Genomic DNA, 57,671 nt, shown 5'->3' with positions numbered 1-57,671 from the left:
AATTTACAATAGCATCTTTAACTCAATGTGTCCAAGATTGCTGCCGATCACTACGAAAATTATCAGAATAAGAAACAACACGCCGAATCGACATATGTGTCTTTTCTACGCGATATGGGATAGCATTCTTGCGTGCAAAAGCAATCGCTTCTTCCTTTTTATTAAATCGGATTCTTACCTGATTATTCATATCAGATGTTGCCGTGTACCCCATAAGAGGCTCTAACATTTTTGCTTTCATTGGCTCATACTGTAGAATCCAAAAACCTGTATTCTTCTTACCTGACTGCATAACTGTTTTAGCAGGACTATAAATACGTGCGATCATGCCATTTTCCTTCAGATTACAGAATGCTTAAATGATATTTTCTCACCACACGTACCCAATTGGATCATTCTCACACACCTCATCAAATATGGTCGGAGCGATAGGATTCGAACCTACGACCCCCTGATCCCAAATCAGGTGCGCTACCAAGCTGCGCTACGCTCCGCCATTTACATTTATTTGATGCACATTTCCTAAAATTTTCACAACAGAAGTGCAAGAGAAAAAAACACTTTTTTTTAATTTTGTCGCATTTCTTTACAAAAAAGAACTTTTTTTAATTTTCTCCTTCTCAATAATATATTGTATTGACAGAAATAGAAAAGAACATCCGTACAAAAATCCAATCTATATAAAAAATAATGAATATCTCTAATAAGGATTCCATAAATTTTTATACTGCTTTAAGTAAGCTCTCATTGTATTAGGACGTATTCTACAGATATAATTTTAGAAAAAAATGATTTAAATATCATAAAAAAATTTCTAGAAAGGAATATAAGCCAAATATCTACACTGTGCTCATATAAAATTTAGCTGTAACATGAAAAACTAAGATTCTTCTACAATCCGAATCCATAAACAACAAACATTTTCTCTATAAATCTTTGTACAAGCTATGACAGAATACAACATTATACAATGAAATCTCAAAGCTATTTAAAAATAAACACATGACAAAAGTAAAAAATACTATCTTCACTCTTAACAGATATCAAAAAAGGAGCAAATTTAACTAACTTGTCTTTCCATAGATTGAAACAACAACAGAAAGGAAAAACAAGTAAACCATGATAAGAAGTGTTTACGGGATTCTTCTATTCAAAACTTCAGCAATAACAGCACGTGTTATTTTTCTTTTTCTTTGTAATGCCAACTGATCAACAGAATCAATAACACACTTCAATGAAAATAAAGAACGTTCACAACGACTTACAAGATAATAAACCGTATCTGGATGTACAATAAGTTGCTTATCGGAAAAAAGCTTAAATGCAACAGCTATTAACAATGCATCATCAGGCTGATTAATTTCAACGAACATCACCGAATTAAGACGACTTTTTAGATCATTTAACATTAAATTCCAAGCGGAAGGAAGTGTTCGTGCCGTCATCAATAAAGTAGCTTGTCGTGCATCAAGATTTGCTTGCTTAATGCTGTTAATTAAATGAAAAAGTTCTGTCTCATTGATTTCACCTGCATCAATATCCTCTATTAAAAATGATCTGCCTAAAGAAGCCATAGTTATAGCCTGATCAATTTCATTGTACTGAATCCTGAAAGCATCTGCTTTTTGGAGCCATATATTAGAAAAGTGCGTTTTTCCAGATCCTTCTTTACCAACCAAAACTGCAATAGGTAAGCTCCAATTAGGCCAGTGATCAATAAGCTGAAAAGCCATACGATTGCTTTCCGTTACTACTAAATCATCAAATTGCAAAATTGGATTATGAGGAAAATTTAAAGATAATTGCGTTTCACACTCATTCATTTTAGCGGCTCCGAATTTCCACTTCGCGAATACATCTGAGAACTAAGATAAGTATGAAGAGCAAAACGAACTAAAACACCAACAGCTGCTGCCGCAGGAACAGCAACAAGCATACCAGTAAAACCAAAGAGTGAAGAAAAAGCAAAAAGTGAAAACATCAACCACACGGGATGTAACCCCACGGATGAACCTACAAGTTTTGGTTGAAGAATATAACCTTCAATAAATTGACCAATTAAAAAAAGTGTCATCACAACAATGATTCCTCCCCAATTATTGGGATAAAACTGGACCCATGCAATACCAACAGAAAGGATCAAACCACTCATTGTGCCGATATAAGGAACAAAGCTAATAAGACCAATAAACATACCAATCAAAAGACTAAAATTGAGTCCTGCAATCGTTAAACCAATAGCATAATAGCCTCCCAATATGAGACAAACTGTTCCTTGTCCACGAACAAAGCCTGCTATAGCTCTATCCATTTCATGAAAAATACTCCGAACAGTTTCAAGATGATCACGCGGTATTAACGAATCAATTGCTTTCACCATCCGTGGCCAATCTAACAACATATAAAATGCCACAACAGGCGCCACAACCAATAGGCTAACGATATTAACGATAGATTTTCCTGACTTTAAAAGTGAATTCAAAAGAGACGTAATAAAATCCGAACCTTCTCCCAAAAATCCTTTAATATTATTCCGTAATTCATTTGGATCACTTCCAAAATAGCGCCTTATCCAATCAAAATCATGCTCAACAAAAAAGGTTTGAATACGATTAATATAAACAGGTAAACCATCATTCATAAATTGCTGTATTTGCCAACTAATAACAGGAATCAAAATAACTAAAGCAGCAACAAAGGTAATAACAATAAATAAAGTAATAAGGACAGTCCCAAACACACGACGAATACCAAATTTTTCAAGTAATTGAACAATGGGATTGAGAAAATAAGCCAACACAATCCCAGCCACAAAAGGAAGCAAAATTGATCCAAAAACAAACATAAAAAGAATGAAAAAAATCAGCGTACCAAGCCAAAAAAAGATTTGTCTTTTCATATTATTCGGCAACGGTAATTGAGTATATGCTGGCATATAAGTTTTATAACGGTCCCGGGATATATTCTCATTCACTTTTTTTCTCATAAGTTGCCAAGAAGACTTTCCGTGATTATCTGATATCTTGTTCATAAAATATCCTAAAAAAAATTTCTTCACAAAAAATTATAAGCATTTTCAAAATAAGGTACAAGAAAAGTTGCTTATTTTCTTATCAATATCTCTTGCAGAGGAAACTCTATCATGGCATTGCATAACATCAAAAACTGATTTCCCATTAAAGGAAGGCTCCAATGAGCAATCAAGATCTTACAAATAATAAATCCAAGGCTGGGGATAAATCCAAAGCTGGTCTTACCTACGCAAAAGCCGGTGTAAACATCGATATGGGTAATGCTATGGTAGAAAAAATTAAACCCTTTATACGCGCGACAAAACGAGCCGGAGCAGATGCAGAAATTGGCGGGTTTGGTGGCCTTTTTGATTTAAAAGCAGCTGGCTTTACAGATCCTATCCTAGTCGCAGCCAATGATGGTGTGGGAACAAAATTAAAAATTGCCATTGAAGTAGATCACCATAACACTGTAGGTATTGATCTTGTAGCTATGTGTGTCAATGATTTACTCGTACAGGGGGCTGAACCTCTTTTTTTTCTGGATTATTTTGCAACTGGAAAGCTTGACCCAGAACAAGGTGCTGCGATTGTTTCTGGTATTGCAGAAGGATGTAAACAAGCCGGTGCTGCTCTTATTGGAGGAGAAACTGCAGAAATGCCAGGAATGTATGCAGAGGGAGATTATGATCTAGCCGGTTTTGCTGTAGGAGCATGCGAACGCAGCAAGCTACTCCCTTCAAAAGATTTGACAGAAGGTGATATTATATTAGGTCTAAGCGCTTCTGGAATTCATTCCAATGGTTTTTCGCTTGTTCGACGAATCATCCAACAAAATTATCTCAAATGGAATGATCCTGCCCCTTTTGCCCCCGAAAACAGCCTTGGTATAGCACTTCTTACACCAACACGCATTTATGTAAAATCGCTTCTTCCCATCATGCGAAAATATGAAGGAATCAAAGCTCTTGCTCATATTACGGGTGGAGGCTTTCCTGAAAATATTCCACGGGTTATTCCATCTTCTCTCTGCGCTGAAATTAATCTTTCTACCATTAATGTTCCCTCCGTCTTTTCATGGATTGCCAAACAAGGTAAAATAGAAAAAACAGAAATGTTAAGAACATTCAATTGTGGTATTGGAATGATCATTATCGTAGCACAGCATGCGGCTGAAACAATTACGCAAGCTCTTGAAAAAAAAGGAGAGAAGGTGACTCCACTTGGCATTTTAACAAAACGCCAAGATCAAAATAAAGGAATACTTTATAAAGGGGTACTGCATTTATGAAAAAAAAAATCGTCGTTTTTATTTCTGGTAATGGATCCAATATGGTCGCCCTTGCTCAAGCAAGTCAACAAAAAGGATATCCTGCTGAAATTGTTGCTGTTATTTGCGATAATCCGCGTGCAAACGGTATTGAAAAAGCGCAAAACCACAACTTACCCATTCATATTGTTGAGCGCAAAATTTACAAAACAAAAGAAGAGCATGAAGAAGATATTTTTACGATTTTAGATCAATATAAACCAGATTTTCTCTGCTTTGCGGGGTATATGCGCCTTATATCACCACGTTTTGTAAAACTTTATGAAGGACGAATTTTAAACATTCATCCTTCTCTTTTACCTTCATTTAAAGGCTTAAACACACATGAAAAAGCTTTACAAGCAGGTGTAAAAATCACGGGTTGCACTGTTCATCTTGTTACAGAAGACATGGATGCAGGAAAAATTCTTGCCCAAGCAGCCGTTCCAGTCTATCCCCATGATACTGCTGAGTGCTTAGCACAAAGAGTTCTTAAAGTAGAGCATAAACTCTATCCCGAAGCCTTAAAAGCATTTATTGAAGGAAAGAGCAAAATAGTCGATACGCAACAACAGCTTTTATCTTTTTGAGTATCAACAATCTATTAATCAGCATATTTCAATGCTTTACACATAGTTTTTGCTCAGTATCTACAATTAAAAATCTCTATGAAATGTTGACATAATAGAGTCCATCTCTTCATAAATTTTTTGCACAGAATATGTGATTTTTTTGAATTTTAATTGAATTTCTAAATGGTTCTTCTTTATTTAATTTTCTAACATTATCATGAGCTCTATTTATCAAAATACTCTTGTATTTCACCTAAAAAATCTTAAAACACGCAATTTTTCTATGGCATTAAATTTTTGTATCATGACGAAAGTGTTTCTTTAACTGTTACAGCTAACTGTTTGAGTGTAAAAGGTTTAGACAAAAAACCAAAAACAGCATCTTGTGGAAGATTTTTAGAAAAAGCATCTTTTGCATATCCAGAAACGAAAAGAAATTTGATATCAGGATAGTTTTTACGGACTTCCTTCAATAAAGTGGGCCCATCCATTTCTGGCATCACCACATCGGAAACAATAATATCAACATCTCCTTTTTGTTCCTCAAGAATAGAGAGTGCTTCCACCCCACTTGCAGCCTCTAAAACCGTATATCCTCTCATTTTAAGAGCTCTTACCCCCCCCATTCTAACCGCATCTTCATCTTCAACCAATAAAACGGTCGCAGATCCTGTTAAGTCTATATTTTTATCTTTCTCTTCATCTTTTTCAATCTTTTGAGAAATTTCTCCTTTTATATTAGGGATATAACGGGGAAGAAAAATATGAAATGTTGCTCCTTCACCTTCTTTACTTTCACAATAAATGTACCCACCGCTCTGCTTGATAATTCCATAAACCATTGATAAACCAAGTCCGGTTCCTTTTCCAACTTCTTTTGTTGTAAAAAATGGCTCAAACATTTTTTCTTGTATAGCAGCAGATATACCAGCTCCTGTATCTGAAATAGTCAATTGCACATACTCGCCAATTGCTAATCCAAGATGATTAAATTCAGCACTTTTTTGCTTTGTAATATTGTTTGTCGCAATCGTAACAACACCTCCATCGAACATAGCATCACGCGCATTAATAACCAAATTCATAATAACACGCTGAAAAGATGCTTGATCAACTTCAACGCTCCACAAATCTCTTCCATGGATAATTTTTAACTGAATATTATTCCCCAAAAGTGGTAAAATAAGATTGCGGATATCTGATAAAAATTCAGTAAAATCAACTTCTTCAGGTCGAAGTGTTTGCTTTCTAGAAAAAGCTAATAATTGTTGTACAAGAGCCGCTGCACGATTAGCATTATTTTTAATATTGATCAGATCAGCATGAGCAGGATCAGAACTACGATGCGTATTTAAAAGAAGATCACACGACATTAAAATTGCTGTTAAAACATTATTAAAATCATGAGCAATGCCGCCAGCCAATTGTCCTACAGCTTGCATCTTCTGATTTTGCATCATTTTATCTTCAAGTGTTTTTTGTTCGGTTGTTTCAATGACAGAGATAATAAGCAAATCTTGCAATGCATCACCATGATAGGGCGGTACAGACATAATATGGAGCCGTAAATGGCATTCTTCATTTTTTTCTAAAACAGTTTCTAGAGAAACAAAATAATTTTTATTTGTCGCAATTCTCTGAAAAGAACGCTCTAACTGCACACAATCACGACGAGAAATAACATCATAAAAATTGACAGCTTTGTCCATACATCCCGTGAGTGATGAAAAAGCTTTATTCATATGAACCAATTGCCCTGCATGATCCACCACGGCTATTGCAAAAGGACTCGCATCAAAATATTCTTCTAATATACTGGGTAATTTTAATTGATCATCCTCTTCTTTTTGTATTTGTTGTGGAATGATCACAACACGATAAATGGCTTCCTCTTCTAAGAGAGAAGAAACAGATATAAGACAATGGAATATTTTCTCACAAGTCGTGTGTGAATTTAAACATAACGAAAACCTATAGGGTAAAGAGTAACCTGAACTTTGATATCTGTTGGTTTGTAAACAGATATCACTCCATGAGCTCTTAGCGCCAACGCTATCAAATAACGAATCAAAATTATATTGACCAATTGAGAAATTCGCTAAATCAATTGAAAACCATTCTGCAAAAGTCGCATTGGCATAAAGAATAGTTCCTTGTCTATTAACGGATACAAAACCAATAGAAGCTTGATCCAAGTGATTGATAGCCTCTTGAAGGTTCGAGAAAAAAACTTCTCGCGTTTGTTGTAAGTGCGAAATATCAGCAATACGCCAAAATAAAAGCTTTTTTTTCTGTTTTTTGATAGGTTGAACGGAAATATTATACCAAACAGATTTTTTTGGTGTAGAATCAGTAAAAATTGGCTGTTCTACTCTTAATTCCTCTTGCGCTGCAAGATTATTACAGGCTGCAACCTTTAAGCGGTACGAGAGTGCACCAGCTCCTGGCAGATCCGCTATAACCCTATAACAAGACACTTCAGGCTTATAGGTCAGAATTTTTCGATAGTTTTGATTAGAATAATAAACAAAACCAGAAAGATCAGAGATTACAATTGCATCATCGCTCCTATTAAAAATGCTAAAATCAAAATCTTCATGCGACCACACATGATATCTTAAAATGCCCATTCCACACAAAACGAGTGTTGCAACACCGATAATTGCTAGAATCAAAAAAGATATTGATATCGCCTTTTGCAAATAGCTTTGTGGATAAAAAAAACCTAAAATACCCACAATGAAAAGAAAAACTAATATAAAAACAACACCAAAAATCACAACTCTTCGATGAACAGAAGACACTGATCTTTTATTATTATCAAAACCTTTATCCATCTCTCATTGCCTTAGATTTAGCTGTTTCTTATATCACAAAACTTCCTTTATATTCATTGTTATAAAGTATATACTATGATATTATCTTTCTAAGAAAGTTCACTTAATATTAAAAATTTTATTTCTTGTATTTAAGTGAGCCTTTTAAGGGTGTATTTATAACTTTATCTCGATAAAAAACGATATTTTCACACAAAAATGGGAGAAAATCTATGTATATCTGGTTATCAGAGCAAATAGGTGTATCTGCTGCAAACATAACGATAAGCTTTTTGATTTTTGTAATAACAATCGCAGCTATTACCATAATTATCGTATTTTTACGCCGTTTAAATACAAGAAGATTCAACATTAATAGAAAAAAAAGCCTATCGCGATTAGCATTATGTGAAGTAATTTCTATAGATCGAACACGCCGCCTTGTTTTAATCCGTTGCGATAATAAAGAACATTTGCTCCTTATTGGCGGATTAACAGATATGGTTGTAGAATCCGATATTACCGGTACATCCAAAATACAAAAGAGAGAAACACACACCCACCTAAATCCCACCCCTACAGAAAGAAACGATATATCGGATAAAAGTCCCTCTCCTTTTACGAATCAAGCGGTAAAAGATTCAGCAATCACCGCCGAAATTGAGGGACGGCAAGAACCATCTTTATTCATTCCTACTCCTCAAAAATAAAAATACACAATTTTATCACCACGAATTTCGTTTGTTTATCATTTCAATGACCTTAATCATCGCGATAAACTCTTTCACGTCGTTCGTGACGTTCTTGCGCTTCCAATGACAAAACAGCTATCGGCCGAGCCTCAAGACGCTTTATACTAATGGGCTCGCCGGTTTCTTCACAAAAACCGTATGTCCCATTATCAATGCGCTCTAAAGCAGCATCTATTTTTGAAATAAGTTTCCTCTGACGATCACGAGCACGTAATTCGATTGTACGATCAGTTTCACAAGAAGCCCGATCAGTCAAATCGGGTTGACCAACATTCTCTTCCTGCAAATTTTCCAAAGTCTCACGAGCTTCTTTTAATATATCATTCTTCCAAGAAACCAATTTAGCACGAAAATACGCCTTTTGCCGCTCATTCATAAAAGGCTCATCTTCACTAGGGCGATATTGACCATCAATCTCTTCGCTCATGCAATAAAAAACCTCCACATATGCTATGTGCGGTCTATATATTGTGCAATACCCATCAACACAAGAGTAAAATGTTTTTTCATAACAATCGACGAATAGATCTAAATACACTGTTTAGGTTCAATCGCTTTTTTATGTAGATTGGATTCTTGATCAAATCTCATCCAGAATCATTTTTCTCGCTTATTGAAAAACTTTAAAAAGAAGGAAATCTAATATCAGATATCAGAGCCATCCCTCCCCTACTCTCTCATTGTTTAAAGTCTAAATGAAGCAACAATAAATCATTTCATCAATGCAAAAAAATAAAATCTTTATAAAGGCAAAGTGTGATATTCACGTTTCAAATACATCAAAGCATCTTTTTCTTGATTACAGTTGATTGCAACAACCTCACCAATCAAAACACAATGGGTTGCATGCTCGTGCCAACAAATCAAACGACAATCAAACGATGCTAAAGCATCTGAAAGACTAGGCGCCCCTGTTTGCAAAGTTCCCCATTGTGCAACATCAAAATGCTCATTTTGAGTAGACTCATTTTGTGAAGAATTACAACGCCTCGAAAAAACATCCGCTAATGAACGATGTTTTCCTGCCAAGCTATTAACACAAAAATTCCCATTCTCCATAAACACCTGATTCTTCAGATTATGGCGCATAAGACAAACAAGAAGGGTCGGAGGATCATCAGATAAAGAACAACACGCCGAAACAGTTACCCCGCGCTTTCCCTTAATGCCATTTGTTGTCACAATATGCACAGCTCCTGCAAAAAGACTCATAGCATCTCGATATTCTTGCGAAGAAACCGTAATATTATGTTGAAGTTTAGGCATTAAATATGTTTTATGATTCGACATATCTTTCACTTATAAAGCTTTTAAATTTCAAGCGATCTTTTCATAAAAAGATCTATAATACATATTTTTTCTTTTCCGTCATAACATAAAAGTTATTTGTGTATACACAGGCGACATGATAAAAACTGCCAATCTAAGGAGATTTTAATGCCCCATTCTCATCTCATTTCGCCTTCTCTCTTGGCTTCTGATTTTTCTAAACTTGGACAAGAAATGTTAGATGTTGTTGATGCTGGTGCAGATTGGCTTCATCTTGATATTATGGATGGGCACTTTGTTCCTAACATCACCTTTGGTCCTGAAATTGTCAAAGCTTTACGCCCATTAACAAAAGCAATATTTGATGTCCACCTGATGATCGCACCAGTAGATCCTTATTTAGAAGCTTTTGCAAAAGCTGGTTCAGATATTATAACCATTCATGCTGAAGCAGGTCCACATCTTCATCGTTCATTACAAACAATCAAAAAAATGGGGAAAAAAGCAGGAATAGCACTCAATCCAAGCACCCCTGAACATGTACTTGAATATTTGCTTGATCAATTAGATCTCATTCTCATCATGACGGTCAATCCCGGTTTTGGTGGACAAAGTTTTATTCCAGAAATAAAAGACAAAATTAAGCGCGTTAAAAGCATGATTGCAAACCGCCCTATTGATCTTGAAGTTGATGGTGGTATCACCGTTGATACAATTGGGATAGCTGCAAAAGCTGGTGCAAATGTATTTGTCGCAGGCTCTGCAATTTATAAAGATGGAAATAAAGAGCTTTACAAAACACGTATTAGTGCATTGCGCCAAGCCGCAATCCTCTCACAACAAGGAAAAAAATGATGATCGCACGTTATTCCCGCCCTGCAATGGTAACAATTTGGTCTCCCGAAACAAAATATCGTATTTGGTTTGAAATTGAAGCCCATGCCTGTGATGCCCTTGCTCACTTAGGGATTATTCCGAAAGAAGCTGCCAAAGTCATTTGGGAAAAAGGGGCAGCAGCTAAATTTGATGTCAATCGCATTGATAAAATTGAAGCAATTACCAAACATGATGTTATCGCATTTCTAACCCACCTAGCTGAATTCATTGGACCAGAAGCACGTTTTATCCACCAAGGCATGACATCATCTGATGTTCTCGATACAACGCTGAACATTCAATTGATGCGTGCGAGTGATATTTTGCTAGAGGATATAGATCAACTTCTTGAAGCATTAAAAAGACGTGCTTTTGAGCATAAAGAGACAATCACCATTGGACGGAGTCATGGCATTCATGCTGAACCGACAACATTTGGAATCAAGTTTGCTCTTGCATACGCTGAATTTTCCCGTTGTCGCAAACGTCTTCTTGCTGCACGAGAAGAAATTTCTACTTGCGCGATTTCAGGAGCTGTAGGAACTTTTGCAAATATCGATCCACGCGTTGAAGAACATGTAGCAAAAGCCTTGAAGATGCGTGCGGAACCGGTTTCCACCCAAGTAATACCAAGAGATCGTCATGCTATGTTTTTTGCAACACTTGGTGTTATTGCTTCCTCTATTGAAAGGCTAGCAATAGAAATACGCCATTTACAACGAACAGAAGTTCTTGAAGCAGAGGAACATTTCTCACCTGGGCAAAAAGGTTCATCGGCAATGCCTCATAAGCGTAATCCAGTTTTAACAGAAAATTTAACTGGATTAGCCCGTATGGTACGTGCATTTGCACTCCCTGCCATGGAAAATGTAGCGCTTTGGCATGAACGTGACATTTCCCATTCATCTGTTGAGCGTTATATTGCTCCAGATGCGACAATTACACTTGATTTTGCTCTTTCTCGCCTCACATCTGTCATTGAAAATCTCATTGTCTATCCAGAAAATATGCAAAAAAATCTCAATAAATTCCGCGGTCTTGTTCACTCACAACGGGTTCTTTTAGCCCTCACACAAGCAGGGATTAGTCGTGAAGATTCTTATCGGATTGTACAACGAAATGCGATGAAAGTTTGGGAACAAGGAAAAGACTTTTTAGAAGAACTCCTCAACGACAAAGATGTTACCAAAGCTTTAAGTGAAGAAGAACTTCGCGACAAATTTGATCTTTCTTACCACACCAAGCATATCAATACGATTTTTAAACGTGTTTTTGAAGGACAATAAAGCGACATAGAAAGAACCAAACTCCATTCCACCTATGATCAAAAATCTGTTGTAACAAAGAAAACAATTCATGAAAGCAAATCAACTCGATATTCTTATTGTTCCTGGCTACAAAGGATCTGGTCCAGATCATTGGCAAACACGCTGGGAAAAAAAGTTGTCAACAGCCCGCCGCATTGAACAACTCCATTGGTCAAAGCCTGTTTGTGAAGAGTGGGTTAACAAAGTTAAAACCGCCATCGCAAAAGCTCAAAGGCCTGTTATGCTTATTGCGCATTCATTAGGCGTTCCTACTGCTCTTCAGGCAACTATACAAAATGCAGAAAAAATTTGTGGCGCTTTCTTTGTTGCCCCTCCTGATGTAGCCAATGAGAAAATACGCCCCAAACATTTAATGACATTTGGCCCTTATTATCGCCAAAAGTTGCCTTTTCCTTCTCTTGTCATAGCCAGCCGTAACGATGAGTTTTGTCAATTTTCAGTAGCAGAAGAAATTGCCAATGATTGGGGATCACTCTTTGTTGATGCTGGGTATTCTGGCCATATTAATGCAGAATCTGGACACGGACCTTGGCCTGAAGGGCTGATGGTCCTCTCTCACTTTCTTGCAAAAATTTGATCCAAAAGAGGTAGTCCTCTTTCTAATTGCCTATTTTCCACCATTGGGTAAACGTGTCATGACAAAAATTATATAAAGTATTATAGCAATATCATTGAGAATTTCTATCAATTAGGATAGTATCAATTGTCAATGTTATTAAAAACCTCTCAAAATAAATAGAGAATCATCAAGATAAATAGAGAAACATAATGAATCGTCGCCACCGTATTTATGAAGGCAAGGCTAAAATTTTATATGAAGGACCTGAACCGGGAACTTATATTCAATTTTTTAAAGATGATGCAACAGCCTTTAATGCAAAAAAACATGAAATTATCGACGGAAAGGGCGTTTTAAACAACCGAATTTCGGAACATATCTTTAGCCACCTTGGACGTTTAGGCATCCCAACACATTTTATCAAACGCATAAACATGCGCGAACAGCTTATTAAAGCAGTGGAAATCATTCCGTTGGAAGTTGTTGTTCGCAATGTTGCGGCCGGCTCTCTTGCTAAGCGTTTAGGTCTAGAAGAAGGAACCCCGCTTCCACAATCCATCATTGAGTTCTACTATAAAAATGATTCTCTCGATGATCCCATGGTGACAGAAGAACATATCACGGCTTTTGGGTGGGCTGTCCCACAAGAGATAGAAGATATCATGCAACTTTCAATTCGTATTAATGATTTTCTTTCTGGGCTTTTTGCCGGTGTTAACATACAATTAATTGATTTTAAAATGGAATTTGGTCGTCTATGGGAAGATGAAACAATGCGCATTGTTCTTGCTGATGAAATCTCTCCTGATTCTGCACGACTATGGGATATGCAAACACACGAAAAAATGGATAAAGACCGTTTTCGTCGTGATATGGGTGGGCTTATTAATGCCTATCAAGAAGTCGCCAAACGTCTTGGTATTATGAATGAAAATGAACCAATACGACCAAGTGGTCCCGTTCTCGTAAAGTAAACACAAGATAAAATAACATCATCTTCTACAAATACTCCTCTTCAAATGAGAGGTTCTTTTAAAAAGCAGGAAGTAAAATAATGAAAGCACGCATTACAGTTACTTTAAGAGAAAGCGTTCTTGATCCACAAGGAGAAGCAATTGTCGGTGCTTTAAAAAGTTTGGCTTTCGAAGGCATTCAATCCATTCGTCAAGGAAAGGTTTTTGATATTGTTCTTGATGATCTACCTTCTGAAACCGCAAAGAGAAAACTTGAACAAGTGTGTGAAGAGTTACTCGCAAATACTGTCATTGAAAATTATACAATCGAACTTCTGTAAGTGAAACACTCATGAAAACTGCCATCATTCAACTTCCTGGATTAAATCGTGATCGAGATATGGTTGCAGCATTACATCATATAACGGGAGTTGAGCCACTAAAAATTTGGCAAACAGAAACAACAATTCCAGATGTAGATGTTATTATTATTCCTGGTGGTTTTTCCTATGGCGACTACTTAAGATGTGGTGCAATTGGAGCGCGAACTCCCATCTTAAAAGCCATTCGTGAAAAAGCACAAGAAGGGACTACAATAATAGGGATCTGTAATGGATTTCAAATTTTGTTGGAAGCGGGATTATTACCCGGTACTTTAATGCGTAACGCTTCTTTAAAATTTGTTTGTCGTGAAATCAAACTTGAAGTCGTCAATGCCAAGACAAAATTTTCTCGATATTATTCTAAAGGACAAATTATTCGTTGTCCTGTTGCCCATCACGATGGGAATTATTTTGTTGATAGTGAAACATTAAAACAAATGGAAGATAATGAACAAATTGTTTTTCGTTATGCAGAAAATACAAATCCTAATGGCTCAATGAAAGATATTGCTGGTATTGTTAATAAAGCTGGTAATATTCTTGGTATGATGCCTCATCCTGAAAACTTTATTGAACCCGCCCATGGCGGTATTGACGGTCGTTTACTTTTTCAAAGTGCTTTAGAGTTAGTAAAGGGATGATGCCGCAAAAATCCTCGAGCTCCATAATTATAAAACAAAGGTTGATATCTCATATCGTAAATCTATGAACGAAATTCTTCACAAACAACAATGGGTATTATTGCTCTAAATACATAATTATTTAAGATCGTTTTTGGTCTTAAATCCCACCAAACAAACGAACAAAATCTTCAGCTTACGGTCTATGAATATTTTTATTATTAAACAACATTATTGCTTATAATAGCTGCTAGATAGAAACTAAAATGCTGAATTTCAGTTAATTTAACGGATAAATACTCATGAAGCCTTGCGATAACATCACTATTACACCAGAGCTCATTGCACAACACGGCCTAAAAGAGGATGAATATCAACGTATCTTGACGTTAATTGGTAGAGAACCAACATTTACTGAACTAGGAATTTTTTCTGCAATGTGGAATGAACATTGTTCCTATAAATCCTCTAAAAAATGGCTAAGAACTCTTCCAACAGAAGGAAAATGTGTCATTCAAGGGCCTGGTGAAAATGCTGGTGTTGTTGATATTGGTGAAGGAGAATGTGTTGTTTTTAAAATGGAAAGCCATAACCATCCTTCTTATATTGAACCTTATCAAGGTGCAGCGACAGGCGTTGGTGGTATTTTGCGTGATGTCTTCACAATGGGAGCCCGTCCTGTCGCCGCTATGAATGCATTGCGATTTGGCGCTCCTGATCATCCGCGAACACGCCATCTTGTTTCTGGTGTTGTTTCTGGAATAGGTGGTTACAGCAATTCTTTTGGTGTTCCAACGGTTGGTGGAGAAGTCAATTTTGATGAACGTTATAATGGCAATATTCTCGTTAACGCTTTTGTCGCCGGTATTGCAAAGACAAACGCCCTTTTTTATTCTAAAGCACAAGGCATCGGATTCCCTGTTGTTTATCTTGGTGCGAAAACAGGACGTGATGGTGTCGGTGGAGCAACAATGGCTTCTGCTGAATTTGATGATTCAATCAGTGAAAAACGCCCAACTGTTCAAGTCGGTGATCCTTTTACAGAAAAATGTCTTCTTGAAGCATGTTTAGAGCTCATGGAACTTGGAGCTGTGGTTGCTATTCAAGATATGGGGGCAGCAGGTCTCACCTCTTCTGCCGTTGAAATGGGGGCAAAAGGAAATTTAGGGATACAGCTTAATCTCGATACAGTTCCTGTTCGAGAAGAAAACATGACAGCCTATGAAATGATGCTTTCTGAAAGCCAAGAGCGTATGCTCATGGTTCTTAAACCAGAGTTAGAAAAGCAAGCAGCAGCAATTTTTCATAAGTGGGGGCTCCATTTTTCCATTATTGGAAAAACAACCGATGATCTACGTTTCCGCGTATTTCATCAAGGGGAAGAAGTTGTCAATCTTCCCATCAAAGAACTTGGTGATGAAGCACCTGTTTATGACCGTCCTTGGAGTGAGCCGGCAAAAAAAACACCCTTAAAAGCAGAAGACGTCAAAAAAGTTGAAAATCTTGGTGATGCACTTGTGACCTTATTGAATTCTGCTGATCAAAGTTCACGGCGATGGATTTATGAACAATATGATACCCTTATCCAAGGAAATAGCCTTATTCGCCCAGGAGGTGATGCAGGCGTTATTCGTGTAGGCAACAATAGCAAACGTGCTCTTGCTTTTTCTTCTGATGTAACACCTCGCTATTGTGAAGCAGACCCTTATGAGGGAGGGAAACAAGCTGTCGCAGAATGCTGGCGAAACATTAGTACGACAGGTGCAACACCGTTAGCTGCTACAGATAATCTCAATTTTGGGAACCCTGAAAAACCTGAAATTATGGGACAGCTGGTTTTTGCTATTAAAGGGATCGGGGAAGCTTGTAGAATCCTCGATTTCCCTATCGTTTCAGGCAATGTTTCTCTTTACAACGAAACAAATGGGGAAGCCATTCTTCCAACCCCCACAATTGCTGGTGTAGGACTTCTTAATGATTGGTCTAAAATGGTCACAATAAGTGGTATGCAAAATGGAGATATTCTTGTTTTAGTAGGAAATTGCGGCTCCCATTTAGGACAATCAATCTATGCACGTAACATTTTAAATATTGATGCAGGCGCCCCCCCCCCTGTAGATTTACAACTTGAAAAAAAGCATGGTCAATTTGTTCGAGATGTCATACATCGTGGTTTTATTCACGCCGCCCATGACCTTTCTGACGGAGGATTAGCGATAGCACTTGCTGAAATGGTGATTAAAGCAGGTAAAGGAATCAAAGTAAAATTAAGCAATAAATCACCCCATCATGCAGAACTTTTTGGAGAAGACCAAGGACGTTATCTTTTAGCCGTCAAACCTCACTCTCTTAATAGTCTTAAAGAGCGTGCACAAATCAATACAGTTTCTTTAACAGAGCTAGGTCAAGTCGAGGGTACTTCTCTTAATATAGATGGGATATTAACACTTTCAGTAGACAAACTCACAAAAGCCTATGAAAACTGGTTTCCACAATTTATGGGTGAAGAATAAAAATTGTTTTTTCTCTTAAACAGCCTTTATAAAAAAATGAACAACATAGGAGAATAATGATGGCAATGAGTGCCCATGCAATTGAAACGCTTATTTGTGAAGGCATTCCTGATGCTACTGTAACAATTCGTGATCTTGCTGGAGATGGGGAACATTATGCTGCAGAAGTTATTTCTGAAAGTTTTCGTGGTAAAACCCGTGTTCAACAACATAAAATGGTCTATGATGCCCTTAAAGGCAATATGGGAAATGACCTTCACGCCTTAATGTTGCAAACAAATGTCCCCAAATAATCTAAAATTTCTTCTTGCATTCACACATTTAATACGATTAAAAGCAGTATGAATATAAATTAAACACTGATAAAAATCAGAAATATCGAGGGATAAAAATGACCACTGTTCATGATTTTATTGACAACGAAATTAAAACAAACGACGTCATTTTATTCATGAAAGGAACACCTGACGCTCCGCAATGCGGGTTTTCAGGACAAGTTGTTCAAATCCTTGATTATTTAGGATTGAATTATAAAGGGATTAATATCTTAACTTCTAACGAATTGCGTCAAGGGATTAAAGATTACTCAAATTGGCCAACAATTCCACAGCTTTATATCAAAGGTGAATTTATCGGAGGCTGTGATATTGTTAAAGAGATGTTTCAAAACAATGAGTTACAGGAACTTTTGAAAGAAAAAAATATTCCCTGTAATCAATCATAGGTATCTTTCATTTTATTCAGACTCTTAAAAAGAGCTGTTTTCAGACGAAATTTTTATTTCAAGGATACCATATGTCATATTCAGTCGATGAACAAACGCATAGAGATGCGATTAGAAACAAAATTGGCTATAAAGAATTTGTTATTCTTATTGCTTCGCTTATGGCTATTAACGCTATAGCTGTTGATATTATGCTGCCAGCTATGCCCAATATTTTAGAGGGCTTAAATGTTCTCAATGAAAATGATCAACATTATATCATTTCGAGTTATCTTATTAGTTATGGCATTGCTCAAATATTTTTCGGTCCAATAAGCGATAGGTATGGACGACGTAAACTTATTCTTCTCGGGCTTGCTTTTTATTCATTTACGGCGATTGGCTGTGCCTTTGTAACTGATTTTTCTCTCTTGCTTATTTTACGTATCTTGCAAGGTATTGGAGGGGCTGCTATGCGCGTGCTCACAGTTTCCGTCGTACGTGATCTCTACAGTGGTCGAAAAATGGCAGAAGTTATGTCTATTGTTATGATGGTTTTTCTTGTTGCACCAATGGTTGGTCCCGCAACAGGACAGATCATTTTACTGCTCGGACATTGGCAATATATTTTTATTTTCATGGCAATGATTGGTTTAGGACTGATGATTTGGATTCAACTGCGCTTGCCTGAAACTCTTTATGCGCAACGCTCTCTTTCCTTTTCTTCAGTTAAACACAACTTATGGATTGTAATAACCAATCGCACAACACTTTGCTATACACTTGCAACGTCCATTATTTTAGGCTGTATCTTTACCGCCGTTAATACATCACAACAAACATATGAAGGGATCTATAATCTAGGACTTTGGTTCCCTATTGCTTTCGCAGTTGGTGCTGCATTTCAAGCTCTATCATCATTCTTTAACTCTCAACTCGTTGGACGCCTTGGAATGCGGCGTATTGCTCATACTATGCTTTTGCTCTTTTGTGCCACTTCATGCATTTGGTTTATTGGCTCCATCTTAGCAGGTGGTGTTATCCCTTTTCCTTTTTATATGACTTTATATTGTATATTAATGTTTACCTGCGGTGGTATTATGGCCAATTTCAATACACTCGCTCTTGAACCTGTAGGAGAAATAGCTGGAACAGCTTCTTCTGTATCTGGCTTTCTTCAAACATCTATCGGTGCAGGACTTAGCTTTTTTATTGCCCAACAATTTGATGAAACAACCATCCCAAACTCAGCAGGATTTTTCTTTCTGAGTCTCACTGCCATACTTCTCGTCTTATGGGCTGAACGTGGTCATCTTTTTAGGCAATATCATAGTAATCCTAACGAATAAATATTACTACGAAAGATTAATAACATCTCTCTTGAACAATAAGAAGATAAACCTATCAGACAAAATAAAACATCTCCCAATAGAACACTCTTATGTTAAACATTCATATTGTTTGTTTAAAAGTACAGCTCTCGAAATATCAAATCATTTCACGACAGCACCCATAAATGGTATAATGTGAAAATGTATAAAAGCCATTGAATAGCAGCATCTTTACTTAATAAAGAACACAAACCGGCATTATGATACTATTTCCCAGTTTTCAAAAACATAATCACTGACCAAAGAACAAATATACCTATTATTGTAAAACTCTTGTATTTGAAACGGTTTACAAGAAATAGTTTTTATGCACACAATCTCCCCTCATCTTATGACATGCAAGCAAACATTTTTGATTGATTTAACCTGAACAGAAGAAAAATAAGAGAAAAACTCACACTTTAGATCTTTCTTTTTAATATAAAAAAATCATAAATAATCCTTATAAATCAATATATTGCATATCATAAAACCATACGGAACTTTTCCGTGTATAAAATACATTTAATTGATAAATTTTCCTGATTTTGGAAATCCTCTTGGAACCAAACGCCCGACACCCGCACGCATTCCCATCCATTCAATGAGATCGTCAGCTTGACGATTAAAGATTCGATCAGCTGTATCTTGCCAACTTAAGCCTTCTGATAAATTAAAAGTCTTGGCATCAACAATACCACCCTCTTTGTAACGCTGTAAACGAACACCCTTACCGCGATTCATTTCTGGTATTTGTTCAATAGAAAAAATAAGCATTTTGCGGTTCTCACCAACTACAGCAACATGATCACCATTTACTTGAACACAAAGCTTTACCTTATCAGGAGCTTTCACATTCATCACTTGCTTTCCTTTTCGTGTATTGGCGATCACTTCTGCAGAAGAAACAATAAAGCCATTTCCGTGAGATGAAACCAAGAGCAATTTTTCCTCAGCGTGATGCACAAAAGCTGTGAGAATATCGTGCTCATCATCCATATCGACTAAGAGACGAATAGGTTCACCATGTCCCCGCCCTCCAGGTAAATTATTTGCACCAATAGCAAAAAACTTTCCACCCGTACTGATCAGCACAATCTTGTCGGTCGTAAATGCTGGAAATGCTAACTTTAAACTGTCTCCTTCTTTAAAAGAAAGTGCTTTATAATCGTTCAAGTGTCCCTTCAAAGCACGCATCCACCCCTTTTCAGAAATAACAATAGTAATCGGTTCTTTTTCGATCATTGCTTGTTGAATATCATCAAGATCATGTCTTGGTGCCTCTTCAAATGTCGTACGTCTTTTCCCTAAGAGTGTTTCAGGACCAAAAGTGTTTCGAACCTTTTTGATTTCTTCTGAAATTATTTTCCACTGTTTTATAGGAGAAGCTAACAAATTCTGTAGCTTTTCTTTTTCAGCTTTCAAACTTTCAAATTCTTTACGAATTTCAAATTCCTCAAGCTTACGTAAAGAGCGCAAGCGCATATTAAGAATAGCTTCAGCTTGATTTTCTGTTAATTCAAAACGACTGATCAGCTTCTTTTTAGGTTCATCCTCTTCACGAATAATCTGAATGACCTCATCGAGATTTAAATAGGCAATAAGATATCCATGAAGAATTTCCAATCGGCTATCAATTTGATCAAGCCGATAATGAGAGCGACGAATAAGCACTTCTTTCCGATGTTCAAGCCATTGCTGTAAACTCTCGCGCAAAGAAAGAACATTAGGTATCCTTCCAGAAGATAAAACATTAAGATTGAGGGGAAATCTCACTTCAAAGTCAGTCAATTTAAAAAGGGATTCCATAAGAAGTTCCGGATCAACCGACCGATTTTTAGGAACAAGCACGATGCGGATATCTTCTGCTGACTCATCTTGAATATCTTCAAGCATTGGCAACCGACGTGCAAGCAACAATTCCGCAGTTTTTTCAATAAGGCGTGACTTTTGAACTTGGTAGGGAATTTCAGTTACAACGATCACGTAAGAACCACGGCTGCCAGTTTCTTGATACCAACGCGAACGCAATCGAAAAAAACCCCGACCTATACGGTAAGATTCTTCAATACTCTTTTTAGATTCAACCAAAATACCACCGGTTGGGAAGTCTGGTCCCAGCACAAATTGATTTAAATCCTCATCATTTACATCGGGATGCGCAATCAAATGGAGTGCTGCATCACAGAGCTCCGCAACATTATGGGGTGGAATAGATGTTGCCATACCAACAGCAATACCAGAAGAACCATTTGCTAAAAGATTAGGGAAAGCTCCTGGTAAAACAACAGGCTCTTCATCTTCCTCATTATAAGTCAAACGAAAATCAATAGCATTTTCATTAATTCCTTCAAGCAACAATGCAGCCACTTCAGTCATGCGTGCTTCTGTATAACGCATAGCAGCAGCATTATCACCATCAATATTACCAAAATTGCCTTGCCCATCAACCAACGGATAACGAACAGCAAAACTTTGAGCCAAGCGCACCAAAGCATCATAAATAGATGCATCTCCATGAGGATGAAATTTTCCCATGACATCACCAACAATCCGCGCACATTTCGCATAAGACTGTCCAGGATTTAGTTTGAGAAGACGCATCGCATGAACAATCCGCCGGTGGACCGGTTTCAATCCATCACGTACATCAGGCAATGCACGGTGCATAATCGTAGAAAGCGCATAAGCCAAATAACGTTCCTGTAAAGCAGAACGTAATTCTATTGGCTCAATATGTTCTTTATCAAAAGGTAAATTCATTTTATCAGACATAGTATTAAAACAACAATTCCCACAATAATAAGAAATTATTTTATAGGATTTATTTAATGAAATCTTCTATGAGTCGGCTTTTTTATTAAAAGTCAATTACATAAAAACAAACGCTACAATTAGAACATGAACAGAAAATTATATCAATTTGAAAAATTTATACATGTCCTTCCCCCTTGTCCTAAGTAATTTATTGAAAGTTTTGTCAAATCCGACGATAAAACTGCCCACAAAGAGTGATTTCATCCTTTCTGGAATGATAAAAGCACTTTTTAAACATCATCTTTTATTATAAAGATAAATTGTATAACAATCCCATTCAGTTTTTCTATGAAAAACTAAAAAAATGTTCAAGGCTTATGAAATTTAAACTTTTCAGAGTAAGCTCATAGAATGGAAAATCACATTATTCTCATAAAAACGAAGAAACACAATTCTCTGCTACAACGTTGTAAAAACTTCAATAAAAAATAAATAATATATTGATATATAAATATAATTCATTTTTTTTCAACTAAAATGAGACTCCCGAATATTATAGAATTCTTTCATTTCTAATTTATTCATGATCAAGCAATCATAATTATTTCCTCACCTATCACAAGGGGAAGAGCCACTATAGAAACAAAGAATAAAAATGCCTCGTAAAAAATCAACACAATAGCGTTTTTACCTATCTAAATTTACAAACAGTACACACACCGATGCTCTTGAGAGGCACAAAAACTTCACTCTACGTATAAAAATGAAAACAATCCATTACCAACTTTATGAACTATTTTTATGTGTAGGAGCCATGCGGATTCCTAAATCACGTAATTGTGTAGAAGAAACCTCAGACGGAGCACTCATCAAAAGATCAAGCGCCTGTTGATTCATAGGGAATAAAGCAACTTCACGCAAATTTTTAACACCTTGCAACAGCATAATGATGCGGTCAATTCCCGCAGCCATGCCACCATGTGGCGGAGCCCCATAATGGAATGCACGATAAAGACCACCAAAACGATCTTTCACAACTTCCTTAGAAAGTCCTACAAGTTCAAAAACTTTAAGCATCATTTCTGGTAAGTGATTACGAATTCCACCTGATGCAATTTCATAACCATTGCAAACAAGATCATATTGAAAAGCTTTAATAGTAAGAGGATCTTGACAGGCAAGGGCATTTTCTCCCCCTTGAGGCATGGAAAAAGGATTATGTCCAAAATCAATCTTTTTTTCATCTTCATTCCATTCAAAAAATGGAAAATCAACAATCCACGCCAAAGAGAAACTATCTCTATCGAGAAGATCTAATTCTTCCCCTACCCTTATGCGTGCTGCTCCGGCAAAAGATGAAAACTTTTTGGGATCGCCAGCTACAAAAAAACAGGCATCTCCACTTTCAAGCCCAAGCTGTATACGGATTGCTTCAGTCCTCTGTTCACCAATATTTTTGGCGATAGGCCCTGCTCCTTCAAATTTTCCTTCTTCTTCACGCCAAAAAATATAACCGAGCCCTGGTTGCCCCTCACCTTGCGCCCATACATTCATACGATCACAAAAAGCACGACTTCCACCCGTTTTAGCTGGAATAGCCCACACTTGTGCATTCTCATCATTCGCTAAAATTTGAGCAAAGACTTTGAAACCAGAATTATAAAAATGCTGAGAAACATCTTCCATAATGATCGGATTCCGCAGATCAGGCTTATCTGAACCATATTTCTGTATTGCTTCATCATAAGAAATGCGAGGAAAGCTTTGTGTCACAGTCTTTCCATCTGCAAATTCTTCAAAAATAGAACGCATAATAGGTTCCATAGTTGCTAAAACATCTTCTTGCTCAACAAAACTCATTTCAACATCTAATTGATAAAATTCACCAGGAAGACGATCGGCCCTCGGATCTTCATCTCTAAAACATGGAGCAATCTGAAAATAACGATCAAAACCTGACATCATCAACAATTGTTTATATTGCTGTGGCGCTTGCGGTAACGCATAAAATTTTCCCTGATGAACACGACTCGGAACCAAAAAATCACGTGCGCCTTCCGGCGATGAAGCTGTCAAAAGTGGCGTCGTAAATTCCGTAAAACCATTATTTTGCATAGCCCGTCTCATAGCCGCAATAATTTCAGTCCGACGCATGATATTTTTGTGCATAGTCTCCCGACGCAAATCAAGAAAACGATATTTTAATCGAATATCTTCTGGATAATCAGGCTCACCAAAAACCGGTAAAGGAAGCTCATCAGATTTTGAAAGAATTTCTACCTCTTGTGCAAAAATTTCAATCTCACCTGTTGGAAGCGTTGCATTAATAACCTCATCAGAACGAGCACACACCTCCCCATCCACACGAATAACCCATTCAGAACGCACTTTTTCAATAACTTTAAAAGCTGGTGAAGCAGGATCAGCAACAATTTGTGTGATTCCAAAATGATCACGTAAATCCACAAAAAGAATCCCTCCATGATCACGAACACGATGAACCCACCCCGAAAGACGAACTTGTGTTCCTACATCACATCTACGAAGAGCCGCACAATGATGACTGCGATAACGATGCATGTTTTTTGCCTTTGATTATAATATTCACATGCGCTACAAACGCTTTTTAATAACCATTTGTCAAGATATGAGAATAAAAACTCAAAAATAAAGTCAACAAAGGACAAATTTAATTTATCGAATTATAATAAAATGATGAATCTTATTACACAAACAACAGATCTTGAAATTGCACTTAACGCTCTACGTACCTCTGATTTTGTAACAGTCGATACTGAGTTTATCCGCGAAACAACTTTTTGGCCTCAACTGTGTTTAATACAGCTCGCCTCACCAGATGTTACAGTTTTGATTGATCCCATAGCACCAGATATTAATTTACAACCATTTTTTGACCTTATGGTCGATAAAAAAGTTGTAAAAGTTTTTCATGCTGCGCGCCAAGATATTGAAACAATTTATCACCTTGGAGGTGTTATTCCTTCCCCTCTCTTTGATACGCAAATAGCAGGATCCATTTGTGGATTTGGTGATTCTATCTCCTATGATCAAATTGTACAACGCTGTACAGGGCATCATCTTGATAAATCCTCCCGCTTTACAGACTGGAGTTACCGCCCTTTGTCTGAAAAACAACTGCTCTATGCACTTTCCGATGTAACTTACTTAAGAGATGTTTACTTGTTATTGAAAAAAAGGTTAGAGAAAAATCAACGAACTCACTGGATGGATGATGAAATAACAATCCTTTTAAATCCTAAAACCTATGATATGCCAGAAAATGAAGCATGGAAAAAAGTAAAAGGAAAAATTAAAAAACCACGTGAACTCGCTGTATTACAAAAGATAGCAGCTTGGCGTGAACGTGAAGCACGAAGATACAATATGCCACGTCGTCATATCATGAAAGATGAATGCCTTATAGAAATAGCCACCCAACAACCAAAAGATGAATCTGCATTAAAACGGTTGCGCGGTCTTAATAAGAAGAATTGGGATAAACTCTCAATTGCGCAATCATTAATCAAAGCTGTCCACGAAGGCTTAGAGGTAGATCTTTCTACTTTGCCCCCCATTCCTAAATATAATCCACTCAATGATACGACAACCGCTGTTATCGACCTGCTCAAAGTGTTATTAAAACTTGTTGCAAACGAAAACAGCATTGCTCCTAAAATTATTGCAACATCCAATGATTTAGAAAAAATCGCCAATGGAGGAATAAAGAAAAATATCCCCGCTATGAATGGCTGGCGCTATGAAATATTTGGTCAAAAAGCCGAACAACTACTAAAGGGACAAATAGGTTTTTACTTTAATGATGGGAAAATAAGCACAAAACAATTTTAATCAAAAGAGAAAAATTTTGCAATCGCACCTTATTAAATTAAACCAATTTTATTTGAAAAATGTAGAAGAGACTCTGAATAAATTTAAAAACATTCTCATTTTAAAAAATCCATTATGCTAGTCATTAGCTACATCAATTAATATATAGGACAACGAAAATATGTTAAATAGAGCCTACTACTGACAAATTTAAAAACTTAATAGTAAATTCTTATTAAAAATGACAGTTAAATCTTTATCTAGTCAACCAAATAGCAATCTTATTTTAAGGAAAATCTAGAAAAATAGATAGTTTCTCATTTAAAAGTTTTAAAAAGAAAAAATTCTTATAATAAAAACATGTCCCATTAAAAAATAGCAGCCTAGCGTAATAAGAAAGCGCGAAGATATAATATCTCACATTACCATACCTATAAAAAACTTATAGAAATTGCAATTTAACAATCAAAAATGAGCCGCATAGCAACTAAAATACTTAATAATAGCACTTTTTATAAGATATGAAACGCGAATAAATGAGGATAAAAAATCAAAAAATTTCAAAAGCGAGAGGTTGTTTTATTATTTTTGATAACTTCTTTAATCGTCCAAGAGGACGTTCTCCTAATAACCCAGCGTAATTCTTTGGGATCTGCAGGATAATATGATTTGTTTTTTTATGCCACAATAAATGAGGTAAAATCCCTGCAACAGAAGCACTAAAAAGATGAGCAAGACGCATAGTTTCACCAAGAATACGTGCTTTTTCAATTATATTTTGAGTTGCTAACTGAAAAATGGGAAGAGATTCTTTATCAACCAGTAAACTCGTATTGCGAAAAAAAACAGCAAGCGCCGCATAAAGGCGCCCTTCATGAGAAATTCCTGGATAAGATCCTAATGCTATCTGATTTGCCGCTTCATTGCCTCGATAATCTGGATGTATACGCCACCCAATATCAGCAAGAAGGCAAGCGGCTTGACGATAACGGTATTCATTTTCAGTTTCTGAAATTCCAAAAACTTCAAAGGCATTCGTCGTAAAATCAATGAGTTCTTCTGCTTGTTTTGGTGAACGTGCCCGTAAAGTAGCCATTTCAGTGCACGCCGCAATGAGAGGATCTGAAAGTCGAATCGCCTGCGGCAATCGTGAATAAAGAAAACCTTCACGAACGCCAGCACCAGAAAAGATTATCTTTTCAAACTCCATACACTGAATGAGTTCAATAAGAACTATTGCTCCATAAGATAAAAGTTTCCGGCGATTCTGAGAAACCGCTGCAATTCCTCTCATATTATCAATATTACCACTTGCTACAAGACGTAAAAAACTTTCCATTTCAACGGCATCAACTTCATAGCCATGCATAACAGGGAGTCGATAGTGTTTCATTGCCATATGGAGCTTTGCCAAATTACGCCATGTCCCCCCTACAGCATAAAAATAACGTGCTATACCTTTACGCGTACGAGCAACAGAAGATTTATAAAATTGCTCATGTACAATTTTTGTGGCTACAGTAGTATCATTATTTGACATATACTGTAACCGTAATCCCCCTAATGGAAGCGTTATCCCTTCACCCACATCAGAATGATCAATATCAATCAGCTCGAGACTTCCGCCACCAAGATCTCCAGAAATACCCTTTGGTTGATAAAAAGTAGAAACAACTCCATAGGCTGAATACATAGATTCTTCACTTCCTGAAAGAAGATATATTTTATTTTGCAAAATATCCTCAGCATGCTGAATAAACGCTACACCATTTGTTGCATCTCGTGCTGCTGCCGTTGCTAAAGTATAAACCTCATCTGCCCCAATCTGTCGACAAAGCGTACGAAACCGTTTCAGTGTTTGTAACGCCATTTTCATCGACTTTTCTTCTAAAAATCCCGTTTTTGCCACACCCTGACCGAGACCACAAAGAACCTTTTCATTAAACAAAACCGTTGGTGAGCGAACAAGCCCCTCATAAATAACCAGCCGAACAGAATTTGAACCAATGTCAATAACAGCAACAGGTTTACGCCCTTTTAGCCGACCTTGAGCATCTCCATATGTCATTGGATTTTAGTCTTTATGTGTTTCGGCTTGTTGCCGATGCAACGCAACCAAGCGCGAGACAGAAGATTCAAAAGACTCATTTTTCCCCGCAATACTCGTATTCGCCATAAAATACTCCTGCGCATTAAACAGACTTTCACCTCTCTGTGGTGTGACACGTCTTGATGTTCCGTCCTTAAGTATATCAAAGCTTTGTTGATTATCAATGATATTAGCCAACATAATTTGTAAAAGAATCTGCCGACGCACCATTTTATTAAAAACTGGAACCAATATTTCAATACGGTAATCTAGATTACGAGGCATCATATCGGCAGAGCCTAAGTAAACAAGTGCATTTTCATTGGGTAAATCTTGACCATTCCCAAAACAAAAGATGCGACTATGTTCAAGAAAACGCCCTACAATTGATTTTACACGAATATTATCTGAAATTCCTGGAATACCAGGACGTAAACAACATATTCCCCGCACAACCAAATCAATTTGCACCCCTGCTTGACTGGCACGATATAAAGCATCGATAATTTCAGGATCAACCAATGCATTAACTTTCATCCAAATAGCAGCAGATCTTCCCTGGTGTGCATGAGCAATTTCTCTTTCAATATGCTCTAAGATACGACCACGCAATGTTAAGGGTGAAAAAGCAATCTTCATGGTTTCATTTGGACGCTCATATTGCGCAATATAATTGAACAATAACGCAACATCATGAGCGATAACATCATCTGTAGAAAAAAAAGAAAGATCAGTATAAGTTCTAGCGTTAACGGGATGGTAATTTCCTGTTCCAAGATGAACATAAGAGCGAAGACGTTTTCCCTCACGTCTCACAACCAATGACATCTTAGCATGCGTTTTTAATGCAATAAAACCAAAAATAACTTGAACCCCAGCACCTTCAAGATCCCGTGCCCAACGAATATTTGCTTCCTCATCAAAACGCGCTTTAAGTTCTACCAAAGCAGTCACAGATTTTCCCTGTTCAGCGGCTTCAATCAAAGCGCCAACAATTGGGCTATCATTTGATGTACGATAAAGAGTTTGTTTAATTTCCACAACATCAGGATCACAAGCAGCTTGACGTAAAAATTGGACAACAACATCAAATGTCTCATAGGGGTGATGAATCACGATATCATTTTCACGAATAGCCGCAAAACAATCCCCATTATGTTCACGAATACATTCCGGAACACGAGGAATATAAGGAATAAATTTGAGATCATCACGGGGAATAGAAACAATTTCTGATACCGTATTAAGCGCTAAAAATCCATCAAGGACATTAATACAATTATCAGGAACAGCGAGACTCTTCGCTATAAATTGGCGTAAACTCTCTGGCATTTTTGCGTCAAACTCAACACGAATAACCTGCCCACGGCGCCGCCTTTTGAGAGCAGTTTCAAAAAAATGGACAAGATCCTCAGCTTCTTCTTCTACTTCAATATCACTATCTCGGATTACTCTAAATGTACCAATTCCATTAACCTCATAGTTAGGAAATACCTGTTTAATAAAAAAAGAAATAATATCTTCAGAGGCAATAAAACGAAAATGATTGCCCTTCTGAGGCAGAAGAACAAAACGTCTCAAAAGCATTGAAATAGGTAACAACACTGTGTGTGAGTTCTGATCAGTTCCTCCAGACAATTGAATCGCAAGAGAAAGCCCTAAATTAGGAATAAATGGAAAAGGATGAGTAGAATCAACAGGCAAAGGTTTTAAAACAGGAAAAATTGTCTCAAGAAAATATTTTTCAAGCCATGATTTTTCAATTTCTGAAAGATCATCAGAACAAATAATTTCAATATCATTCTTTTTTAATTCATCACGTAAAACATTCAATTCTCGTAGTTGATGAGCCTGCAGCTTTGAAATCTCAGCTAATACAATATCAAGCTGTTCCTGTGGAGTGTGCCCATCTGCACTGCATACTGTAACATAAGAACGAATTTGAGCCGCCAGTCCAGCAACACGAACCATAAAGAACTCATCAAGATTTGCAGCTGAAATAGAAAGAAATTGTAGACGTTCTAATAAAGGATGTTTCGAATTAGCCGCTTCCATCAAAACACGATTATTAAATTGTAGCCATGAAAACTCTCGATTAATAAACCGTACCGGATTTTTCATTGTTATATTCGATATAGAAATTTTATTTACCACCCTCTGTGCCATATATCCTAAATAATTTTCTTTTATACTTTCTAAAATCTTTGATAAAATATCTCACATAATATTTTATAATATGTTATCATCATAATAATGCGTCAATGCCTAACTTTTTTATTATATTTCCATTTAATATTTAAAAATACTTGAAACGAAGCGCAAAGCACTAAAAGTAAGACAGCTATTTTAATATAGCATAAAAGAGGAGAAATTTGTCTTAAAAAGCAGCTTGCATTATGATACGCTTTATTACAAACTCACGCCTATAAAATAGAAGAGCTCAATCATAGCTGATGAGAAAATTTATTCTGGAGTTTGTACGCCATGGCTGATCACAATATTCCCCATTTCCAAAATGATCTTGGATATAAAACAATCGAAATTGGTGTGAAAGAATTTATGTGTGTAGGCGCTACACAACCATTCGATCATCCTCATATCTTTATCGACATGGGAGCAGCTGATGAGAAAATTTGCCCTTATTGCTCAACCCTTTATCGTTATGTTCCCTCGCTATCGTACAATCAAACAAACCCAACAGGATGTTTATATCATCCAGACAAGCTATTATAATGTGTTCTAGGGTTTTCTTAAATAGCCACTTTTTACACTCTACTTGTTTAATATGAAATCATTTGTGGACCAAACACCCATCATCGTTGGAGGAGGAATTGCTGGTTTAAGCACTGCTTTAGCACTCTCTCATAAAGGAATTGCAAGCACCATTATCGAAAAGTGTAAACAACTTGAAACGATAGGCGCTGGTATTCAATTGACACCAAATGCAACATCTATTCTTGCTCGCTGGGAACTTCTTAACAAACTCTCTGAAGTCGCGACAATCCCAGATTTTCTTGAGTTAAAAGATGGATTATCTTTAAAAATACATCTACGGGCTCATCTTATTAATCTAACAGAAAAATATTGGAAAGCCCCCTATATGACGATTCACCGCGCGGCTTTACAAAAAATTTTATATAATGCAGTGATTGAAAATCCTTTGATCAAATACAAAGCAGGCGAAACAATTGTATCTTCTACCCAATCGGCAACCAACATTAAAATCACGACAATAAAAACAGATACGGCAACAGAACAGCTTTATTCAACGCCCCTCCTGATCGGATGTGATGGCGTTTGGTCAACATTACGGCAACAATCTCCTTTTCATGAGAGAGCAAATTTTAGTGGCTTTATTGCTTGGCGTGCAACAACAACATTTGATAATCTTCCTCAAAACTTTCGTTCTTCATTGCAAAATATGAAGACAATTACGGCTTGGATGGGACCCCAAAATCATCTTGTTGTCTACCCCATTCAATCGTCAGAAAAAATTTTTAATTTTGTCGCCATTACGCATGGAGAAAATTCAAAAGAAGGATGGGCCCATAAAGGAGATAAAGAAAAACTCAAATCTCTTTTTAAAGATTGGAATTCAAAAATCTTACAAATCTTCGATCATATTGATGAATGGAGCTATTGGCCACTTTTTCAAATGAAACAAAATCGTTTTATCGGTTTAGAGAGACAAGTATTTGTTGGCGATTGCGCACATGCTGCCTTACCTTTTGCAGCACAAGGTGCCGCTATGGCAATCGAAGATGCCGCCACATTAGCAAAAGCACTTTCATTGAAAGATTTTTCATTAACGAAAGCACTTTCGCTTTACGAAACAACACGCACACCCCGTATTGCAGCAGTAAAAAAACGCGGAGATTTCAATAGATTGGCCTATCACGCAACCGGTCCCATAGCAATTGCACGCAATCTCATGATGAAAATTCGTACACCAGAGAGCATTATGTCAGATCTCAATTGGCTTTACATGTATGATGCGATGAGTTCTATAAAAAAATAATGATAAAAACTTATAAAATCCTTCCGGCACTTTGAATATTACGAAAGAACGAGATTTTTTTTAATTTTATGACACTAAAAAAATATCATAATTTACTCAAATAAAAGCTATATTTTTCGAAACCTACAATCCGATTTTAAAAGCTCCATTTTTAGCTCTCCTAAAAGCAAAAACACCACTCAAAATCAGCTCCCATCTTTAATCTTTCTTTAACTCAATTCTACATCAACAACACCCTGAATTAATTTCATAGCATTTGCGACATGTGAATTTACCTTATATCGCTTAGGAAGCGCAATTTCGACTTCTCGCAATCCATCCTCTTGAATTAAAATAAGCCCAACCTCTCCATTCCCCCCAAGATTTAAATTTTGTTCAATTTGTGGAAGCATATCAACTGTTTTTATAAAGAGACGCATCATTTTATGCTGTTGTAATGATTCATTTTCCAAAGACTGAATTGTTTCAATTCGCAAACTAACTCCTTCAGAACGATTTTCTGCGCTCACCGTAATAATAAAAGATTTTCCGGGTTCTAGCATCTCTTCATAATCCGAGAGTGCCTCAGAAAAGAGAACTGCTTCATATTGTCCACTTGTATCAGAAAAATGAATAATTCCCATTTTTTTACCAGATTTTGTTTTGCGCACGTTTTTTGCCACAACAGTTCCAGCAAGCCGTGCAGCCGTTGCTCCCCCTTTAACGGCATTGGCAAAATTACCCCAAGTCTGAATGCGTTTTTTGTTCAGAATAGCTTGATACTCCTCCAAAGGATGCGCAGAAAAGTAAAAACCTATAGCTTGAAATTCTCGATAAAGCTTTTCCGCCATCAACCAAGGAGTCGTTTGCGATAAAATCAAGGGCTCTTTTAATCCGCCTGCCATTCCAAATATATCAACCTGCCCGCTAGAATTGTCATCGAGAATACGAAGTGCACGCGCATGAAGGGTTCCAAGATTGGCTAATAAAACCTCACGTGCAATGTTAAAACAATCAAAAGCACCAGCACAAACTAAACTTTCCATCGCACGCTTATTAACAATACGAGGATCAACACGCGCACAAAAATCTTCCAAATCCTTAAAAGTCTTATTCCCACGACAAGAAACAATATGATCTACAACAGTTTCTCCCACACCTTTAATGGCAGCAAGAGAATAATAAATACAGTTATCACCAACCTCAAAAACACGATGAGATGTTTGTATAGAAGGTGCAATAACTTCAATACCCAACCTTAATGCTTCACGCCGAAAATCATTGAGCTTATCTGTATTCGTCATATCATATGTCATTGAAGCAGCTAAAAACTCAACGGGATAGTTTGCTTTCATATAAGCCGTTTGGTAAGAAACAATTGCATAAGCAGCAGCGTGCGATTTATTAAAACCATAATCGGCAAATTTTGCTAAAAGATCAAAGATAATATCAGCTTGATCTTTATCCACGCCACTTGCAACAGCTCCATTGACAAAACGCGTACGCTGTTTTTGCATTTCAGCATGAATTTTTTTCCCCATAGCACGACGTAATAAATCAGCTTCTCCAAGCGAATAACCAGCAAGAACCTGAGCAATCTGCATCACCTGTTCTTGATAAACAATCACACCTTGTGTTTCTTTGATCAGATGATCTATTTTAGGATGAATAGAAGCAATTTCCTCTTCCCCATGTTTGCGTGCATTATAGGTTGGAATATTCTCCATTGGACCTGGACGATAAAGTGCGACCAGCGCAATAATATCTTCAATACGGTCTGGCTTCATTCCAATCAACGCCTTGCGCATACCAGAACTTTCCACCTGAAACACACCAACCGTTTCACCACGTGCCATCATAGCGTAGGTTGCTTCATCATTCAGAGGAATATTTGATAAATCTATTTTAATCCCCTTTCTGGCAACAAAATCGACTGCCATTTTCAAAACAGTAAGTGTTTTTAATCCAAGAAAATCAAATTTTACCAGCCCCGCCTGTTCCACATATTTCATGTTAAATTGTGTAACAGGCATATCAGAACGAGGATCACGATACATCGGGACAAGCTCCCAAAGTGGACGATCTCCGATAACAATCCCAGCAGCATGAGTTGAAGCATGACGATAAAGTCCCTCCAACTGAAGTGCTATATCTAATGCGCGTCCAACAACGGGATCTTTTTTCTTTTCCTCTTCAAATTTAGGTTCATCCTTAATAGCATCAGCCAATTCTACCTGACTTCCTGGCGTGGCAGGAATTAATTTTGTAAGATAATCCACCTGACGATAAGGAACTTCTAAAACACGCCCCACATCACGCAAAACTGCACGCGCCTGTAACTTACCAAAGGTAATAATTTGAGCAACTTGATCACGTCCATATTTTTTTTGAACATATTGAATAACTTCTTCGCGCCGCTCTTGACAAAAGTCGATATCAAAATCTGGCATCGAAACACGATCTGGATTCAGAAAACGTTCAAAGAGAAGAGAAAAACGCAAAGGATCAACATCGGTGATCGTCAATGCATAAGCAACAAGTGAACCAGCACCAGAACCCCGTCCTGGTCCAACGGGAATATCATGAACCTTTGCCCATTTTATGAAATCTGAAACGATAAGAAAGTATCCAGAAAATTGCATACGCGTAATAACTGAAACTTCATAATCAAGCCGCTGCTCATAATCTGCAATCGTATACCCTTCAGCCAACCCTATTGTTTCAAGCCGCATCTTCAAACCAGCTTTAGCCTGATTTAATAACTCACTATCTTCTACTTCTAAAGTAGTTTCTGAATTAGTGGATTGTTCTATAAAACGAGGCAATATCGGTTTTCGAAGAGGCGAGGCAATATGACAACGCAAAGCAATTTCAACACTATTTTCTAAAGCTTCTGGAAGATCAGAAAACAGTGCAACCATTTCATCTTGTGACTTCAAATAATGATCTGGTGTCACACGTTTGCGATCTGGATTAGAGACGATTTGTCCTTCTGAAACAGCCATCAGCGCATCATGCGCTTCATACCCTTCTCTTTTCAGAAAAAAGGCTTCATTTGTTGCAACAAGAGGAATTTCATGCGCATAAGCCAATTCAATAAGATCAGCTTCTACTCTCCGGTCATAAGAGCCATGCCGTTGTAACTCCACATAAAGACGATCAGCAAAAGATTTTTTCAAATAAATTAAGCGCTCAACAGCATGTTCTTTTTTCTCTTCCGCCAAAGAAAGATTAATAGGTCCTCCCTTTCCTCCCGTTAAAGCAATTATGCCTTCACTGTGTGCCGACAACCAATTCGCTTTAATATGAGGAGGATCAGTATCACATTTATCAAGATAAGCACGGCTAACAAGGCGAACCAAATGAGCATAACCGGTTTCGTTAGCAGCCAACAGAACAATAGAGCAGAAATCAGAAGGATTACGCCATTTAACCAAATGTGAATGATCATTTTCATCACAAAAATCAACAGTAAGCTGACAACCAATAATAGGTTGTACCCCATGAGAAAGACAATACTGTGAAAATTCCAAAGCACCAAATAAATTATTGGTATCGGTAATAGCAACCGCTGGTGCATGATCTGAAATCGTCTGTTGAATAATTTGGGGGATTTTTAAAGCCCCTTCGAGCAAGGAATAAGCTGAATGCACTCTCAAATGAATAAAGCGAGGAAGAGAATTTTTGTTCTCTTGCATTTGCATTTTATTTTTTACCACTCTCACAATTCTCCACTACAACATAAATCAAACAGCATCCCTCATAAAAGAAAAAAACTTCAATTTATTATAATTTTAAAGCTATAAATTCATCACCTTACACAGAAAAAACATTTCAATTTTATTGATATTTATAAGAGAGTTCTATCAAGAAAATGCCTCTATTCACAGCAAATAAACGCCTAAAATAAAAAGAAGAAAAATATACCTCATATAAACGCTTTAATTGTTATACTCTATTTATTATATTTCTTTTGAAAGATTCAATTTTTCTTCCTAAAACTCAATGTGTAAATAAAGCAACCTCCTCTTTATGACTTTATCCCCAAAAAGCTCTTCTAAAGGTCTAGAAAAAATAAAAAGAGCAGGTTAAATTTGCTCATGCCTCCAAGTCTTCTTACCCCACTTTTTAATTCTATCCGAACTCTTTCTGGTATTACACCTAAAGTCTATGGTTTATTGACCAAACTCTTAGATGTTAATCCCACACAACGCGAAGCAACCCTTATTGACCTTCTTCAATTAATGCCCCATTCCGTTATAGACCGCAGAATGCGTCCCAACATTATTTGTGCAAAAGAAGGAGATACTGTTACGCTCGAAATTATCATCGATCAGCATCAACCACCACCCCGTGATCACAACCGAATTCCCTATCGAGTTATTGCCCATGATCACACAGGAAAAATAAATTTAGTCTTTTTTCATGCTCAACCTCTTTGGCTAAAAAAACAACTCCCCGAAGGAAAAAAAGTCATTATATCAGGAAAAGTTGAATGGTTTAATGGACAGCTTTCAATGGCGCATCCAGACTATATTGCCCCAAGCGAACAATCAAATCAGATACCTCTCATCGAACCTGTCTATCCCTCTACTGCAGGACTAACTGCAAAGACACTAAGACGCGCCATACAAAACACTCTTGATTTTATTCCTCTTCTACCAGAATGGATAGACGAAAATATAAAAAAGCAGCAAAATTTTCCTTCTTTTTCTGTTGCTTTACGCCGTATCCATGCGCCCATTAACCCCGATGATCTATCCTTAGAAAGTACAGCACGTAAGCGCCTTGCCTATGATGAATTGCTCGCTTGTCAATTGGCGCTAGGACTCGTGCGTTTGAAAACTAAATCTCTTGTTGGCACTTCTCGACCAGCAACAGGAATTTATACTAACAAATTGCTCAATATCCTCCCCTTTCAACTCACAACCGGACAAAAAAAAGCAGTAGAAGATATCGCAAATGATCTTGCTTCACCAGAACCGATGCTAAGACTACTCCAAGGTGATGTAGGCGCAGGAAAAACTGTCGTTGCATTAATGGCAATGGCACAAATTGCTGAAAATTCAGGACAATCAGCTTTAATGGCACCAACCGAAGTGCTTGCCAGGCAACATTTTGCTACTATTGCCCCTCTTGCCGAAAAAATCGGATTACAAACAACGCTTTTAACAGGACGAGAAAAAGGAAAATTGCGGACAAATATCTTAAATGATATTCTGTCAGGTCAAGTTTCTATTGTCATCGGAACCCATGCTCTCATACAAAACAGCGTTACTTATAATAATCTCGCTTTAACCATTATCGATGAACAACACCGTTTTGGTGTTCATCAACGTATCGCTCTTACAGAAAAAGGCAATAAAGCTGATATGCTGGTTATGACCGCCACGCCCATTCCGCGCACACTTGTCTTAACAGCTTTTGGTGATATGGATGTCTCTAAAATTACCGAAAAACCAATGGGACGACAACCCATTACAACAGCAACGCTTTCTTTGAAACGTCTTGATGAACTTATAGAGAGAATCACAATTGCATTAGAAAAAGGAGAAAAGCTCTATTGGATTTGTCCTTTAGTGGAGGAATCGACAGCTCTTGATCTCACTTCAATTGAAAACCGCTTTGCATTTCTCCATGAGCGCTTTGGAGCACACGTTGGTATGATCCATGGAAAAATGTCTACAGCAGAAAAAGAAGCCGCTATGGCATCTTTTAAATGTGGAAATACACGTATTTTAGTTGCAACCACCGTCATTGAAGTGGGAGTAGATATTCCAGATGCTTCGATCATTATCATCGAACACGCGGAACATTTTGGTCTTTCTCAATTGCACCAATTACGTGGACGTGTAGGACGAGGCAATAAAAAATCTTCCTGCATTTTGCTCTATAAAGATCCACTGACTAAAACAGCAGCAACACGCCTTAATATTATACGCAATACAGAAGATGGTTTTGAAATCGCTGAAGAAGATTGGCGCCTACGAGGCGAAGGAGAACTTTTAGGTACAAAACAATCCGGAGTCCCAGAATTTCATATAGCAAACCTTGCAGTTCACAGTGACCTTTTGTCAATGGCAAGAAAGGATGCACGTTTATTTTTACAACGCGATCCTTATCTTTCTTCTGAGCAAGGACAAGCTTTACGCTTGCTTCTTTATCTTTTCGGACACGATGATGCTACACGCCTCTTACGAGCAGGATAACAAAGATCTTCTAATAAAAAACTTAAATACCTCTCTGTTCAAATATGATTTTCTCTCTTAGAATTACCCATAAATGATCTATGTAGTCTCTTACCATTTTTATGTTTCATGAACGAATAACAAATCAACAGCACTATCTTCTCTTTCAATCTGAATTATTCTTGCATTAAAACAGTAGAAGCAATATTGCGTCTTTTTTTACCATTATGTTCACATAGCTGATCCATTTTTTGATAGATAAGAAGATATTTTTTATTTTATCGTAAAGGATTGAGAAAGAAAAAACCTGTCTACAGCATTCTCGTTTAACAGAGAAAAATGGAAAATAAGCTATCATTATAAATCAATTTCTTACACTTGATTATTCTCCAAAAGATTCAGAAATATACTTTTATTCAACCGTGACTGATTTTGCTAAATTACGGGGTTGATCAACATCTGTTCCTAATAAAACAGCCGTATGATAAGCGATTAACTGAATGGGTAAAGCATAAATAATAGGAGAAATAAATTCTGGAACATCTGGTAAAGTGATCGTTGATAAAGTCTTAAGACAAGCTACTTCTGCTCCTTTTTTATCGGTTATTAAAATAATACGACCATTGCGCGCTACCACTTCTTGCATATTAGAAAAAGTTTTTTCAAACCACCGATCATAAGGTGCAACAACAATAACGGGTATTGTCTCATCTACCAACGCAATTGGCCCATGCTTCAACTCACCTGCCGCATAACCTTCAGCATGAATATAAGAAAGCTCTTTCAATTTAAGGGCTCCCTCCAAAGCAATTGGATAAGAAGTCCCACGTCCCAGATAAAGAACACTTTTTGCATTCACCAAATCACGACAAATAGATTCAATTTTTCCTTCTAATTTTAAGACCTCATTTAAAATACGGGGAACTTCTGCCAACTGTTGAACCAATTGTTGTTCCATTTGAACTGTAAGATAACCACGTTGTTTAGCAGCACTAAGAGCGAGTGAAGCAAGCGTTGCCAATTGACAGGTAAAAGCTTTTGTTGAAGCAACACCAATTTCTGGTCCCGCAAGTGTTGGGAGAATAAAATCAGCCTCCCTTGCCATTGTTGATTGTTCAACATTCACAATTGTTGCTGTTTTTATACCCCGTTCACGACAATAACGCAAAGAAGCCAATGTATCCGCTGTTTCACCAGATTGAGAAACAAACAGCGATAACGCATCAGACGTTATAGGAGGTTCACGATAACGAAATTCCGAAGCAACATCATTATCAACACTTAAAGCAGCAAATTTCTCAAACCAATAGCGCGCAACTAAGGTTGAATAATATGCCGTTCCACAACTCGCAAAAAGGAGCCGATTAATATTTTTCCAATCAATCAAATTCTCAAGCGGTCGAACCGCATAATTTCCAAGGTCAAGATAATGCGCCAAATTATGAGAAATTACTTCAGGTTGTTCAAACATTTCCTTGTGCATAAAATGACGATGATTACCCTTAGAAATCAATAAAGCCCCTTCAAGTAATGTCGTCACAGGACGTTTTACCGGTTGGTTGTTAGCATCATAAATTGTGACACCTTCCCGTGTGAGAACAGCCCAATCCCCATCTTCCATATAGCTAATATAATCAACAAATGGTGCCAAAGCAATGGCATCTGACCCCACAAAAAATTCATCTTTTCCATAACCAATTGCCAGAGGTGGACCAGAACAAGCCGCAATCATAAGGTTATCTTCACCTTCGAAAATAAGAGCAAGAGCAAAAGCCCCCTGCAACCTTTTCCAACTGGTACACATGGCTTCTTGCGGAGAAAGACCATCTTTTAATGCACGCGTTATTAAATGTGCAATAACTTCCGTATCCGTTTCTGTTTCAAAGATATAACCATCCTCTATGAGTTCCTTTTGCAATTCTACAAAATTTTCAATAATACCATTATGAACAACCGCAAGCTTTTCAGTCACATGGGGATGCGCATTGCGTTCAACAGCAATTCCATGCGTAGCCCAACGGGTATGACCAATCCCTAAACTTCCCTCCAGAGGTGTTTTTTTTAATTTTTCTTCTAAATGAACAAGCTTCCCCTCAGCACGCATACGATAAAGATGTCCATTATGGACCGTTGCCACCCCAGATGAATCATATCCTCTATATTCAAGACGCTTTAACCCCTCAACCAAAGAGGACGTAACGCACCTCTTTCCAAGAATTCCAATAATTCCACACATTAAAAAGCTCCAACTCACATCTTAAGATTTAAATCTTATAAAACAATCCAACAGCCTTTATTTAAAACTATAAATAATAAAAATAATTCAAACATGGAGTACGGCAATCTTTAAGAATAAACCTCCCATCCATCGTTAAATCAGCACTAAACAAAGAAATAGACTGAAAAAGATCATTTTTTCTGTTTGTTTTCTGACAAGTTTTTCTTTAACAAACGCTCTCGAAATTGTGTCGCATAGCCCTCTTTTATAACCTGTCGTGCACGCCCAAAAGCCATACTGTTCATAGGAATATTTTCAGTAATAACACTTCCTGAAGCAACATAAGAGCCATCCCCTATTACCAAAGGGGAAACAAGTGCCGTATTAGAGCCAACAAAAGCATGATCACCAATCATGGTTTTATATTTGTTAAATCCATCATAATTGCAAGTAATCGTACCGGCTCCAATATTGGTATGTGCACCAATTTCAGCATCACCAATATAACTCAAATGATTGATTTTAGAAGATTCTCCTACCTTAGCTTGTTTGACTTCACAAAAATTTCCAATCTTTACGGACTTCGCCAACTCTGTTCCAGGACGCAAACGTGCATAGGGACCAATTTGTGCATCCGTCCCAACTACAGCACCTTCTAGATAACTAAATGCGTGAACAACAGCACCAGAGTGTATTTTTACGCCTAATCCAAAATAAACATTTGGTTCTATCACCACACCTGGTTCAATTTCTGTATCATAAGAAAAATAGACTGTTTCTGGTTTTAAAATTGTAACACCTGATAACATTAAATTGTGTGCTTTACGTTTCTGCCATAAAGAATCAGCCTGAGAAAGCTCAAAACAGTTATTAATTCCTACAATATCTTCAAAAGGAACTTCAACAACACGCATATCTAATCCTTCGCGTGTTGCAAGAGAAGCAATCTCTGTTAAGTAATATTCTTTTTTCACATTGTTATTACCAACCTTCTCTAAAAGAGAAAGTGCGTGTTTTCCGCGCATAGCGAGTATTCCACCGTTACAAAAAGAAATCTTTTTTTCTTCATCGCTAGCGTCTTTTTCTTCTACGATTGCAATCAATTGACCATTTTTCTCGAGAAGACGCCCATAACCTGTTGGATTTTGGGTATGAAAACCTGCAAAAACAACATCTGCTCCATCAGCAAGCTGTGCACGCATTTGGTGCAATGAATCTTGCTGAATGAGAGGAGTATCACCAAAAACAATAAGAACATCATCCACTCCCTTTTGCAAAGCTAAACGAGCAGACAAAACAGCATGGGCTGTTCCTAAACGCTCTTTTTGTTCAAAAATCATTACATCTTTTACAAATGACTGAACAACGTGCGTAACCTCCTTAGCACCACATCCCACAACAACTGCTAATTGTGAAGAGCCTGCCAATTCTATTTGTTTTAGAACATGGCATATAAGAGGCAATCCAGCAATTTTATGAAGTACCTTAGGCAGAGACGATTTCATGCGCGTCCCTTCACCTGCGGCAAGAACAATAGAAAGACAACTTCTAACCATAAAAACACATAAGACTAACGAGAAAATCCAAAAAAAATCATAATATCGTGCCAACGAATATCTTCAATATAACTCAACGAAGGATAATGTTCTAAAAGCCAAAATGAAAGATCCTGCATAGAGCCTGTTAAAAACAAAATCCCTGTAAGAATAAGAAAAACACCAATAATTTTTTCAACTTTTCCTAAATGAATACGAAAAGCGCCTAAAAATCGCATAAAACTGCTCGAAAATAAAGCTGCCAACATAAAAGGAATAGCAAGACCTAATGCATAAACTGCTAAGAGAACAGCTCCTTCACCTACAGTTTCTTTTGTTCCAGCAAGTGTTATAATAGGACCTAAAATGGGACCAATACAAGGTGTCCAGCCAAAGGCAAAAGCTAAACCTATAATATACGCGCCTAAAGGACCAGCAGGTGTTTTTTGGGTCTGAAAACGCGCCTCACGAAATAAAAAAGCGATCTTGAAAATCCCAAAAAAGTTTAAACCAAAAATAATAATGACAATTCCAGCAGCAAGAGCAAACCAATCACGATAATAACCGATGAATTGACCAATTGTGCTAGCACTGGCACCTAAAGCAACAAAAACAGTCGTAAACCCAAGAACAAAAGCAATAACAGAAGACAATAAAGCCCACCTTATAAAGACTTTCTCAGCAGGCTTTTCTGAACGAAAATCATCAATACCAATTCCTGCCATATAGCACAAATAAGGAGGAACTAACGGCAAAACGCATGGTGACAAAAAAGAGAGAGCCCCAGCAAAAAACACACCAACTGTTGAAATTTCAATCAAAATTCATACCCCGTCTTTCATCATAGTTTACCCCCATGAACAAAGATCAATCCACATCTTCATCAACTCGTTGCATATTTTCTTCATTCGCTACCACACTTATATCTTCATCATGACCAGAAACGACTGAAAAAACTTTTTGATAGATTTTATCTTTATTTTTAGCAATTGCAATATACTCTCCCTCTGCTAACACAAGTGAAACATACGCACCAACTGTTTCATAAACGATATCACCAGAATCATTGGCAAGAGACCAACTTGTATCTGCAAGCGCTTCTCCTCCTTCTTGTCGTACCAGCTTTAAGACAATCTGAGCGGCCTGATGTTCAAGAGTAATTTCTGTTATTTTACCAGCATCCACCTGAATATCCGAACGAGCCGTCGCATTAATAGAACCATAATGGGAAGCAACATGGTAGCGGCCAGCTTTTAAACGCACAACTGATTGGGGTTTAACATTTGATATAATCACTCCCGTATCATCATTTTCTTTTTCATCCTCATAGATAGTGAAACGGAGTTCTTTTTCATTCATTACACCATTGAGCAGTGTTGCATTTAAAATGACACCACCAGCCTCAAGATTAAAGTTTTTTACAAGACTCTGCCCATTTTCTAAACGAATATGGCGCACAGCACTCATATGACCAAATGAGACATGAACAAGATAATTTCCTGGTTCGAGATCAAAACGTGCACTTCCCCCCTTATAGGTTGCCACTAATGGTAATTTATTATCAATCCCTAGAATAGGGGCATAAACCCGCCAGACAAGCCCTTTTTCAATATCCGGATGACTCTTTGTTAATCGAGCCTTCAAAATGAGTTGTGTTTGAGAGGCTAAGTTTTCGTTTTCCTGCTCTTGAGTCTTGACAATAAAACTCCTTGATTGTCCCTGCTGCTGATCTTGCCCTTCTCCTGCTTCAGAAAAAGCACTGTGGCTCCAAGTCAATAAAGCAAGTACCACGCACAACCATACACATCGGTGCACTATTTTTATAAGAATACCCATTTTTGCATTGTTGACCAACATGATCTTTTTTTCAAGAAACAATATCACACAGCCATCATTTTAAATTGAGAAACTTACACCACAACCACATGATGAAACAGCATTGGGATTGTGGATTTGAAAAGACTGTCCCATAAGATCATCAACAAAATCAATCTCAGCTCCTTCCATGAAAGGAAGTGATAGTAAATCAATAAACACAACTGCCCCGTCTTTTTTGAGAACGAGGTCATCTTCACACATTTCAGAAACCAAGTCATATTTATAAGAAAAACCAGAACACCCACCACCTTCAACAGAAATACGTAAGGCTATTTTATCGGGTTCACGCAAAAGTATCTGTGCAATTTTTTTAGCAGCAACATCTGAAATTTTCACATTCATTTTATATATCCTTGCATTAAACCATCAAGAAAGAGTATCCCACACTTACAGAGCAGTTTATTTGTCATAAACCACTCTCAATTTTAAGATGATAATGGACAGCTTGCAATGGATATAGGAAATATCAACTTCAATTACCAATCTCGAGCAGTATACAGTGCTCATCCACAAACAAGCCGTGGTCGATTATACCATGAAACGATGAGCACTACACGCTCACCTTTTCAACGAGATAGAGATCGTATTATCCATTCTAATGCATTTCGACGTCTTAAACATAAAACACAAGTGTTTATTGCTGATGAAAGCGATCATTACCGTACTCGTCTAACCCATTCCATAGAGGTTTCTCAAATTGCAAGAACATTAGCCCGTGCCCTGTGTCTTGATGAAGACCTTGCCGAAGCCATTGCCCTTGTTCACGACTTTGGACACACACCCTTTGGCCATGCTGGAGAAGATGCTCTTAATGAAGCCATGGTACATTATGGCGGCTTTGATCATAATGCACAAGCATTACGCATTGTCACAAAACTAGAACAGCGCTATGCAAATTTTGATGGACTTAACCTTACATGGGAAACCCTCGAAGGACTTGTAAAACATAATGGTCCCCTTTTAGGTCCTCACGCAAAGAATAAGGAGGTTCCTATCGATATTTTACAATACAATGCAAAGCAAGACCTTGCACTCGATTGTTTTGCAGGGCTAGAAGCGCAATGTGCTGCTATTGCAGATGATATCGCATACAATGCGCATGATATTGATGATGGTCTACGTTCGCAATTTTTAACACTCGATCAATTTGAACATGTTCCACTAACAGCAGCAATATTAAAAGATATAACAGATGAGCATCCCCACCTCGACCAAGCGCGTCGCGGTTACACACTTGTACGAAGACAAATAACAACCATGGTTGAAGATGTTATCAAACAATCACAAGAAAATTTAGCACGCATCAAACCAACCAGCATAAACGATATTCACCAAGCAAAACAAACCATTGTCACCTTTTCACCGACAATGACCGTTTATGAAAAAGAACTAAAAAACTTTTTATTTAAAAATCTTTACTACCATGAACAAGTTCTTAGTCGTCGCAATGCAGCAAAATGCATTGTACAAAAATTATTCAATTGTTATTATGAAAATCCAAATACAATGCCTGAAAGTTGGCAGAGCAAAACAGTGCACTTAAAAAATCAAGAATTAGCACGTTTGATTGCTGACTTTCTTTCAGGCATGACGGATCACTACGCTCTACGTGAATATCAGCGTTTATTTGACCATACAGATAATTTCGTTTAATGGCTTTTGGCATCATCATGGAAGCTAAATATGAATATCTTTAAAAACTTCGAAAAAAAAATTAAAAGATCAATTGAATTATCTGATATAAAAGGGAAAAATGGAGAAGATCTAGATTTATCAAAAATCACTGTTGATCCTCCGCGTGATTCCTCCCATGGTCATTTATCAACCAATGCTGCTATGGTGCTTGCAAAATCTATTGGGCTCAATCCCCGTGCACTTGCCGATAAAATCATAGAACTTCTTAAAAATGATTCCTCTATCGAAAATATAGATGTTGCCGGTCCTGGTTTTATAAATATAAAGCTTACAAAATTATTTTGGCAAAATGCTATAAAATCCATGCTTGAATTAGGCACTTCTTATGGTCGTATTCCAATGGGACAAGGAAAACGCGTCAATGTTGAATATGTTTCAGCAAATCCGACAGGACCAATGCATGTAGGACACTGCCGTGGAGCGGTTGTTGGGGATGTTCTCTCCAATTTGCTGCAGTTTACGGGCTATAACATTACAAAAGAATATTATATCAATGATGCTGGTCAACAAATCGAAGTCCTCGCCCACTCTGTACTATTGCGCTATCGTGAGGCTCTTGGGCAAAAAATTAATGAAATTCCAGAAGGACTCTATCCTGGAGAATACTTGATACCATTGGGTCAATCGCTTGCTCAAGAGTTTGGTGACCAACTCCTCACGATGGATAAAGATGAAGCCTTATCTCTTGTGAAAGAACGTGCAATTCATGCAATGATGTCCATGATTCGCGAAGATTTGGCTGCTCTTAATATTTATCATGATATCTTTTTCTCTGAGCGAATGCTTTATGCAGATAATGCACGCGCCATTCGTAACACCATCAACGACCTCACTTTAAATGGTTATATCTACAAAGGAAAACTCCCCCCTCCCAAGGGACAAAATATAGAAGACTGGGAACCAAACGAACAAACTTTGTTCCGTTCAACAAATGTCGGCGATGACCAAGACCGTGTTTTAGTCAAATCTGACGGTTCTTACACTTATTTTGCTGCTGATGTTGCTTATTTTAGGGATAAATTTAATCGTCATTTTGATGAAATGATTTATATTCTAGGTGCAGACCATGCTGGCTATGTAAAGCGGCTAGAGGCAATGGCAAAAGCAATTTCTGGGGATAAAGCTAAATTAAGCGTCTTCTTGTGTCAATTGGTAAAACTTTTTCGCAACGGTCATCCTGTACGCATGTCAAAAAGAGCAGGATCTTTTGTCACGCTACGCGATGTTGTCGAGGAAGTTGGTCGTGATCCTGTACGTTTTATGATGCTATACCGTAAGTGTGAAGCGCCTCTTGATTTTGACTTTGCAAAAGTAACAGAACAATCAAAAGATAACCCCATCTTTTACGTACAATATGCAAGTGCACGTTGTCACTCAGTCTTTCGTCAAGCACAAGAAGCGCTTCATATTAAAAGCTTTTCAAATGATACATTGATTGCCCATCTTCATCGATTAACAGATGACCATGAAATATTGTTAATACGCAAACTTTCTGAATATCCACGTATCATTGAACAGGCCGTAGTTCATAAGGAACCGCATCGATTAGCGTTTTATCTTTATGACCTTGCTTCCAGCTTTCACACCCATTGGAATAAAGGGAGTGAAAATCTCAATTTACGCTTTATTCAACCTGATGATAAAGAATTATCCTTTGCAAGATTGGGATTGATACAAGCTGTTATCAATACTTTATCATCAGGGCTTACCATCATAGGAGTCGAAGCCCCCATAGAAATGCGTTGAAAAAGTTCTATAAATACATACAATAGGTACTCTATTGATAAACTTTTTCATGTATCCTTGCATGAGAGGGGGAAAATTTATAATTTTAATATAACAAATCAAAATCAACCATTGATTGCACGTAAGTGCAAACCATCATGTGAGAAAAGCTATGAGCGATAACGATCGCAAAAATCTACACGAAACAAAACACGATCATGAACACCATGATCCCTTAGAAAGGCTTACGCGCATTTTTAATCCGCACAAACAAAGCGGAAATCAAAATGAGCAATCTTCTTTAAAAACAGATCGATCAACATCTCACCCCGAAATATCATCCCATGATGATGATTTTGATTTGTCCTTTCTAGAAGAAGAACTTGAAAATAATTTAGCACATGACTTACCGTTCAATGATCAAAAAAAACAATGGGACTTGCATGCAACCAGCAACGCAACAGCCTCAGATATTGCACAAGCTGCTTCTTTCAACCATTCAAAACAAAATAATTTATCTAAAGAGAAATATTCTTCACCTAGCTGCCATGATGAAGAACAAATTTTAGATGCACTTTCTCCATTACCAATCCCAAAGAATCAATCACCTCAACAGAAAACAACAGCAACCAGTGCTAATCCTTTTCTTGAAAAAAGTAATCTTATGTCACAATCAGAATCAGAAAATTTCTTTTTTGATAAATCTGAAAGGCGCGAAAATAAGAGAGAGATGCCTGAAGATGTTGAACGAACCAATCGTTTTTCACAAATAAATTCACAACAACCTGAGACTACGAATATACAAAAAACTTATGATGACAATCAAAACTTCTATGACACTCCTATAAACCATCCCTATAAAATTTCAGCTGATCAAGAAAATTTGATTAAAAAAGATTATCCTGATGTCTCCTTTTCTACAGAGGAAAATGAGTTTTTCTCATCTTCTAATCTTGAGTCAGAAAAACAAAACACTGCAAGAAATCAAACAACAAGTACCTTCTCCTCACCTTTAGATTCTCCACCAGTTGATAGACAATCTTATTTAAAGGGGGCTTCACAAGAAGATCATACAACCAATTATCCCCATTTTTTTGAAGCCCCCCCCTCACAACAAGAAACTTATAGCGAAAAAGTTCCGATATATAACGAAGCTCAAACCCAACACATCAATAACACTGAGAATATCTCTAACCTAAACAGAGAAATTTCATATAACAAAAATAATTTAGATGAGTTTCTGTCCTCATCAGCCTCCCTTAATACAAAACAAACGGATAGCTTTTTTGCCCATAACTATACGGGCAGAGATACTCCTCCTCCCACTGTTGATACTTATAAATTTTCAGAGGAAATCGTAGAAAAAACTGGCCCTATTATGGTTCCAGAAGTCCCGTATGAAGCCCCAGAATATGATGTACCGACTAGTAGTAGTTTAGAAGAAGAATTTGCTGACGTGCTCAATGTAGGAAATGTCCCAACAGACAATTTTTCTCAAAGACAACAGAAAAATGAGTTTTTTAATGAAATTTTTCAACAAACTATGCAAAATTCAAAAGAAGGTGTTCATATAAACTCTAAAGAACAAAATGCCAACTATTTTTCTGCTGCCAATATGGAGTACAATTCTCCCTCTTTTACCGAGAATTCACCATATACAAGCCCAGATGAGGTTTCCACACCTCCATCAGCTCCTCCTCCCTTAAAAAGTTTTATTTTTGGTAAAACTTTCATTAAAGTTTTTTTTATATTTATTTTAATGGGAATTGGGTTTGCTAGTTATTCTCACTTTTTTATGCCAACACAAAAAAATGAAGAAACGGTCATTATTCACGCTGATAATACGCCTTTTAAATTCAAACCAGAAACAACTGAAATAAAAAATGATGTTGCCCATAATTTAGATATCTATAAACAAACAACTGAACAAAATGAGAAACAAGAAAATACACAACAATTTCTTATTGATAACTCTGAAAAACCTGAAAATTTAGAAAAGTTAAATCCAGAAGAATCTTCAAACTTTTCATCGTCCTCTGCAAATGAATCTGATGTTGAAGATGCAGTCACAGAAGCTATCAATCATACTGTTTCCACACGAGAAGTACAAACTGTTATTGTAAATCAAGATGGTACAGTTACACTAGCGCCCGTGCATCAAACAGAGAGCAAAGCTACTGATCAATCTGAAGAAAGCACTGATCAAGATTCTAATGAACTTCAAGATTCATCCCTTGTTTCGTCGCATGATTCTGATATAAACGATCAAGAAAGAGATCATGATCTCAAAAATAATATTGATAAAATAATCGCAGAAAATAATTTTAGCTCAAATATTGAAGAAAAATTTGTTCCTATTCCTTCTCATGCAGAAAGAAATACAAAAGTTGAAACGCCTGCCGCATCTCGCCCCACATCACCAAACAGAGTCGCAGCACAAAATTCAGAAAGTTATTACGTACAACTTGCATCTCAACCAACGCATGAGCTCGCTAGAAATTCGTTAAAAAATATGAAATCTAAATTTGGATTCCTTATCGGGGCACGTTCTTTAAATATTCAATCCGCTTTTATACCAGGAAAAGGTACTTATTACCGTGTTCGGGTTCAAGCGCAAGACCGTAATGAAGCCATAATCCTTTGTGAATCCATTAAAAGTTCGGGTGGAAGCTGCTTCATCACACGCTAAACCAATAATGCAGCGGTTTTAACAACCGTTGCATTATTTATTTCCATACCATTTAATTACTTATCAAAAACTTCAGAAATTAAAATCGTCCAATCTTTTTCGCTTATCTGTTTGCACTGACTTTATTCTTTAATCTACGTCGATTTTCGCCCTATCTAAAAGATTATATTTATGAAAAAATCACTGCGTACCCTTATAGGTATAAGGTACAGAAGGGAGCGAATTTAAATCTTTTTGGGGCGTCGTTACAGTCTGACTTGTTTCTGGAGTATTATAATGCGAAATATGTTCAGGAGATTTCGCAAAAAAAGATCCTAAAAAACCAAAAATAAACCAGATAATAACCATCGCAAGAAGAATAGCAAAAATACCCTTAGCGATTGAAACACGCTGTTCACGATCTTTTCTTTCTTCTGCCATACGTTCTTCAAATGTGTGATAATTTTTATCAATCATAGTGGATTCCTCTTCTCGATTCCCTTACCTTTAAATTTCTAGAAAATATGAAATTATTCAGATACTTATTTTGAGAAAACGATAAATATAGATAAAGGTTCCAGATTACTTCATAAAGTTGAGAAAAAGAGCCCAGAATAGAATCAAAAATATCGACCACTGCCTCTGAAATCTATAATAAAACATTGACACAAAGGTTTTGCTAATAATAGAGTTGTGATCAAAAGATCTCATTATTTTTATTAATAAAAAATAAAACATACTCAAAAGGTTTTTCTTATGAAATCTCCCATATCGTCACTTCCCTTTAAAACCGAAAAACATCCATCACCTCTGTCAGAAGAAAAACGGGAAAAAATTCTAAAAAATCCCGGTTTTGGTCAATTTTTTACAGACCACATGTGTACCATTCAATGGTCTAAAGACAAAGGCTGGCATAATGCCATTATTTCTCAATACAAAGCTTTAGAAATTAGCCCTGCAAGTACCGTTTTGCATTACGGACAAGAAATTTTTGAGGGTTTAAAAGCATATCGTGCAAAAGATGGACGCATTTTGCTCTTCCGTCCTGATGCCAATGCACAACGGTTTATAGAATCAGCGAGGCGTTTAGCTATGCCAGCATTACCAAAAGATATTTTTCTAGATGCCGTTCATCAATTAGTCAAAATTGATCAAAAATGGGTCTCCGATCATCCCAATGCTAGCCTCTATATACGTCCATTTATGTTTGGCAATGAGAACTTTTTGGGAGTTCGCCCTTCTCAAGAATATCTTTTTTGTATCATAGCCTCTCCAGTTGAATCCTATTTCAAAGGAGAAGAAAAATCTGTCAGCGTCTGGATTGAAACAGATTATAGTCGAGCCGGTCCAGGAGGGACAGGGGCTGCCAAATGTGGTGGAAACTATGCAGCAAGCTTACTTGCACAAAAAAATGCAACTGAAAACAATTGTAGCCAAGTGCTCTTCCTTGATATGGTTGAACATAAATGGATTGAAGAACTTGGTGGTATGAATGTCTGCTTTATTATGGACAATAATACACTCATAACCCCTCCACTTAATGGAACGATCCTTCCAGGAATAACACGTCATTCACTCTTAGAATTAGCAAAACAAATGGGATTAAAAATAGAAGAGCGTCCTTATTCTTTTAAATCTCTTCAAGAAGATGCAAAGAGTGGACAACTTAAAGAAGTCTTTGCTTGTGGTACAGCTGCCGTTGTCACATCAATTGGCCGCTTTAGATATAAGGGGGGAGAATTTATTATCGGAAATGAAACAGTTGGAGAAATTACAAAGCAGCTTCGTACACAATTGGTTGGCCTTCAAAAAGGGAACATAGAAGATAAAAATGGCTGGGTGCATTCTGTGCAGCTCTCATAATAATAAAGGTATTCTCATATCTATAAACGCTTCCATGAAAGCAGATTCATGGAAGCGTATTTCCTAAAAAACTTCCTTTATTTTTAGTGACAAAAAAAGAAAACATTAATCAAATTTTGAATGATCTCTATGCTGTGCTTTAATATTACGAACTGTACCCGTATGGGAACGCATCACGAGAGTTTCCGTTTGAATGTAGCGAGGTGTAAATTTAACACCAGAAAGCATATTGCCATCTGTCACCCCTGTTGCTGAAAACAAAACATCACCTTTTGCCATTTCTTCCATTGTATAAACCTTATTGGGATCACTAATCCCCATTTTAGCAGCACGGGCAATTTTTTCTTCTGTATCAAGCAGCAAACGGCCTTGCATCTGTCCCCCAATGCAACGCAAAGCAGCAGAAGCTAAAACACCTTCAGGGGCTCCACCAATCCCCATATAGATATCAATACCTGTTTCTTCTGGATCAGTTGTATCAATAACAGCAGCCACATCTCCATCACCAATCAAGCGAATCGACGCCCCTGTCGCTCGTACTTCATTAACCAATTTTTCATGACGAGGTCTATCCATAATACAAACAACAATCTGATTAACAGCCACTCCTTTAGCCTTTGCAAGAGCATGGATATTATCGGTAGGACAAGCGTCTATATCGACTACTCCCTTTGGATAACCAGGACCAATAGCAATTTTATTCATATAAACATCAGGGGCATAAAGGAGATTACCCTTTTCAGCAATTGCAACTACTGCCAAAGAATTGGCAATATTTTTAGCACAAAGTGTTGTTCCCTCTAGTGGATCAAGTGCAATATCGATCGCCAATCCACTTTGAAGACCTACCTTTTCTCCAATATAAAGCATAGGCGCTTCATCCCGCTCACCTTCACCAATCACCACTGTACCATCAATAGGTAATCGATTAAGTTCCTGCCGCATTGCATCTACAGCAGCTTGATCCGCTGCCTTTTCATCGCCACGTCCGCGCCAGCGTGCAGCAGCAACAGCAGCACGCTCAGTGACACGTACCAATTCAAGCGTCAAAATACGATCAAGTCCATTTAAAATCTTCTGAGTTGTGGGCATATGAGAAATCCTACCGAATGAATACCAGAAAAAATATGAGTACTTATTAAGCACTAAGAATAAAGCTTTGGCAAAGATAAAAACTTTCCACAAGAGATAAAAGCACTCAAGCTTGCCTTTTTGTTATTATTAAAAAAGTTATCAATTCTCTGCCATCCGTTCAATACGAATAAATTGAGATTTTGCAATAAGATGTCCATCTTTTTCAATTTCTGCAAGTGCTTGTCGTACATTCACCTCTGTTGTTTCATGCGTAATTAAAATAATTGTTTTTTCAATTTGATCTTCTACAAAAGATCTTTGAACAATCGACTCCAATGAGATGTGATTATCAGCCATATGCCTTGCGACCGCGGCAAAAACACCAGTACGATCATGAACATTTAAACGAATAAAATAACCACCTGCATGATGCGAAATACGTGCTTTTTTGTGAGGAGCAAGTTTTAATGCTGGGCGCCTTAAAACAGGTGCATACTGAAAACCAGAACGTGCTTTTGCTATATCAGCCAAATCACCAATAACGGCTGATGCTGTTGCCTTTCCTCCGGCGCCAGGACCCGAAAACAGTAATTCACCTAATAAATCACTTTGAATAGAAAGAGCATTGGTTACACCATTTATCTGTGCAATCATTGAGGATGCAGGTACCATTGTTGGATGAACGCGTTGCTCTATTCCAGAATCCGTTTTTAATGCAACCCCTAAAAGCTTAATCCGATACCCCAATTCATCAGCTGCTCGAATATCAATTTGCGAAATATTATGAATTCCTTCAACATAAACATCATCTAACGAAACAGCTGTTCCAAATGCCAAGCTTGTCAACAAAGCTAATTTATGAGCAGTATCATTTCCCTCAATATCAAAAGTTGGATCTGCTTCAGCATACCCAAGTCTCTGTGCATCTGCTAAACAATCTTTAAATGAAAGACCTTCCGTAAACATGCGTGTTAATATATAATTACATGTTCCATTGAGAATACCATAAATTCGCGATATGCGATTACTGACAAGTGATTCTCTCATCGCTTTGATGACAGGAATTCCCCCTGCAACAGCTGCTTCAAAATGAAGAAAAACACCTTTTTTTTCTGCAATTATAGCCAGCTCTACGCCATGTTGAGCAAGAAGAGCTTTATTGGCTGTTACAACATGATGTCCCGCCTCAAGCGCTCTCTTAACAGCGGTATACACCACATCCAATTCACCACCAATTAACTCTACAAAAACATCAATCTCATCAGAAGCAGCCAACTCCACAGGTGAATCAAACCATTTTATGCCACTGAGATCAATTCCACGATTGCGGCCTTTATCGCGTGCATTAACAGCAACTACTTTGATGAATCGCCCACATTGACAAGCTAAACTATTCGCTTTTTCAAATAGAGTTCGAACAACTGAAGTACCAACTGTACCAAGTCCCGCAACGCCAACTTTTAAAGCTTCTGCCATATTCTAACCACTGATCCCTATCTTCATTGAAGAATCGTTTAAATGATGTGCCAATCAACACAAAGAATATCTATATCCATAAGAACAAAAGAAATATCCCGCTCTATTCACTTTATTTTCTCCAATAGAATTATCCCCGCTTATTCAATCAACATTCCTAAAAATATAATATTTATTGTCTTCAAAGATTTCAGAATCTTATAAAATATTTAATTCAGAATGAAAATCTGTAAAACTGATAAATGCAAGTTGCCATAAAGAAAAGTTCTAAAAAATAATCAATAACAAGTTAAAGAATATTGAAGACTTAGTAAGAAAGAATAAAAATATCTCTTCTAAATCGACAAATATGGAACAAAAAACATTCTTTCATATGATAAATTAAGAGAATGGATAAAATAAAGTAGATCAGTCAATAATAACACATTCCTTCCTACCATTCCATAGCTTAAACTATAAATCTTTAATGCAAAAATCCTCACGTAATCATATATCAAAATAGAACCTTACATTAAAGTAAAACACAAGACTTAATATGCACACACCATAATTCTAAAATATTATAAATATGGAAAATAAATTTGCAAAATTCGAATATTTTATCTCAACTTATTGCCACCTCTTTAAAAAACTAGCAAATTAAAATGAGAAAAAACTCTATCTACCCTTTATCCACGCTAATTCATTTTCAAATCAAGAACCTTCTCAATATGTAAAAGAACAAATGAGGTTTTTTTAACCTTAAATTTCTTACAGAAATATAAAAGCAAATATAAAAAAAATATTTTTTAATATATTCTATAAAATTTCTTTAATATTTTTATTTTTAACATACAGATATCTCTTTATATTTTGTTAAATATGCAAGTAATCTATGGATTATTCATAAAAAAAACTTTTTTATGATTGGTATTATGTTTTAATTTTGTAATAAATATTATCTTTCTACTTCATAAATTATACAGTTTTTGCTGTATGATAAGCTCAAATGAGCAATCTTTTGTACAAAGGCTCTTTCAAGCAAGTTAAATAATATTCTCATGTAGCGAGCAAAGATAACAAACGATAACATATGCAAAAAATAAATACATTTAAAATGCTGTTTTGATCATTTTTGCCTACTCCTCAAACTGGAAAAAACAATTCAAACAGGAATCGCTCAAAAATTATTCAATAAAACACACTTTTTTCAAAAAAAATGACACAGAGGGCTTGCGAAGTAAAAAGATCCTCTCTATAAGCCTCATCATTGGTTTGCGCCCATCGTCTAGCGGTTAGGACATCGCCCTTTCACGGCGGAAACAGGGGTTCGATTCCCCTTGGGCGTACCATGTTTCTTTTTACTGTACACAATCTATTGATTTTATATATCTTTTTTAAAGTACGGGACGCGTAAATAAAAGTTGGGGAATAGGATTTTTCAACACGTCTCTCTAATTATTACGAATCAAGAGTTCTTTTCGGGGTGGTTTTTTTGCCGTACCTGCTGTCCAAAGGGTCTCTAATTCTAAAAAGTCAAAATCCTTAAAGATCTCTCGAACCGCATCACAATCATTTAGACTCAAGACAAATTTGCCTTGTATGCTTTTGAGAACTTTTGCCATACTCACAAAATCATCTTCAACAAAATTCCCAGAGCTGTAACACTTCTTCTTCACAAGATAAGGCGGGTCTAGGTAAAATAAACTGTCGGGTGCATCAAATAGCTCGATAACCCGTTCCCACGACAAATTTAAGATCGTTGTATCAAGAAGCTTCTGTCTAACACGTTTCATCCTTGCTAAAAGTTTATCCGGATTAAAGCTTACCGTTTTTTTTCCTACAAAGTTAAAAGAGTAGTAATCTTCTTTCCCATACATCACACAACGTTGGAGAAACAAAAAACGTGCGGCTCTTTCAACTTTGGAAAGGCTTTCTGGTTCAATCGCCGCAAGTTCAAAAAACAACTGTCTTGAACAAACAAACCATTCTAGTCGTTTGGCTAAATCATCAAAGTCATTTTGAACACATTGGAACAGATTCGTGATCTCTCCATTCAAATCATTAATAACGGAATATTTTGCTGGTCCTTTATTTAGGAAAATAACACCAGAGCCTAAAAACGGTTCAACATAGGTTTCATGGTCAATACTATTTAAAATCGGTATAATTTTCTTACGCAGATAGTGTTTACCACCCATCCACGCAAACAATGTTTGTGTAAATTCTTGTTTCATCATATTTTTAAAGGAGAGATTTGATATTTAACTTTTTGTTAACCATCTTTTAAGATGTGAGAAGCTATTCTCTATGGCGTCCACGCAACGAGAAAAATCTATTACAAACATAAAGACAATAAAGGCTATCAATTTCATGATGCGTGACATCATCTTTAAGCCTTGATAGGTCTCTATCATCTCGTGAAGGAGCTGTTGTTCTTTTTCTGTAAGATCTTTATCTTTGCTGCTTCGTTTCTTGACCATCTTTCCAACCACATAAATGGGCTCCCTGCTTGTTATGCTTCAAAATATCTCTTGCAAGGTTGGAACTGATGACCGCAACATCCTGATTATCCAAATAAATGGGCAACCAGCCACCACAAGAAACAGACCTATTTGCCGCGCACCCAACGAGAAAGTTCAGAGCGCACACCAGCATCACTTTTTTGATTAACTTCATTTTCTACCTCAAGCCGCGTTGTTGCTGTCTTTAAAGCATTCTCTGTTTGCTTTTGCCGTTCGCTTTGCTTGCCAAGCTGAAACGCCTTGGCTAAAGCCATAAAAAAAACGGCTAAAGCCGCTGTAAACATAAGAGAATATTTCTTTAGCCAAAAAATCATAAGCGTTGCTCCCGAAACCGCTTGGCGACAATCACTATGCCCGTTACAGCCGCTAAAACCATCATGCCTGCTAATGCCCATTGCACCGGTCCATTGCCTGCTAACAAGCCGCCAAAACCAGAACAAGACCCTATAAGCGGGGCAAGTGCTTCTATTTTAAGAAGTCCGGTTGCCGTTTTCGTTTCTACCCTTTGATAATTCGAAGAGACATAAGACCCTTTTGCCCATAATCCTGCTTCTGCTGCTCGACGGTTGGCTAAACCCGCAAGAGGCTTCCCACCCACCTTATTCCATTTCTGTAACTCTAAGGGTACGGCTTCATAATCCCCTTGATTAAGCTTCTTCAACAAGGTTGACTTGCAAAAAGCAGCGGTTCCTACATTATAGCAAAACGAGACCAATGCCGCGAATTGGCAATCCGTTAACGAAACCGTAACCGATTCCTCTACCGTCTTCTCAAATTGCTTTAAGTCTTTACAAAGGATTTCTTCTGCTTGCTTTTGGCTAATACACATGCCTTTTTTGACAAGGGGGTGCCCCGCATTGCTGGTGTGACCATAACCAATCGTCCAGACACATGCCGTATCTCGATAAGCCTCTAAACGCAAACCTTCCCATTGTTTGATAAGCTCTAATCCTTCTTGCGATATCTTTCTCATCTGACGCTCCATAAAAAAAGCCCCACATCCGTGAGGCTGCATAAAAATCTTCTCTTAATGTCTCTACAAGACATTGATTTATAATGATAATTCACTGTTTTGTATGTTGAATGAGAGTCCCGAATAACGTAGGATTCTCTCATTTCAA

General features: G+C 37.1%; 44 protein-coding genes and 2 tRNA genes. 22 read left to right on the top strand and 24 right to left on the bottom strand.

Annotation, left to right across the window (positions count from 1 at the left end):
* Window positions 1–22: 22 nt before the first annotated feature.
* The 4 genes from ACFIKI_RS07310 to ACFIKI_RS07295 all read right to left on the bottom strand — a co-directional run bounded on the left by ACFIKI_RS07310 (window position 23) and on the right by ACFIKI_RS07295 (window position 3,031).
* A complete protein-coding gene (locus ACFIKI_RS07310) occupies window positions 23–328 on the bottom strand; it encodes an ETC complex I subunit (protein ID WP_375666567.1) in 306 nt (101 codons plus the stop codon).
* Between the two features lie 89 nt (window positions 329–417).
* Window positions 418–494: transfer RNA gene (locus tag ACFIKI_RS07305), tRNA-Pro, on the bottom strand.
* 639 nt (window positions 495–1,133) lie between these two features.
* On the bottom strand, window positions 1,134–1,823 hold the full coding sequence (hdaA, locus tag ACFIKI_RS07300; protein ID WP_375666566.1) for a DnaA regulatory inactivator HdaA: 690 nt from the start codon (window positions 1,821–1,823) through the stop codon (window positions 1,134–1,136).
* Window positions 1,820–3,031: an AI-2E family transporter gene (locus ACFIKI_RS07295; protein WP_375666565.1), complete on the bottom strand. Its 1,212-nt coding sequence runs from the start codon at window positions 3,029–3,031 to the stop codon at window positions 1,820–1,822. Before ACFIKI_RS07295 ends, hdaA begins: the two co-directional genes overlap by 4 nt.
* A 161-nt stretch (window positions 3,032–3,192) precedes the next feature.
* On the opposite strand from ACFIKI_RS07295, the gene purM reads away from it, so the two are divergent.
* Together purM and purN are read left to right on the top strand one after the other, a co-directional pair.
* The gene (purM, locus tag ACFIKI_RS07290) at window positions 3,193–4,302 is read left to right on the top strand and encodes a phosphoribosylformylglycinamidine cyclo-ligase (protein WP_375666563.1); all 1,110 of its coding nucleotides are present in this window, start codon (window positions 3,193–3,195) and stop codon (window positions 4,300–4,302) included.
* On the top strand, window positions 4,299–4,910 hold the full coding sequence (gene purN, locus ACFIKI_RS07285; protein ID WP_375622419.1) for a phosphoribosylglycinamide formyltransferase: 612 nt from the start codon (window positions 4,299–4,301) through the stop codon (window positions 4,908–4,910). The genes purM and purN overlap by 4 nt, the downstream gene beginning before the upstream one ends.
* A 284-nt stretch (window positions 4,911–5,194) precedes the next feature.
* Here the strand turns inward: purN and ACFIKI_RS07280 are convergent, their stop codons facing one another.
* Window positions 5,195–7,729 (bottom strand): response regulator, encoded by a 2,535-nt coding sequence (locus ACFIKI_RS07280; protein ID WP_375666561.1) that lies wholly within the window; start codon window positions 7,727–7,729, stop codon window positions 5,195–5,197.
* A gap of 212 nt (window positions 7,730–7,941) precedes the next feature.
* Here ACFIKI_RS07280 and ACFIKI_RS07275 point away from each other — a divergent pair, with 212 nt between their 5' ends.
* Window positions 7,942–8,418: a hypothetical protein gene (locus tag ACFIKI_RS07275; protein ID WP_375666559.1), complete on the top strand. Its 477-nt coding sequence runs from the start codon at window positions 7,942–7,944 to the stop codon at window positions 8,416–8,418.
* A 52-nt stretch (window positions 8,419–8,470) separates the two neighbouring features.
* Here ACFIKI_RS07275 and dksA read toward each other — a convergent pair whose 3' ends face one another.
* Together dksA and ACFIKI_RS07265 are read right to left on the bottom strand one after the other, a co-directional pair.
* On the bottom strand, window positions 8,471–8,887 hold the full coding sequence (dksA, locus tag ACFIKI_RS07270) for an RNA polymerase-binding protein DksA (RefSeq protein WP_015856486.1): 417 nt from the start codon (window positions 8,885–8,887) through the stop codon (window positions 8,471–8,473).
* 314 nt (window positions 8,888–9,201) lie between these two features.
* The gene (locus ACFIKI_RS07265; protein ID WP_375666557.1) at window positions 9,202–9,750 is read right to left on the bottom strand and encodes a flavin reductase; all 549 of its coding nucleotides are present in this window, start codon (window positions 9,748–9,750) and stop codon (window positions 9,202–9,204) included.
* A 147-nt stretch (window positions 9,751–9,897) separates the two neighbouring features.
* Here ACFIKI_RS07265 and rpe point away from each other — a divergent pair, with 147 nt between their 5' ends.
* From rpe to ACFIKI_RS07215, 10 genes are all read left to right on the top strand, one after another.
* A complete protein-coding gene (gene rpe, locus ACFIKI_RS07260; protein WP_375666555.1) occupies window positions 9,898–10,584 on the top strand; it encodes a ribulose-phosphate 3-epimerase in 687 nt (228 codons plus the stop codon).
* Window positions 10,584–11,891, top strand: a complete 1,308-nt coding sequence (gene purB / locus ACFIKI_RS07255) for an adenylosuccinate lyase (protein ID WP_375666576.1) — start codon at window positions 10,584–10,586, stop codon at window positions 11,889–11,891. The genes rpe and purB overlap by 1 nt, the downstream gene beginning before the upstream one ends.
* Window positions 11,892–11,961: 70 nt before the next feature.
* The gene (locus tag ACFIKI_RS07250) at window positions 11,962–12,510 is read left to right on the top strand and encodes an RBBP9/YdeN family alpha/beta hydrolase (protein ID WP_375622414.1); all 549 of its coding nucleotides are present in this window, start codon (window positions 11,962–11,964) and stop codon (window positions 12,508–12,510) included.
* Between the two features lie 191 nt (window positions 12,511–12,701).
* Window positions 12,702–13,466 carry a phosphoribosylaminoimidazolesuccinocarboxamide synthase gene (gene purC / locus ACFIKI_RS07245; RefSeq protein WP_375622413.1) on the top strand — a complete coding sequence of 255 codons (765 nt, stop codon included), beginning with the start codon at window positions 12,702–12,704 and terminating at the stop codon, window positions 13,464–13,466.
* Between the two features lie 80 nt (window positions 13,467–13,546).
* Window positions 13,547–13,786: a phosphoribosylformylglycinamidine synthase subunit PurS gene (gene purS, locus ACFIKI_RS07240; RefSeq protein ID WP_375666553.1), complete on the top strand. Its 240-nt coding sequence runs from the start codon at window positions 13,547–13,549 to the stop codon at window positions 13,784–13,786.
* 11 nt (window positions 13,787–13,797) lie between these two features.
* Entirely contained in the window at window positions 13,798–14,469 is a 672-nt protein-coding gene (gene purQ / locus ACFIKI_RS07235; protein WP_375622411.1) for a phosphoribosylformylglycinamidine synthase subunit PurQ, read from the top strand.
* Between the two features lie 281 nt (window positions 14,470–14,750).
* On the top strand, window positions 14,751–16,961 hold the full coding sequence (gene purL, locus ACFIKI_RS07230) for a phosphoribosylformylglycinamidine synthase subunit PurL (RefSeq protein WP_375666551.1): 2,211 nt from the start codon (window positions 14,751–14,753) through the stop codon (window positions 16,959–16,961).
* A 59-nt stretch (window positions 16,962–17,020) separates the two neighbouring features.
* On the top strand, window positions 17,021–17,254 hold the full coding sequence (locus ACFIKI_RS07225; protein ID WP_375666575.1) for a BolA/IbaG family iron-sulfur metabolism protein: 234 nt from the start codon (window positions 17,021–17,023) through the stop codon (window positions 17,252–17,254).
* A 98-nt stretch (window positions 17,255–17,352) separates the two neighbouring features.
* Window positions 17,353–17,685, top strand: a complete 333-nt coding sequence (grxD, locus tag ACFIKI_RS07220; RefSeq protein ID WP_375606638.1) for a Grx4 family monothiol glutaredoxin — start codon at window positions 17,353–17,355, stop codon at window positions 17,683–17,685.
* A gap of 71 nt (window positions 17,686–17,756) precedes the next feature.
* Window positions 17,757–19,013, top strand: a complete 1,257-nt coding sequence (locus tag ACFIKI_RS07215) for a multidrug effflux MFS transporter (protein WP_375666549.1) — start codon at window positions 17,757–17,759, stop codon at window positions 19,011–19,013.
* Window positions 19,014–19,559: 546 nt separating this feature from the next.
* On the opposite strand, the gene parC is transcribed toward ACFIKI_RS07215, so the two are convergent.
* Both parC and aspS read right to left on the bottom strand, forming a co-directional pair.
* Complete coding sequence (gene parC / locus ACFIKI_RS07210; protein ID WP_375666547.1) at window positions 19,560–21,809, bottom strand: DNA topoisomerase IV subunit A; 2,250 nt, start codon at window positions 21,807–21,809, stop codon at window positions 19,560–19,562.
* A gap of 768 nt (window positions 21,810–22,577) precedes the next feature.
* Window positions 22,578–24,371 (bottom strand): aspartate--tRNA ligase, encoded by a 1,794-nt coding sequence (aspS, locus tag ACFIKI_RS07205; protein ID WP_375645847.1) that lies wholly within the window; start codon window positions 24,369–24,371, stop codon window positions 22,578–22,580.
* A 132-nt stretch (window positions 24,372–24,503) separates the two neighbouring features.
* On the opposite strand from aspS, the gene rnd reads away from it, so the two are divergent.
* The gene (rnd, locus tag ACFIKI_RS07200; protein WP_375645846.1) at window positions 24,504–25,661 is read left to right on the top strand and encodes a ribonuclease D; all 1,158 of its coding nucleotides are present in this window, start codon (window positions 24,504–24,506) and stop codon (window positions 25,659–25,661) included.
* A 529-nt stretch (window positions 25,662–26,190) separates the two neighbouring features.
* Here the strand turns inward: rnd and ppx are convergent.
* Window positions 26,191–27,708: an exopolyphosphatase gene (gene ppx, locus ACFIKI_RS07195; protein WP_375666545.1), complete on the bottom strand. Its 1,518-nt coding sequence runs from the start codon at window positions 27,706–27,708 to the stop codon at window positions 26,191–26,193.
* 6 nt (window positions 27,709–27,714) lie between these two features.
* Window positions 27,715–29,895, bottom strand: coding sequence for an RNA degradosome polyphosphate kinase (locus tag ACFIKI_RS07190; protein WP_375622402.1), 2,181 nt, complete (start codon window positions 29,893–29,895; stop codon window positions 27,715–27,717).
* A 318-nt stretch (window positions 29,896–30,213) separates the two neighbouring features.
* On the opposite strand from ACFIKI_RS07190, the gene ACFIKI_RS07185 reads away from it, so the two are divergent.
* Together ACFIKI_RS07185 and ACFIKI_RS07180 are read left to right on the top strand one after the other, a co-directional pair.
* The gene (locus ACFIKI_RS07185; RefSeq protein ID WP_375622401.1) at window positions 30,214–30,462 is read left to right on the top strand and encodes a zinc-finger domain-containing protein; all 249 of its coding nucleotides are present in this window, start codon (window positions 30,214–30,216) and stop codon (window positions 30,460–30,462) included.
* A gap of 64 nt (window positions 30,463–30,526) precedes the next feature.
* Window positions 30,527–31,747, top strand: coding sequence for an FAD-binding protein (locus ACFIKI_RS07180; protein WP_375645844.1), 1,221 nt, complete (start codon window positions 30,527–30,529; stop codon window positions 31,745–31,747).
* A 209-nt stretch (window positions 31,748–31,956) separates the two neighbouring features.
* Here the strand turns inward: ACFIKI_RS07180 and dnaE are convergent, their stop codons facing one another.
* Window positions 31,957–35,424 carry a DNA polymerase III subunit alpha gene (dnaE, locus tag ACFIKI_RS07175; RefSeq protein ID WP_375666573.1) on the bottom strand — a complete coding sequence of 1,156 codons (3,468 nt, stop codon included), beginning with the start codon at window positions 35,422–35,424 and terminating at the stop codon, window positions 31,957–31,959.
* A 402-nt stretch (window positions 35,425–35,826) separates the two neighbouring features.
* Between dnaE and recG the strand changes: the two genes are divergently transcribed.
* Window positions 35,827–37,935: an ATP-dependent DNA helicase RecG gene (recG, locus tag ACFIKI_RS07170; RefSeq protein ID WP_375666544.1), complete on the top strand. Its 2,109-nt coding sequence runs from the start codon at window positions 35,827–35,829 to the stop codon at window positions 37,933–37,935.
* Between the two features lie 391 nt (window positions 37,936–38,326).
* Here recG and glmS read toward each other — a convergent pair whose 3' ends face one another.
* The 5 genes from glmS to ACFIKI_RS07145 all read right to left on the bottom strand — a co-directional run bounded on the left by glmS (window position 38,327) and on the right by ACFIKI_RS07145 (window position 43,887).
* On the bottom strand, window positions 38,327–40,150 hold the full coding sequence (gene glmS, locus ACFIKI_RS07165; protein WP_375622398.1) for a glutamine--fructose-6-phosphate transaminase (isomerizing): 1,824 nt from the start codon (window positions 40,148–40,150) through the stop codon (window positions 38,327–38,329).
* 173 nt (window positions 40,151–40,323) lie between these two features.
* Entirely contained in the window at window positions 40,324–41,688 is a 1,365-nt protein-coding gene (glmU, locus tag ACFIKI_RS07160; RefSeq protein WP_375666543.1) for a bifunctional UDP-N-acetylglucosamine diphosphorylase/glucosamine-1-phosphate N-acetyltransferase GlmU, read from the bottom strand.
* 14 nt (window positions 41,689–41,702) lie between these two features.
* Window positions 41,703–42,491, bottom strand: coding sequence for a cytochrome c biogenesis CcdA family protein (locus ACFIKI_RS07155; RefSeq protein WP_375666572.1), 789 nt, complete (start codon window positions 42,489–42,491; stop codon window positions 41,703–41,705).
* Between the two features lie 43 nt (window positions 42,492–42,534).
* Window positions 42,535–43,524 carry a carboxypeptidase regulatory-like domain-containing protein gene (locus tag ACFIKI_RS07150; RefSeq protein ID WP_375666571.1) on the bottom strand — a complete coding sequence of 330 codons (990 nt, stop codon included), beginning with the start codon at window positions 43,522–43,524 and terminating at the stop codon, window positions 42,535–42,537.
* 39 nt (window positions 43,525–43,563) lie between these two features.
* Complete coding sequence (locus ACFIKI_RS07145; protein ID WP_273791197.1) at window positions 43,564–43,887, bottom strand: iron-sulfur cluster assembly accessory protein; 324 nt, start codon at window positions 43,885–43,887, stop codon at window positions 43,564–43,566.
* A 108-nt stretch (window positions 43,888–43,995) separates the two neighbouring features.
* Between ACFIKI_RS07145 and ACFIKI_RS07140 the strand changes: the two genes are divergently transcribed.
* The 3 genes from ACFIKI_RS07140 to ACFIKI_RS07130 all read left to right on the top strand — a co-directional run bounded on the left by ACFIKI_RS07140 (window position 43,996) and on the right by ACFIKI_RS07130 (window position 49,654).
* Window positions 43,996–45,198: a deoxyguanosinetriphosphate triphosphohydrolase gene (locus tag ACFIKI_RS07140; protein ID WP_375627797.1), complete on the top strand. Its 1,203-nt coding sequence runs from the start codon at window positions 43,996–43,998 to the stop codon at window positions 45,196–45,198.
* A 30-nt stretch (window positions 45,199–45,228) separates the two neighbouring features.
* Window positions 45,229–46,986, top strand: coding sequence for an arginine--tRNA ligase (gene argS, locus ACFIKI_RS07135; protein WP_375622394.1), 1,758 nt, complete (start codon window positions 45,229–45,231; stop codon window positions 46,984–46,986).
* A gap of 151 nt (window positions 46,987–47,137) precedes the next feature.
* A complete protein-coding gene (locus tag ACFIKI_RS07130) occupies window positions 47,138–49,654 on the top strand; it encodes an SPOR domain-containing protein (RefSeq protein ID WP_375666542.1) in 2,517 nt (838 codons plus the stop codon).
* A gap of 180 nt (window positions 49,655–49,834) precedes the next feature.
* Here the strand turns inward: ACFIKI_RS07130 and ACFIKI_RS07125 are convergent, their stop codons facing one another.
* Window positions 49,835–50,110 (bottom strand): hypothetical protein, encoded by a 276-nt coding sequence (locus tag ACFIKI_RS07125; RefSeq protein WP_375622392.1) that lies wholly within the window; start codon window positions 50,108–50,110, stop codon window positions 49,835–49,837.
* 279 nt (window positions 50,111–50,389) lie between these two features.
* Between ACFIKI_RS07125 and ACFIKI_RS07120 the strand changes: the two genes are divergently transcribed.
* The gene (locus ACFIKI_RS07120; RefSeq protein ID WP_375666541.1) at window positions 50,390–51,496 is read left to right on the top strand and encodes a branched-chain amino acid aminotransferase; all 1,107 of its coding nucleotides are present in this window, start codon (window positions 50,390–50,392) and stop codon (window positions 51,494–51,496) included.
* Between the two features lie 105 nt (window positions 51,497–51,601).
* On the opposite strand, the gene glpX is transcribed toward ACFIKI_RS07120, so the two are convergent.
* The gene (glpX, locus tag ACFIKI_RS07115) at window positions 51,602–52,588 is read right to left on the bottom strand and encodes a class II fructose-bisphosphatase (protein ID WP_375666540.1); all 987 of its coding nucleotides are present in this window, start codon (window positions 52,586–52,588) and stop codon (window positions 51,602–51,604) included.
* 141 nt (window positions 52,589–52,729) lie between these two features.
* Window positions 52,730–54,046, bottom strand: coding sequence for a homoserine dehydrogenase (locus tag ACFIKI_RS07110; protein WP_375666539.1), 1,317 nt, complete (start codon window positions 54,044–54,046; stop codon window positions 52,730–52,732).
* 1,256 nt (window positions 54,047–55,302) lie between these two features.
* Between ACFIKI_RS07110 and ACFIKI_RS07105 the strand changes: the two genes are divergently transcribed.
* Window positions 55,303–55,377, top strand: a tRNA-Glu gene (locus tag ACFIKI_RS07105).
* A gap of 102 nt (window positions 55,378–55,479) precedes the next feature.
* Here the strand turns inward: ACFIKI_RS07105 and ACFIKI_RS07100 are convergent.
* The 4 genes from ACFIKI_RS07100 to ACFIKI_RS07085 all read right to left on the bottom strand — a co-directional run bounded on the left by ACFIKI_RS07100 (window position 55,480) and on the right by ACFIKI_RS07085 (window position 57,523).
* On the bottom strand, window positions 55,480–56,265 hold the full coding sequence (locus ACFIKI_RS07100; protein ID WP_375666538.1) for a DNA adenine methylase: 786 nt from the start codon (window positions 56,263–56,265) through the stop codon (window positions 55,480–55,482).
* Between the two features lie 24 nt (window positions 56,266–56,289).
* Window positions 56,290–56,520, bottom strand: coding sequence for a hypothetical protein (locus ACFIKI_RS07095; protein WP_375666537.1), 231 nt, complete (start codon window positions 56,518–56,520; stop codon window positions 56,290–56,292).
* Window positions 56,521–56,636: 116 nt separating this feature from the next.
* Window positions 56,637–56,864, bottom strand: a complete 228-nt coding sequence (locus tag ACFIKI_RS07090) for a hypothetical protein (RefSeq protein WP_375612675.1) — start codon at window positions 56,862–56,864, stop codon at window positions 56,637–56,639.
* Window positions 56,861–57,523: a lysozyme gene (locus ACFIKI_RS07085; RefSeq protein ID WP_375666536.1), complete on the bottom strand. Its 663-nt coding sequence runs from the start codon at window positions 57,521–57,523 to the stop codon at window positions 56,861–56,863. Before ACFIKI_RS07085 ends, ACFIKI_RS07090 begins: the two co-directional genes overlap by 4 nt.
* Window positions 57,524–57,671 lie beyond the last annotated feature (148 nt).

Source organism: Bartonella sp. TT121SHDZB, from assembly GCF_042193415.1.
Taxonomy (GTDB): domain Bacteria; phylum Pseudomonadota; class Alphaproteobacteria; order Rhizobiales; family Rhizobiaceae; genus Bartonella.
Note: the sequence above shows the minus strand (reverse complement) of the source record. Positions and strands in the feature narration are given on the sequence as shown.

Coding starts and splice junctions, on each gene's coding strand:
- ACFIKI_RS07310 (WP_375666567.1), bottom strand. CDS start 328: ATGATCGCACGTATTTATAGTCCTGCTAAAACAGTTATGCAGTCAGGT.
- hdaA (WP_375666566.1), bottom strand. CDS start 1,823: ATGAATGAGTGTGAAACGCAATTATCTTTAAATTTTCCTCATAATCCA.
- ACFIKI_RS07295 (WP_375666565.1), bottom strand. CDS start 3,031: ATGAACAAGATATCAGATAATCACGGAAAGTCTTCTTGGCAACTTATG.
- purM (WP_375666563.1), top strand. CDS start 3,193: ATGAGCAATCAAGATCTTACAAATAATAAATCCAAGGCTGGGGATAAA.
- purN (WP_375622419.1), top strand. CDS start 4,299: ATGAAAAAAAAAATCGTCGTTTTTATTTCTGGTAATGGATCCAATATG.
- ACFIKI_RS07280 (WP_375666561.1), bottom strand. CDS start 7,729: ATGGATAAAGGTTTTGATAATAATAAAAGATCAGTGTCTTCTGTTCAT.
- ACFIKI_RS07275 (WP_375666559.1), top strand. CDS start 7,942: ATGTATATCTGGTTATCAGAGCAAATAGGTGTATCTGCTGCAAACATA.
- dksA (WP_015856486.1), bottom strand. CDS start 8,887: ATGAGCGAAGAGATTGATGGTCAATATCGCCCTAGTGAAGATGAGCCT.
- ACFIKI_RS07265 (WP_375666557.1), bottom strand. CDS start 9,750: ATGTCGAATCATAAAACATATTTAATGCCTAAACTTCAACATAATATT.
- rpe (WP_375666555.1), top strand. CDS start 9,898: ATGCCCCATTCTCATCTCATTTCGCCTTCTCTCTTGGCTTCTGATTTT.
- purB (WP_375666576.1), top strand. CDS start 10,584: ATGATCGCACGTTATTCCCGCCCTGCAATGGTAACAATTTGGTCTCCC.
- ACFIKI_RS07250 (WP_375622414.1), top strand. CDS start 11,962: ATGAAAGCAAATCAACTCGATATTCTTATTGTTCCTGGCTACAAAGGA.
- purC (WP_375622413.1), top strand. CDS start 12,702: ATGAATCGTCGCCACCGTATTTATGAAGGCAAGGCTAAAATTTTATAT.
- purS (WP_375666553.1), top strand. CDS start 13,547: ATGAAAGCACGCATTACAGTTACTTTAAGAGAAAGCGTTCTTGATCCA.
- purQ (WP_375622411.1), top strand. CDS start 13,798: ATGAAAACTGCCATCATTCAACTTCCTGGATTAAATCGTGATCGAGAT.
- purL (WP_375666551.1), top strand. CDS start 14,751: ATGAAGCCTTGCGATAACATCACTATTACACCAGAGCTCATTGCACAA.
- ACFIKI_RS07225 (WP_375666575.1), top strand. CDS start 17,021: ATGGCAATGAGTGCCCATGCAATTGAAACGCTTATTTGTGAAGGCATT.
- grxD (WP_375606638.1), top strand. CDS start 17,353: ATGACCACTGTTCATGATTTTATTGACAACGAAATTAAAACAAACGAC.
- ACFIKI_RS07215 (WP_375666549.1), top strand. CDS start 17,757: ATGTCATATTCAGTCGATGAACAAACGCATAGAGATGCGATTAGAAAC.
- parC (WP_375666547.1), bottom strand. CDS start 21,809: ATGTCTGATAAAATGAATTTACCTTTTGATAAAGAACATATTGAGCCA.
- aspS (WP_375645847.1), bottom strand. CDS start 24,371: ATGCATCGTTATCGCAGTCATCATTGTGCGGCTCTTCGTAGATGTGAT.
- rnd (WP_375645846.1), top strand. CDS start 24,504: ATGATGAATCTTATTACACAAACAACAGATCTTGAAATTGCACTTAAC.
- ppx (WP_375666545.1), bottom strand. CDS start 27,708: ATGACATATGGAGATGCTCAAGGTCGGCTAAAAGGGCGTAAACCTGTT.
- ACFIKI_RS07190 (WP_375622402.1), bottom strand. CDS start 29,895: ATGGCACAGAGGGTGGTAAATAAAATTTCTATATCGAATATAACAATG.
- ACFIKI_RS07185 (WP_375622401.1), top strand. CDS start 30,214: ATGGCTGATCACAATATTCCCCATTTCCAAAATGATCTTGGATATAAA.
- dnaE (WP_375666573.1), bottom strand. CDS start 35,424: ATGCAAGAGAACAAAAATTCTCTTCCTCGCTTTATTCATTTGAGAGTG.
- recG (WP_375666544.1), top strand. CDS start 35,827: ATGCCTCCAAGTCTTCTTACCCCACTTTTTAATTCTATCCGAACTCTT.
- glmS (WP_375622398.1), bottom strand. CDS start 40,150: ATGTGTGGAATTATTGGAATTCTTGGAAAGAGGTGCGTTACGTCCTCT.
- glmU (WP_375666543.1), bottom strand. CDS start 41,688: ATGGTTAGAAGTTGTCTTTCTATTGTTCTTGCCGCAGGTGAAGGGACG.
- ACFIKI_RS07150 (WP_375666571.1), bottom strand. CDS start 43,524: ATGTTGGTCAACAATGCAAAAATGGGTATTCTTATAAAAATAGTGCAC.
- ACFIKI_RS07145 (WP_273791197.1), bottom strand. CDS start 43,887: ATGAATGTGAAAATTTCAGATGTTGCTGCTAAAAAAATTGCACAGATA.
- ACFIKI_RS07140 (WP_375627797.1), top strand. CDS start 43,996: ATGGATATAGGAAATATCAACTTCAATTACCAATCTCGAGCAGTATAC.
- argS (WP_375622394.1), top strand. CDS start 45,229: ATGAATATCTTTAAAAACTTCGAAAAAAAAATTAAAAGATCAATTGAA.
- ACFIKI_RS07130 (WP_375666542.1), top strand. CDS start 47,138: ATGAGCGATAACGATCGCAAAAATCTACACGAAACAAAACACGATCAT.
- ACFIKI_RS07125 (WP_375622392.1), bottom strand. CDS start 50,110: ATGATTGATAAAAATTATCACACATTTGAAGAACGTATGGCAGAAGAA.
- ACFIKI_RS07120 (WP_375666541.1), top strand. CDS start 50,390: ATGAAATCTCCCATATCGTCACTTCCCTTTAAAACCGAAAAACATCCA.
- glpX (WP_375666540.1), bottom strand. CDS start 52,588: ATGCCCACAACTCAGAAGATTTTAAATGGACTTGATCGTATTTTGACG.
- ACFIKI_RS07110 (WP_375666539.1), bottom strand. CDS start 54,046: ATGGCAGAAGCTTTAAAAGTTGGCGTTGCGGGACTTGGTACAGTTGGT.
- ACFIKI_RS07100 (WP_375666538.1), bottom strand. CDS start 56,265: ATGATGAAACAAGAATTTACACAAACATTGTTTGCGTGGATGGGTGGT.
- ACFIKI_RS07090 (WP_375612675.1), bottom strand. CDS start 56,864: ATGATTTTTTGGCTAAAGAAATATTCTCTTATGTTTACAGCGGCTTTA.
- ACFIKI_RS07085 (WP_375666536.1), bottom strand. CDS start 57,523: ATGAGAAAGATATCGCAAGAAGGATTAGAGCTTATCAAACAATGGGAA.